The organism is Allorhizobium ampelinum S4 (assembly GCF_000016285.1).
Classification (GTDB): Bacteria; Pseudomonadota; Alphaproteobacteria; order Rhizobiales; family Rhizobiaceae; genus Allorhizobium; species Allorhizobium ampelinum.
On sequence record NC_011989.1, the window covers coordinates 1609125 to 1664296 of the forward strand.

63 protein-coding genes and 1 tRNA gene (2 of these 64 cut by a window edge) are annotated in these 55172 nt (G+C 55.8%); 44 read left to right on the forward strand and 20 right to left on the reverse strand.

All coding sequences use genetic code 11. From position 1 onward, the window contains the following. Positions 1–501, forward strand: partial view of a helix-turn-helix domain-containing protein gene (locus AVI_RS30485; RefSeq protein WP_139192369.1) — the 3' portion only. Its footprint begins 312 nt before the window's first position; 501 of the gene's 813 nt are visible here — the last part of the coding sequence; the start codon falls outside the window, past its left edge; the stop codon is at positions 499–501. Positions 502–522: 21 nt separating this feature from the next. On the opposite strand, the gene lipB is transcribed toward AVI_RS30485, so the two are convergent. Next, entirely contained in the window at positions 523–1254 is a 732-nt protein-coding gene (lipB, locus tag AVI_RS07595; RefSeq protein WP_015915816.1) for a lipoyl(octanoyl) transferase LipB, read from the reverse strand. 498 nt (positions 1255–1752) lie between these two features. On the opposite strand from lipB, the gene AVI_RS07600 reads away from it, so the two are divergent. Both AVI_RS07600 and AVI_RS07605 read left to right on the forward strand, forming a co-directional pair. Then, positions 1753–1837, forward strand: a tRNA-Leu gene (locus AVI_RS07600). Positions 1838–1914: 77 nt separating this feature from the next. Further along, positions 1915–2928 (forward strand): ABC transporter permease, encoded by a 1014-nt coding sequence (locus tag AVI_RS07605; protein WP_187152382.1) that lies wholly within the window; start codon positions 1915–1917, stop codon positions 2926–2928. A 24-nt stretch (positions 2929–2952) separates the two neighbouring features. On the opposite strand, the gene AVI_RS07610 is transcribed toward AVI_RS07605, so the two are convergent. The 3 genes from AVI_RS07610 to AVI_RS07625 form a co-directional block, all read right to left on the reverse strand. Next, positions 2953–4020 (reverse strand): tyrosine-type recombinase/integrase, encoded by a 1068-nt coding sequence (locus AVI_RS07610; RefSeq protein ID WP_049777160.1) that lies wholly within the window; start codon positions 4018–4020, stop codon positions 2953–2955. Between the two features lie 1010 nt (positions 4021–5030). Further along, positions 5031–6038, reverse strand: coding sequence for a hypothetical protein (locus tag AVI_RS07620; RefSeq protein ID WP_015915819.1), 1008 nt, complete (start codon positions 6036–6038; stop codon positions 5031–5033). A gap of 413 nt (positions 6039–6451) precedes the next feature. Next, a complete protein-coding gene (locus AVI_RS07625; protein WP_234895292.1) occupies positions 6452–7060 on the reverse strand; it encodes an XRE family transcriptional regulator in 609 nt (202 codons plus the stop codon). A 120-nt stretch (positions 7061–7180) separates the two neighbouring features. Between AVI_RS07625 and AVI_RS07630 the strand changes: the two genes are divergently transcribed. The 7 genes from AVI_RS07630 to AVI_RS07660 all read left to right on the forward strand — a co-directional run bounded on the left by AVI_RS07630 (position 7181) and on the right by AVI_RS07660 (position 11210). Then, positions 7181–7405 carry a hypothetical protein gene (locus AVI_RS07630; RefSeq protein ID WP_234895293.1) on the forward strand — a complete coding sequence of 75 codons (225 nt, stop codon included), beginning with the start codon at positions 7181–7183 and terminating at the stop codon, positions 7403–7405. A 215-nt stretch (positions 7406–7620) separates the two neighbouring features. Beyond that, the gene (locus AVI_RS07635; RefSeq protein WP_015915821.1) at positions 7621–8118 is read left to right on the forward strand and encodes a hypothetical protein; all 498 of its coding nucleotides are present in this window, start codon (positions 7621–7623) and stop codon (positions 8116–8118) included. After that, a complete protein-coding gene (locus AVI_RS07640; protein WP_041696502.1) occupies positions 8115–8351 on the forward strand; it encodes a hypothetical protein in 237 nt (78 codons plus the stop codon). The genes AVI_RS07635 and AVI_RS07640 overlap by 4 nt, the downstream gene beginning before the upstream one ends. A gap of 85 nt (positions 8352–8436) precedes the next feature. Then, entirely contained in the window at positions 8437–8997 is a 561-nt protein-coding gene (locus AVI_RS07645) for a hypothetical protein (RefSeq protein ID WP_015915822.1), read from the forward strand. Further along, entirely contained in the window at positions 8994–9287 is a 294-nt protein-coding gene (locus AVI_RS07650) for a hypothetical protein (RefSeq protein ID WP_015915823.1), read from the forward strand. The genes AVI_RS07645 and AVI_RS07650 overlap by 4 nt, the downstream gene beginning before the upstream one ends. Then, entirely contained in the window at positions 9284–10567 is a 1284-nt protein-coding gene (locus AVI_RS07655; RefSeq protein WP_015915824.1) for a helix-turn-helix domain-containing protein, read from the forward strand. Before AVI_RS07650 ends, AVI_RS07655 begins: the two co-directional genes overlap by 4 nt. Then, entirely contained in the window at positions 10554–11210 is a 657-nt protein-coding gene (locus AVI_RS07660; RefSeq protein WP_015915825.1) for a transcription termination/antitermination NusG family protein, read from the forward strand. Before AVI_RS07655 ends, AVI_RS07660 begins: the two co-directional genes overlap by 14 nt. A gap of 224 nt (positions 11211–11434) precedes the next feature. Here AVI_RS07660 and AVI_RS30490 read toward each other — a convergent pair whose 3' ends face one another. After that, the gene (locus tag AVI_RS30490) at positions 11435–11644 is read right to left on the reverse strand and encodes a hypothetical protein (RefSeq protein WP_139192368.1); all 210 of its coding nucleotides are present in this window, start codon (positions 11642–11644) and stop codon (positions 11435–11437) included. Positions 11645–11878: 234 nt separating this feature from the next. On the opposite strand from AVI_RS30490, the gene AVI_RS07670 reads away from it, so the two are divergent. From AVI_RS07670 to AVI_RS07730, 13 genes are read left to right on the forward strand one after another with little or no spacing between them, the layout of a single operon-like run. Further along, on the forward strand, positions 11879–12346 hold the full coding sequence (locus AVI_RS07670) for a P27 family phage terminase small subunit (RefSeq protein WP_015915826.1): 468 nt from the start codon (positions 11879–11881) through the stop codon (positions 12344–12346). Next, complete coding sequence (locus AVI_RS07675) at positions 12330–14144, forward strand: terminase large subunit (RefSeq protein ID WP_015915827.1); 1815 nt, start codon at positions 12330–12332, stop codon at positions 14142–14144. Before AVI_RS07670 ends, AVI_RS07675 begins: the two co-directional genes overlap by 17 nt. Positions 14145–14156: 12 nt before the next feature. Then, entirely contained in the window at positions 14157–15464 is a 1308-nt protein-coding gene (locus AVI_RS07680) for a phage portal protein (RefSeq protein WP_015915828.1), read from the forward strand. Further along, positions 15439–16035, forward strand: coding sequence for an HK97 family phage prohead protease (locus tag AVI_RS07685; RefSeq protein ID WP_015915829.1), 597 nt, complete (start codon positions 15439–15441; stop codon positions 16033–16035). Before AVI_RS07680 ends, AVI_RS07685 begins: the two co-directional genes overlap by 26 nt. Before the next feature lie 41 nt (positions 16036–16076). After that, positions 16077–17348 (forward strand): phage major capsid protein, encoded by a 1272-nt coding sequence (locus AVI_RS07690; protein WP_041696504.1) that lies wholly within the window; start codon positions 16077–16079, stop codon positions 17346–17348. A 60-nt stretch (positions 17349–17408) separates the two neighbouring features. Next, on the forward strand, positions 17409–17690 hold the full coding sequence (locus AVI_RS07695) for a hypothetical protein (RefSeq protein ID WP_041696506.1): 282 nt from the start codon (positions 17409–17411) through the stop codon (positions 17688–17690). Next, positions 17687–18235 (forward strand): head-tail connector protein, encoded by a 549-nt coding sequence (locus tag AVI_RS07700; RefSeq protein ID WP_015915831.1) that lies wholly within the window; start codon positions 17687–17689, stop codon positions 18233–18235. Before AVI_RS07695 ends, AVI_RS07700 begins: the two co-directional genes overlap by 4 nt. Continuing rightward, positions 18235–18432 carry a hypothetical protein gene (locus AVI_RS07705; RefSeq protein ID WP_041696508.1) on the forward strand — a complete coding sequence of 66 codons (198 nt, stop codon included), beginning with the start codon at positions 18235–18237 and terminating at the stop codon, positions 18430–18432. Before AVI_RS07700 ends, AVI_RS07705 begins: the two co-directional genes overlap by 1 nt. Continuing rightward, positions 18407–18769 (forward strand): head-tail adaptor protein, encoded by a 363-nt coding sequence (locus AVI_RS07710; protein ID WP_041696509.1) that lies wholly within the window; start codon positions 18407–18409, stop codon positions 18767–18769. The genes AVI_RS07705 and AVI_RS07710 overlap by 26 nt, the downstream gene beginning before the upstream one ends. Continuing rightward, positions 18766–19227 carry an HK97 gp10 family phage protein gene (locus AVI_RS07715; protein WP_015915832.1) on the forward strand — a complete coding sequence of 154 codons (462 nt, stop codon included), beginning with the start codon at positions 18766–18768 and terminating at the stop codon, positions 19225–19227. The genes AVI_RS07710 and AVI_RS07715 overlap by 4 nt, the downstream gene beginning before the upstream one ends. Then, positions 19224–19631: a DUF3168 domain-containing protein gene (locus tag AVI_RS07720; RefSeq protein WP_015915833.1), complete on the forward strand. Its 408-nt coding sequence runs from the start codon at positions 19224–19226 to the stop codon at positions 19629–19631. The genes AVI_RS07715 and AVI_RS07720 overlap by 4 nt, the downstream gene beginning before the upstream one ends. A 26-nt stretch (positions 19632–19657) precedes the next feature. Beyond that, on the forward strand, positions 19658–20101 hold the full coding sequence (locus AVI_RS07725) for a phage tail tube protein (protein WP_015915834.1): 444 nt from the start codon (positions 19658–19660) through the stop codon (positions 20099–20101). Positions 20102–20118: 17 nt separating this feature from the next. Continuing rightward, positions 20119–20481 (forward strand): gene transfer agent family protein, encoded by a 363-nt coding sequence (locus AVI_RS07730; protein ID WP_234895294.1) that lies wholly within the window; start codon positions 20119–20121, stop codon positions 20479–20481. A gap of 359 nt (positions 20482–20840) precedes the next feature. Here AVI_RS07730 and rfbA read toward each other — a convergent pair whose 3' ends face one another. From rfbA to rfbC, 4 genes are all read right to left on the reverse strand, one after another. Beyond that, complete coding sequence (rfbA, locus tag AVI_RS07740) at positions 20841–21704, reverse strand: glucose-1-phosphate thymidylyltransferase RfbA (protein WP_015915835.1); 864 nt, start codon at positions 21702–21704, stop codon at positions 20841–20843. Positions 21705–21781: 77 nt separating this feature from the next. Continuing rightward, entirely contained in the window at positions 21782–22687 is a 906-nt protein-coding gene (gene rfbD / locus AVI_RS07745) for a dTDP-4-dehydrorhamnose reductase (protein ID WP_015915836.1), read from the reverse strand. Then, positions 22684–23742, reverse strand: coding sequence for a dTDP-glucose 4,6-dehydratase (gene rfbB / locus AVI_RS07750; protein ID WP_015915837.1), 1059 nt, complete (start codon positions 23740–23742; stop codon positions 22684–22686). Before rfbB ends, rfbD begins: the two co-directional genes overlap by 4 nt. Before the next feature lie 54 nt (positions 23743–23796). Further along, positions 23797–24360 (reverse strand): dTDP-4-dehydrorhamnose 3,5-epimerase, encoded by a 564-nt coding sequence (rfbC, locus tag AVI_RS07755; RefSeq protein ID WP_015915838.1) that lies wholly within the window; start codon positions 24358–24360, stop codon positions 23797–23799. A gap of 432 nt (positions 24361–24792) precedes the next feature. Here rfbC and AVI_RS07765 point away from each other — a divergent pair, with 432 nt between their 5' ends. From AVI_RS07765 to AVI_RS07810, 8 genes are read left to right on the forward strand one after another with little or no spacing between them, the layout of a single operon-like run. Continuing rightward, positions 24793–27540, forward strand: a complete 2748-nt coding sequence (locus tag AVI_RS07765; RefSeq protein ID WP_015915840.1) for a tape measure protein — start codon at positions 24793–24795, stop codon at positions 27538–27540. Continuing rightward, a complete protein-coding gene (locus AVI_RS07770) occupies positions 27537–28163 on the forward strand; it encodes a hypothetical protein (protein WP_015915841.1) in 627 nt (208 codons plus the stop codon). The genes AVI_RS07765 and AVI_RS07770 overlap by 4 nt, the downstream gene beginning before the upstream one ends. Further along, a complete protein-coding gene (locus tag AVI_RS07775) occupies positions 28163–28849 on the forward strand; it encodes a hypothetical protein (protein WP_015915842.1) in 687 nt (228 codons plus the stop codon). Before AVI_RS07770 ends, AVI_RS07775 begins: the two co-directional genes overlap by 1 nt. Next, a complete protein-coding gene (locus AVI_RS07780) occupies positions 28842–29273 on the forward strand; it encodes a GNAT family N-acetyltransferase (protein WP_041696513.1) in 432 nt (143 codons plus the stop codon). Before AVI_RS07775 ends, AVI_RS07780 begins: the two co-directional genes overlap by 8 nt. A 13-nt stretch (positions 29274–29286) precedes the next feature. Then, complete coding sequence (locus tag AVI_RS29000; RefSeq protein WP_049777163.1) at positions 29287–33831, forward strand: phage tail protein; 4545 nt, start codon at positions 29287–29289, stop codon at positions 33829–33831. Further along, positions 33828–35324 carry a hypothetical protein gene (locus tag AVI_RS07795; protein ID WP_015915844.1) on the forward strand — a complete coding sequence of 499 codons (1497 nt, stop codon included), beginning with the start codon at positions 33828–33830 and terminating at the stop codon, positions 35322–35324. The genes AVI_RS29000 and AVI_RS07795 overlap by 4 nt, the downstream gene beginning before the upstream one ends. 15 nt (positions 35325–35339) lie before the next feature. Further along, a complete protein-coding gene (locus AVI_RS29005) occupies positions 35340–35945 on the forward strand; it encodes a hypothetical protein (protein ID WP_015915845.1) in 606 nt (201 codons plus the stop codon). A 3-nt stretch (positions 35946–35948) separates the two neighbouring features. Beyond that, positions 35949–36188 (forward strand): hypothetical protein, encoded by a 240-nt coding sequence (locus tag AVI_RS07810; RefSeq protein ID WP_041696515.1) that lies wholly within the window; start codon positions 35949–35951, stop codon positions 36186–36188. Positions 36189–36192: 4 nt separating this feature from the next. Here AVI_RS07810 and AVI_RS07815 read toward each other — a convergent pair whose 3' ends face one another. Both AVI_RS07815 and AVI_RS07820 read right to left on the reverse strand, forming a co-directional pair. Continuing rightward, positions 36193–36546, reverse strand: a complete 354-nt coding sequence (locus AVI_RS07815; RefSeq protein WP_041696517.1) for a helix-turn-helix domain-containing protein — start codon at positions 36544–36546, stop codon at positions 36193–36195. A gap of 9 nt (positions 36547–36555) precedes the next feature. Beyond that, complete coding sequence (locus AVI_RS07820) at positions 36556–36807, reverse strand: type II toxin-antitoxin system RelE family toxin (RefSeq protein ID WP_015915847.1); 252 nt, start codon at positions 36805–36807, stop codon at positions 36556–36558. 85 nt (positions 36808–36892) lie between these two features. Here AVI_RS07820 and AVI_RS07825 point away from each other — a divergent pair, with 85 nt between their 5' ends. The 5 genes from AVI_RS07825 to AVI_RS29010 are packed head-to-tail and all read left to right on the forward strand — an operon-like array spanning position 36893 to position 38744. Further along, on the forward strand, positions 36893–37501 hold the full coding sequence (locus tag AVI_RS07825) for a glycoside hydrolase family 19 protein (RefSeq protein WP_139192395.1): 609 nt from the start codon (positions 36893–36895) through the stop codon (positions 37499–37501). Continuing rightward, a complete protein-coding gene (locus AVI_RS07830; protein WP_041696518.1) occupies positions 37498–37740 on the forward strand; it encodes a hypothetical protein in 243 nt (80 codons plus the stop codon). Before AVI_RS07825 ends, AVI_RS07830 begins: the two co-directional genes overlap by 4 nt. After that, positions 37737–38174, forward strand: coding sequence for a hypothetical protein (locus AVI_RS07835; RefSeq protein ID WP_015915849.1), 438 nt, complete (start codon positions 37737–37739; stop codon positions 38172–38174). The genes AVI_RS07830 and AVI_RS07835 overlap by 4 nt, the downstream gene beginning before the upstream one ends. A gap of 28 nt (positions 38175–38202) precedes the next feature. Then, the gene (locus tag AVI_RS31045; protein WP_156753142.1) at positions 38203–38361 is read left to right on the forward strand and encodes a hypothetical protein; all 159 of its coding nucleotides are present in this window, start codon (positions 38203–38205) and stop codon (positions 38359–38361) included. Then, the gene (locus AVI_RS29010) at positions 38358–38744 is read left to right on the forward strand and encodes a hypothetical protein (RefSeq protein WP_015915850.1); all 387 of its coding nucleotides are present in this window, start codon (positions 38358–38360) and stop codon (positions 38742–38744) included. Before AVI_RS31045 ends, AVI_RS29010 begins: the two co-directional genes overlap by 4 nt. A gap of 95 nt (positions 38745–38839) precedes the next feature. Here AVI_RS29010 and AVI_RS07845 read toward each other — a convergent pair whose 3' ends face one another. The 3 genes from AVI_RS07845 to AVI_RS07855 form a co-directional block, all read right to left on the reverse strand. After that, the gene (locus AVI_RS07845) at positions 38840–40381 is read right to left on the reverse strand and encodes a rhamnan synthesis F family protein (RefSeq protein WP_015915851.1); all 1542 of its coding nucleotides are present in this window, start codon (positions 40379–40381) and stop codon (positions 38840–38842) included. A 7-nt stretch (positions 40382–40388) separates the two neighbouring features. Beyond that, positions 40389–42821, reverse strand: coding sequence for a glycosyltransferase family 2 protein (locus AVI_RS07850; RefSeq protein ID WP_015915852.1), 2433 nt, complete (start codon positions 42819–42821; stop codon positions 40389–40391). A gap of 334 nt (positions 42822–43155) precedes the next feature. Beyond that, positions 43156–45177 carry a hypothetical protein gene (locus AVI_RS07855; protein ID WP_041696520.1) on the reverse strand — a complete coding sequence of 674 codons (2022 nt, stop codon included), beginning with the start codon at positions 45175–45177 and terminating at the stop codon, positions 43156–43158. A 616-nt stretch (positions 45178–45793) separates the two neighbouring features. On the opposite strand from AVI_RS07855, the gene AVI_RS29530 reads away from it, so the two are divergent. Beyond that, positions 45794–45997, forward strand: coding sequence for a hypothetical protein (locus tag AVI_RS29530; protein WP_041696524.1), 204 nt, complete (start codon positions 45794–45796; stop codon positions 45995–45997). On the opposite strand, the gene AVI_RS07870 is transcribed toward AVI_RS29530, so the two are convergent. Beyond that, complete coding sequence (locus AVI_RS07870) at positions 45964–46977, reverse strand: IS1595 family transposase (protein WP_015915854.1); 1014 nt, start codon at positions 46975–46977, stop codon at positions 45964–45966. The genes AVI_RS29530 and AVI_RS07870 overlap by 34 nt on opposite strands. A 422-nt stretch (positions 46978–47399) precedes the next feature. On the opposite strand from AVI_RS07870, the gene AVI_RS07875 reads away from it, so the two are divergent. Then, on the forward strand, positions 47400–47663 hold the full coding sequence (locus AVI_RS07875) for an AbrB/MazE/SpoVT family DNA-binding domain-containing protein (RefSeq protein WP_015917607.1): 264 nt from the start codon (positions 47400–47402) through the stop codon (positions 47661–47663). Positions 47664–47665: 2 nt separating this feature from the next. Beyond that, the gene (gene mazF, locus AVI_RS07880) at positions 47666–48022 is read left to right on the forward strand and encodes a type II toxin-antitoxin system toxin MazF (protein ID WP_202909988.1); all 357 of its coding nucleotides are present in this window, start codon (positions 47666–47668) and stop codon (positions 48020–48022) included. Between the two features lie 512 nt (positions 48023–48534). Here mazF and AVI_RS07885 read toward each other — a convergent pair. From AVI_RS07885 to AVI_RS07890, 3 genes are read right to left on the reverse strand one after another with little or no spacing between them, the layout of a single operon-like run. After that, positions 48535–49242 carry a retropepsin-like aspartic protease family protein gene (locus AVI_RS07885; protein WP_015915855.1) on the reverse strand — a complete coding sequence of 236 codons (708 nt, stop codon included), beginning with the start codon at positions 49240–49242 and terminating at the stop codon, positions 48535–48537. A gap of 3 nt (positions 49243–49245) precedes the next feature. Further along, complete coding sequence (locus tag AVI_RS29535; RefSeq protein WP_015915856.1) at positions 49246–49443, reverse strand: DUF1289 domain-containing protein; 198 nt, start codon at positions 49441–49443, stop codon at positions 49246–49248. 9 nt (positions 49444–49452) lie between these two features. Then, the gene (locus AVI_RS07890; protein ID WP_015915857.1) at positions 49453–50232 is read right to left on the reverse strand and encodes an adenosylcobinamide-GDP ribazoletransferase; all 780 of its coding nucleotides are present in this window, start codon (positions 50230–50232) and stop codon (positions 49453–49455) included. Between the two features lie 313 nt (positions 50233–50545). Between AVI_RS07890 and cobT the strand changes: the two genes are divergently transcribed. The 5 genes from cobT (at position 50546) to AVI_RS07915 (ending at position 54451) form a co-directional block, all read left to right on the forward strand. Next, positions 50546–51568 carry a nicotinate-nucleotide--dimethylbenzimidazole phosphoribosyltransferase gene (gene cobT / locus AVI_RS07895; protein WP_015915858.1) on the forward strand — a complete coding sequence of 341 codons (1023 nt, stop codon included), beginning with the start codon at positions 50546–50548 and terminating at the stop codon, positions 51566–51568. A 43-nt stretch (positions 51569–51611) separates the two neighbouring features. Further along, positions 51612–52001 carry a diacylglycerol kinase gene (locus tag AVI_RS07900; protein ID WP_041696527.1) on the forward strand — a complete coding sequence of 130 codons (390 nt, stop codon included), beginning with the start codon at positions 51612–51614 and terminating at the stop codon, positions 51999–52001. Between the two features lie 31 nt (positions 52002–52032). Continuing rightward, complete coding sequence (locus tag AVI_RS07905) at positions 52033–52275, forward strand: hypothetical protein (protein ID WP_015915860.1); 243 nt, start codon at positions 52033–52035, stop codon at positions 52273–52275. Positions 52276–52545: 270 nt separating this feature from the next. Continuing rightward, positions 52546–52863 carry a hypothetical protein gene (locus AVI_RS07910; RefSeq protein WP_015915861.1) on the forward strand — a complete coding sequence of 106 codons (318 nt, stop codon included), beginning with the start codon at positions 52546–52548 and terminating at the stop codon, positions 52861–52863. A 154-nt stretch (positions 52864–53017) separates the two neighbouring features. Next, complete coding sequence (locus AVI_RS07915; protein ID WP_015915862.1) at positions 53018–54451, forward strand: carbohydrate porin; 1434 nt, start codon at positions 53018–53020, stop codon at positions 54449–54451. Positions 54452–54505: 54 nt separating this feature from the next. On the opposite strand, the gene AVI_RS07920 is transcribed toward AVI_RS07915, so the two are convergent. Together AVI_RS07920 and AVI_RS07925 are read right to left on the reverse strand one after the other, a co-directional pair. After that, on the reverse strand, positions 54506–55003 hold the full coding sequence (locus AVI_RS07920; RefSeq protein ID WP_041697911.1) for a BON domain-containing protein: 498 nt from the start codon (positions 55001–55003) through the stop codon (positions 54506–54508). 117 nt (positions 55004–55120) lie between these two features. Further along, a protein-coding gene (locus tag AVI_RS07925; RefSeq protein WP_015915864.1) for a peptide deformylase crosses the window boundary here: on the reverse strand, positions 55121–55172 show its 3' portion. It continues 449 nt past the right edge of the window; 52 of the gene's 501 nt are visible here — the last part of the coding sequence; its start codon lies off the right edge, out of view; its stop codon occupies positions 55121–55123.

Sequence of the window (55172 nt, forward strand, 5' to 3'; positions counted from 1 at the left end):
AAAAATTTGTTGAAGGCGTGGGCCTTTGGCGAGAGGCGGTCAAGGGAATGTCGGGTGGCTGGGAATCATCGGCGTTTTTTTCACGGAGATCGTATTATGGGGCTTTACGATATTAACCGGCTACTGAATGTGAATGACGATACCTTGGGCGGGCGACTTGCAACTGCGCGGGATTGTGCAGGCATGGATCTCGCCGATTTGGCCTCGATTGCGGGCGTGCCGGTTGCGAAATTGCGCTCATGGGAGGCGGATCGCAGTGAAGCCGATGCCAGAAGTCTTGGATTGGTTGCCGATAGTCTTGGCGTTTGCCGCCAATGGCTGATGACAGGCAACGGGCGCGGTCCAGACGAAGAGGACAATGGCGGCGAGGCCGAGGACGACATGCTTTTGGTCATGCGCCGCGAGCTTGATCGTTTGACCCATATGTATCAGGAAACCGGCAGCATGATCGAAATCCTGCACCGCAGGATTGGCGATTTGGAGCAGCGGTCCAGCCGATAATGGGTGCCTTTCAGGCGCCAATTACCGTGGCTTTATATGCTGGTCGGCCACTGTCGGGCCGAACACCGTTTCAAATGCCTCTTTGAGATGAATATCCACATCGTTCATCGTCACAGGCAGACCGAGATCGACAAGGCTGGTGACGCCATAGGCAGAGATGCCACAGGGTACGATGCCGCTGAAATGAGACAGGTCTGGCTCGACATTTAAAGACAGGCCGTGAAAACTGACCCAGCGGCGCAGACGAATGCCAAGCGCGGCGATCTTGTCTTCAGTAACGCTACCGTCCGGTAGAGGTGCCTTATCTGGCCGGCGAACCCAGACCCCGACCCGATCTTCTCGCTGCTCGCCGCGAATATTCATCATATCCAGTGTTTTGATAATAACGTCTTCCAGGGCGGCGACATAGGCTCGTACGTCCTGGCGGCGCCGCTTCAAATCCAGCATGACATAGACGACACGCTGGCCCGGTCCGTGATAGGTATATTCACCACCACGTCCGGTGGCAAAAACCGGAAAGCGCTGCGTGTCGATCAAATCCTTCGGATCGGCACTGGTGCCTGCCGTGTAGATCGGCGGATGTTCCAGCAGCCAGATCAGCTCGTCGGTGGTGCCATCGGCAATAGCTGCCACTTCCTCCTCCATCACGCGCAACGCATCCTCATAGCCAACAAGTCCGTCGCTGACCCGCCACCGGATCGGCGCATTGCCAGGGCTGGCAAGCATGGACTTATCGAGATCGGAACGAAGCATGAGACACTATCCTTAAGGTCACAATTGGCGGTCGCCATCGTGTGGTTGGTTTATAGCGCCGCACCTCCTATGTGGGGCGGCAGTATAACGCTTTAAGTTTGTTGCATAATTTTCTTACGCCGATTTCGGCTGAAAGAGCTATGCAATGGTGAAACGGCAACGACGTTAAACGGGCGCACATGCTGACGTTCGACCTTTGCACGAACCAGACAAGGTTAAGGAGAAGATGTGCGCGCCTTCTCGCCTTGATTATACCGGAAAGGAGAACATGAGCGGTGATCTCCAGTGACTCAATCTTATGTGGTTCATTCTGCTTATAAGGTTCATTCCAGCAGCGCGCCGCATTTCACCCTGCATTTGGCGCGGCTGGAGCGAGTTTTCAACAGACAATTCAATGCTGTGGAGCGATTTCATAAAAATGTTGCAAGCCGCCCTTGTGTACCCCCGATGCATTTGCTAGATGCAGCCCGTCGACGCAAGTCGGTACTCTACCACGATGCGGTCGTGGCGGAATTGGTAGACGCGCAGCGTTGAGGTCGCTGTGGGGCAACCCGTGGAAGTTCGAGTCTTCTCGACCGCACCAAGAACCCGGCTTTAGGCCGGGTTTTTCTTTTTTGTTCAACGGGTTAAGTTTTGATGTGTCCCACGTCAAAACTATGTGTGGGACACATCAAGCCGGTACAGCGCTTACTGGCTAGTTTTCAGCGCTTCACCGTTCGCCATAGACGTCGCTTGTTTTCGCTTCTGATTGGCCGTGCTAAATGTGGAATGGTCGGTACTCCGGACCCGGAAAAGCCGGATTTTCGCTTTACCTTGAAAGTGGTCAAAGATCGGGAAAACATCGTGACAGAAATTAACGCGCAAACGATAAAGAGGGCTGAGGTCGAGCCAAAGATTTCGGTAAAAGATGCGCTGCAGCAAAAGCTAAACGTGATGCATGCTGTGATCATGCGCGACATACGCAGCCGCTACTTTAACCACGGCCTAGGCTTCTTGATCGTGCCGCTTTTTCCTGTTGCACATATTCTTTTGCTTTTAACTGTATATAACGTGGTAGGAAAAAAATCTGAATTTGGTGATGATCTTCAGTTGTTTTTTGCTACTGGGCTGCTGCCTGTTATGACTTTTATGTATGTATCTCGATTTATGTCCATATCCTTGATTGCAAACAAATCTATGATGTCATTTCCAGTGGTGCGGTTGCTGGATATAGTACTGGCAAGGGCTTTTTTGGAATTTATCGGAATTGTTATTTCATTTATATTAATATATATATATCTTATATCTACTGGCAGTAATCCAGTTCCTATTCATCCTTCGGAAGCTTTGACGGCATTCTTTTTTACAGTGATTTTGTCAATTGGATTCGGAATAAGCGCCAGCGTAATCTCAGCCATTCTTCCCATTTTTCCGATGATTTATGGATTTTCAATGGTGGTAGTATATCTAACCTCAGGTGCGCCAATCTATCTTAATTCGTTTCCAGAAGTGGCTTTGCGTGCCGTTTCCTGGAATCCAGTATTTCATGCAGTCGAATGGGTACGATCAGCATACTATCTGGGCTATCCTACCGAATTTATTGACAAGCAGTATCTCATTGGATTCTCAATTGGCAGTGTTTGCTTCGGACTGGTTCTTGAGCGGTTGCTGCGGAGATACGCACTTGAGAACTGATTTCCAAGGAAAATATGGCAATGGTCACAGCCAAGCATCTGAGACATCTAGCCGGTCCATCGCTTGCTGTGCCAGCTTCCAGCGCTCCACGCGGCGGGTGTAAACCTCACTTGTTTTAGCTTCTGAGTGGCCGAGAATGGCCATTATTTCATATTGGCTGCATCCTTGTTCTGCCAGCAACTCGGCCAGGCCTTTGCGCACACCGTGAGCGGAAAGGTGGTTCAGGCCGGCGTCAATGCACCAGCGCTTGAACATGGCCGACATGGAATCACCGCTGGCGAAGGGTTTGTTGCCGCGTGCAACGATGTAGGTCTCTGCAATGACGGCCTGGCTATGGATGGCGGCTTTTAAGGGCTTGAGCAGGGGAATGGTCACTTCCGATGAGCCCTTCTTTGCGGGCACCCATCGCAGCGCTTCCAGCCCGTCCAGAATGCACTCATGCCTTGGGCCAAGGAATGTCAGGTCTTCGATGCGGCAACCCGTCCAAAGGAGAATGGACATTGCAATGAAAGGCTTGGAACCAGGCTTGTGGTAGGCAAAGAAGCGTTTCACATCGGCTGATTTCCAGGGCGTTGCCCCGTCGCCTTTTTTATAGATCCGGTCAATTCCCTTAGCTGGATTGGTTTTGAGGTGGCCTCGCTTGATTGCCCACTCATACATGACGCTGATAGATTCGATGAACGCGTCCGCTTGGGCGGGCGTACTGGCCATTTTATCCTGCATTTCGATCAGCTTTGGTTGAGGGATGATCATGATCCGGTCTGGGTCCTCAATCAGCCGCGCCAGCAGGTTTCGTTTCTTCTTCAGCGTTTTTGCGCTGGAGAGGCGGGCCTTTACCCTTTGCTCCATGTATTCAAAATAACTGTGCACCAGCCAGCCTATGGACCTGGGCTTGACCACCTCGGATGCCTTCTTCAAAGGTACCGGCTGTTCTCCATAGCGGGCAAGCGTATATTGGCGGCTGAAATCTTCATCGCCTGGCAGGCAAAAAATGCGAATCCGCTGTTTCGGGTTGCCAATCACCCGGACGCGATAACGTACATTGCCCGAAGGCAGATCCTCCTTGATAAGGCCTGGATAGCTGACTTTCATGACGTGTTACCATTCTTTGAGGTCAAGAGAGGCTGGTTCGGCATCGCTTTCAACACTGCCAGAAAATCGTATCTCAACCATGCCGTCTTGGATAAGCAGGCGGTCTACCATGAGGCCTGCGCGTCGGGCGGCCTTCAAGGCGGCAGCCATGGCGTGCTCGCTGGCGCGTTTTCTGGCGGGTGGCGTCGCCAAAGTCTGATCAGCCTTTCGCATTCTGTTTCTCCTGCGTCTGTGGATGTGCGTTATTGAAATCCATTGCTCTGCGACATTTTTGCTCCTGTGCTATCATTTCCAAATGCGCGATAATGCGAGGCTCGGTAATCAAGATGCCGTCCTTGGTGCGTATTTGAAGTGCGGAGTGGTCTCGGCGGTGGTGTGGCTGGGAAGATGGAGGCTTAGTCTTGCGGCTGTGCTAACGTCGTGCCGGCGGCAGGAAGCCCTCGGCCATTATCAGATCCACAGTGCTGACACTGCTGCATGATTTTCCATCCTTGGCTTGAGGATGCGCCGATCCTCTTCTCGTTTTATGTGACGCCGCCGGATGGGTAGGGCTTGTGGGGGTGGAGGCCTTCCGGCGGCGTCTCTGCATCTCCACCGGACGGGGTGGAAATCGGCTAGGTTGGGCCGCTGGATGAGCATAAGGCGGTAATATAACCGCTGTCAATATAGATACGGTAATTTTACCGCTTATTTGAGTCGCGCAGGCGACATAGCATTTTTCTTAAACGATATGGTGTGGGGCGATAGTTTGGTTAAATGCGTTACCGATGATCGCGAGATATCGTTGCCGGAAATTTCAGACAGATAAATCGCGCGTTTCGTGAAATCGAAGGCTTTCCGATGCTTATACAAAGAAGACCAGACCACCGCCAGCGTCCGCGTAGGAGACGCTTTGCTGAAAAAAATGCCGGAGTTCCTGTCCGGCAAGTGGAGTCTTATGCAAAGACTGAAATATCAGTAACTATATTCGATATACTAAAAACGTCAGTTCAATTATTATCCTATTTACGTTATTCAATATCCATATACCAAAATTTCTTGATGGCATATTTGTATAATATCAAATCAAGATTGATGCATTTTTTAATTTCTTCGTTTACGCTTCTGAAATTCATGAATTCACGTTCAACCAAATCTGGAGTGACATTTTCTTTAAGATATCTCAGTGGAAGTCCGAAAACTTCACTAAATATTCGAAAACTTTGACGCGAGCGTTCTGCTAACCCAATGAAGGAAAAATGCGTGTCGATATTTTTAATAGCCCTTTGCAGATCTTCTTCCGTCACAGGTTCTTCAGGTTGGATGCCTGCGATTGTCCTGGTATAATAGTTGTCGAATTCCGGCCTATTAACAGTATTTACAGCATCAACAATGTTTTCTGCCGCCAATATACTATGGTCACGCTGGACGTATTTGGCGAAAAAATACAATGAAGTTACAAAATCATAGGGGTTGCGGAGGACCGTCATATAGGTAACAGGACGTGCAATCTGCTCATGAATTCCGTAAAGAACATGGCCATAAGCGACATCAAGCCTATCCACTGAGAGCGAAGACAAGCTCTTGATAGCTGAAAAATCACGGTGATAAAGCGGCAACAAAAACAGGTTCTTTCGGTGCTCTTCGAGCGCCAGACGAAGACTGGTGCCGCCAGTTTTAGGCATATGCAATATGATTTTCAGCGGCTGAGTTGTCGTTTCCAGTCGATCTTTATATCGGAAGCAACCTTGAGCAACCGTTTGCGTCCTGACCCGGACATCAAAAATGATAGCATGGCCATTGTCTCTGGCGCTTTGTCCTATATCGCAGACCACATGCCAGCCAATCGAAGCCCAGCCTGCCCCAAGAACCTCTTCGACATCCGGTCGAGCAACTGTGTGAACATTATCAACCCTATCGCCATTCAGATAGACATCGAAACTGTCACGCTGACCGAAAAACGCTACCCACCCCTGAAATTCCACAACCGGCCAGACCAAAGCATCTTGTGTCGTATCGATCCTCGCTTGGACAAACATATCTCCTATTCTATAACTCGACTCTATAGACATCCCAGAAACTCTTCCCCCTAATTCCGTGGTCAAAAATACTCAAGAAACTCCGAATCTTGAAATATCTATCATCTCAAATACCCTATATCTTGTGGGATGTGAAAATGAAAAGCGCTATGCCATTTTTTCATGAAACTGCAGTTATAAACAGTCAATTTCAGCCTGAAAACGACAGATTTTTGGTTTTTTAGCTTGTGTTGATATTTTCGAAAACATCAGGCCTGCTCTGATTTGAAATGCATCAGACATCCGCTTAAAGGATATCATTGTGGGTCAACAATCACCCACGCCAGACGCACGGTTTTCGAACGCCGCTCCTAGCCAGTAAAATCGAAATCGTAAATCAGTTTGGTGAGTTTCAGAACTGAGACCGCCATTAATTACATTTCGATAACAGACCGAGACACCCGCCCAAACACATTGGGTGTACTGTTGTCATTTGGATATATTGTCTCGTGTTCCGGATTTGTCGATACCGGCTCAAATCTCATTGGGCTTTGGCGATACCTTTTGTAGGTTGCGCTGCCATCAACGTCCTGAATGATATAGCACGCATTATGGCTTAACTTGCGGTCTGCTCGGTTCACGAAGATCACAGAGCCGGGCGGAGATATGCGATCCATTGAATCGCCCTGTACTTCCAAAGCCACCCAGTCACCATCCGGCAGGCCCGAGGTTTCGATTGTTGGGAACTCATCAAAGCTGTGTACCGTGTCGGCAGTGTCAAAAGCTCCAGCGCTTACCCACGAAATTTTGGGCACCCTGAACTGATTCGCATTGCTGCTCCCTTCCAGCAGCCATGATGGCGTAGTCTGCAATACGGGTGCAAGTTTAATGAGAGTTGTTATGGATATTCCGTCGCGACCGCTTTTGCAGGCGCGTTGAATATTGCGGATAGCGTCCTTGCTTATGCCAGCCTTTACAGACGCCGCATTCGCGCTCAAACCAACCGTGTCGAGCCGTTCCTGAATTCTGTTGAGAATATCCATTAGCATATGCGGTAATCTAACCGTAGCAAATGTCTCATGATAGCGGTAATAAAACCGTTGACATGAGCGGTAAAATAACCGCTTATCGCTTCTATGTTAGACATCGGGCACCTTTTGAGATTGAGCGATATCTACTCCTACGCCAGTAGCGTATCGGAGAAGACTGTCAGCTACCGTGTTTTTGGCGACAGTAAAAAATTGGCGGCGCTACGAGCGGGTTCCGACATCGGTGTAAACCGCTTCAATTCCGCGCTTGGCTGGTTTGCTAACAATTGGCCAGAGGGTGTTGAATGGCCTGATGGGGTTTATCGCCCTGAGCCGAAATCCTTGGAGGTCGCCCAATGATGGCGCAGCCCTTCTCTCCATACCCTTCGCGCTGGCTCTCCTCCCAGCCACGCGCAGCCCGCACCAGGTTGTTTAGCGTCCGATCTGGTGCGGGCAAGTTTCGGTTTGCATGCGGTCCTCCCTGAGTATCTGACGGCCCATTCCTCACATTTTTGATCAATTCCCACCACGGGAAAAACGCCGGAGATTTCCCGGCGCGGGAAAGGTTTTGTTTTATGCACACAAGCGCTTGGTTTCATCGCATCAAAGCGGCGCAACGCGATCTGATTAGGCTGGTTGGCGGTATCGAGCGGGCGTCGGAGATCTCGTCTGTCTCCCCCAGCCATATCGGCCGGATGAACAACCCGCGTGATACGGATTTGATGCCGATTTCGGTTGTCTATGCCCTGGAGAGCGAATGCGGCCTGCCTCTTGTCACCTCGGCTATGGCGGAATTGAGCGGTCGGCGGTTGACGGACCCGGAAGGCGACCGTGCTGTCGAGCAAAGCGCCATCCTTGCCTATGCTGATATGATGCAGCAGGCAGGTGATCTTTTCTCCGGTGCGGCCATTGCGTTTTCCGATCTCGTTGCGACCCCGGCGGAAGCCACCAAGATGGACCGGGATGCGGCTGCGCTCGAAGCGAAGATTGGTGTGTTTCGCAAGGCGCTTGCCGGTGTGAAAGCGAGGGGCGGGGAAAAATTCGGCCTTCGGGTTGTGGGAGATCAGCCATGATCGACGCAACCTTGACCCCGCTGTTCGCGCGGCCCTTGAGTGCGCGGGCTCGGGGCTTCCTGCGCAAGCTCAAAATCCATGGTGGTCGACTGATCGTGCCTGATGGCCCTGACCGGCTGTTGGCGAATGATTGCCGTGCCTGCGGTTATGTGCTGATCCGCGAGGATCAGAAGACGGTGCTGCTGACTGGTCTCGGGCAGGCTTATCTTGATCGTCTGATGAGGGCGAACTGATGGCCGGTTATACGTCAGTCAAGTTTCCCAAGCCCGGTTCTGCCGGGCTTTCCCTTATTCTCGCAGTAAACAAGGTGGCGGCATCATGCACGATGTGAACCGCCAACGTGAGGTCTCGACGGTGAACCGGCTCAAGGGGTCGGCTGAGCGTCTGAATGATGATGTTTGGACGCTGGAAGCGGATCGGGGCGGGTTGCGCCTGGTGGTGCATCGGCTGATGGGCGAGCAAGTGCATATTGCCACCATTCACCCGGCCGCCTTGCATGACGAACGGGACCTGATCTGTGGGGCGCTCGATCATTTGCGCCTGTTTCTTCGTCTTGTGGATCGGGCAGCGGTTGCGGTGCGCGATCTGCGGGGTGAACTGGAGGCGCAGCACAATAGCCAGCCAGCGGCCCGATCGCACAAGCCGAACCACGCGGCGCAAGCCTCCATTCTGCTGTCCCACGCAGCCTTTCACCGGTTTCTGAGCGAGACCGGCGGTGGGCGCGTGGTTGACGACAAAGACACTGCCGACGCGGCCCTCAAGGACCGTCTCGGCATCACCAGCAAAAAACAGATCAATGAAGATGACCGTGTCAGAGCGGCCTGGCTCTCGCTGTTTGGCGAGTACGAGGCGTGGCTGCGCGGCGGGGGTGAAGGATGACCGGGCTACTTCCAATCGTAGAGCAGCTTTGCGATTGCCAGACGGACGCGGAGCGAGCCGACTGGCTGCTGCGGGTACCGCAGGGTGTCATTTACCGCGACCATGCCTCGATCTGCATGGTGTTGCGGACGGCCGGGTTTTTGGCCGGTGTCGATTATATCGATGCCGAGTTTGCGGCGATCAATTCCACGCGGAGCAGGCAGGGCTGCTGGCGCGATAGCGTGTTGCTGACCATTGGTGCGGCCAGAGCGGCGATGCTGGACGTGGCGCGCAAAGGCGGTGCGGCATGATGGAGCCTGATCACGGCGCAACATCGCGGGCATGGTCCTGGCGTCATGCCGTTGCCAAATCCGGCCTGCCGCCGATCACGCGGCTGGTGCTGCATACGCTCGGCCTGAAGATGGATGCAACGGGTGGCTCCTGCTATCCGCCCGTCTCAGAACTGGTCGAGCTATCCGGCCTCGATAAGAAAACAATCCTGAAGCATCTGGATCTGGCAGAACAGGCGGGCTGGATCGAAGTCACCCAGCACGGCTTTCGCGGTCAAAAATGGAAGCGCAATGAGTATATCGCGCGCTGGCCGGGCCGCGATCTGGCCGGTCATGCTGCTGCGAGTTCTGTCGCAAATTCGCAAGCTGGTGGAGGAGATACACCACCTTTTGAGGGTGAGATTTTGCCGGAAGGTGGTGGAGCAGCTCCACCGCCTTGCGCGGAAAAGGTGGTGGAAATGGCGCCCGAAGGTGGTGGAAATGGTTCCACAAAGGTGGTGGAGCAGCTCCACCAAGATAAGATTCTTCCAGCTAACTCTCCAAACAACTCTCCCACCGCAGGCGCGGGGCGGGGGGAATTTTCGAGAGAGGAATTGCGAAAGATCGATCTCGCCTTCAAGCGCTGGTATCCGACGTGGCCGAATTACGACAAGAGCAGCGACACGGCTGCGAGGAAGGCGTGGTTTGCCCTGACGGCAGATCAGCGGGCGGCCTGCATCGAGAAAACTCCGGCCTACATCCAGTGGATCGGCAAAGGCACGTTCACCTTCGCCGCTGTGTTCCTGCGAGACCGGGCTTGGGAAAAGATGCCTGAGGTTGCCCAGGCGGTCCAAACCCATGCCACTGCGAAGGTGTGCGGCAAGCTCTGGATGGGCAGGCGCTTGGAAGCGCTGCTTTGCGAGCCGACAGGCCAGTTCGTGTTCACGGCGTTCGATAATCGGCGGCTGGCTTCTGGCGCGATCAGCCGGGAAGCCCTGGTTTGGGAAAAGCGCCGGGAACACGGCTGGCCGCTGGTGAGCCGGATGCGCGACCTTGCCCGTCGCAATGAGCCGTTCGTCACCTCGGTGGACCTGCTGCCGCTGGTTGCCAGCTTCGAGCGGGTCGAAAGCAGCAGTGCGCTGTTTGCGGCCTGGAAGCGCCTGCACGAACGCCGTGGCTGGATGTTCGTCGAGGGCCTGCGCGACTGGAATTATTTCCCGCCCGTTGACCCGGATCAGCCCGATCTCGACGCGGCGGTCGAGGCGGCACTCGACCATTTCCAAACCAGCCTGAGCGAGGGACGCACCCATGATGCAGCATAACGGGAAACTTCTGGATGGCGTCTCGGACGAGGGTCTTTCACGCTTGGCTTACGTCAACGCCATGGAGGCCAAGCGGCAACGCCAAGTGGCGATGGCAAGGCGTGACCGTCCCGAGTTCGACCGTTTGGCGCGCTGGGTGGTAGCCAGCTGCAAGAGCGGTATGGAACAGGTGATCCGGGATTCGCTCGACCAGCAGGGAATCGAGTGCTGGTGCCCATGCGAACGTCACAAGTGGCCGCCTCGGCGGGGTAAGCAAGCTGTGGAAATCCAGCGGGCGCTGTTTCGGGGCTACCTGTTCGTGAAGGTCATTCCCGACAATGAAGCCTTCGTCGGATTGATGCTTGCATCCAAGCTTCGCGGGCTGATGGGCAAGGATGGCAAACCGCACCTGATGCCCGAACCATTGATGCGCCAACTGATGCTCTCGGCCAAGAAAGCGGAAAGAAAACATATGGATGTGGGCGACGTGCCACCAATGCCGGATGTGCTGGGCAAGCAGGTGACGATCCGTTCCGGCCCGTTTGCCGACTTCGTGGTGACGGTGCGCAAGGTGCTGTCGAAGCGTGGCCAGGTGGTCGTTGATGTGCCGATGTTTGGCGGTATGAGCGAAATCACGATGGGGATTGACTTCATTTCTGACTGAGATTATCGCTTGAAACGTGGAGAGGCGAGCAGCGCCTTTCCCATCGAGATGACCGGGGCGTCTGATGCTCCCAAGGGATTGATGTTCTCCCCCGGCCTCGCTCTGATCCAAGCCAATAGGCGATGCGATTCAGGGCCAGTGCGTAAGCTATGACCAGATGAATGATGACGAGGCGGCCAGATGGTCGCCTTTTTGCGTTCAAGGATATGGCGACAGATCAGAGATCAGATGAGGCCAAGGGCTGGCGCTCTTGGTATTACACCACGAGGTGGCGAGCCATCCGGTCGCTCCAGCTGAAGCGGGAACCCTATTGCCGTATGTGTCGGCAGCAAGGCAAGCTCAGGAAGGGCTTCATCTGCGATCACATCGAGCGCCATAGCGGCAACGCCGAGAAGTTCTGGAACGGACCTTTCCAAACCCTGTGCAAGAAGCATCACGACGCGACCAAGCAACGGGAAGAGCATCGTGGCTTCTCGACTGCCATGGGAGCGAATGGCTGGCCTACCGATCCCAGACACCCGGCGAACCGGACCTGACCCCTCGGCTGATGGTCGAGGGCAGGGGGTGGGTCAGCCTTGAACCCGATCCTCCTCCCGCACCGGCGTTGGTCATTTCTGTGTAGTGAGTGGAAATTGGAGACAAAAAGCCACTCTTGATGAGGTTGCCCAATGAAGGGACGCAAGCCCTCCTCCGAAAACGTCGTCCCGCTGAAGACCGAGGACGGCCAGGGCGCGAACTTCGAGGCGCGGGCGGCGGCCAAGGCGCGGGAGCTGCGGCCGGATGACCTGCCGTTCGATGTGCGCGCCATATGGGATCGGATCGCACCGCCGCTGTGTGATCCCCGCAAAAACCGGTTGAATGAAGTCAACGTTTACATGTTCGAACAGCTCTGCTGGACGATAGCCCGCCATGAGCGGTTGCGGCTCGATGTGCGGGAAGGCGGGGAAACCTATGAGAGCCAAACCCGCAACGGCACCCAGTTGAAGAGCCGCCCGGAAGTCAGCCAGTTGAATGAGACGTGGCGGCAGATCCGGGCGCTGGCGAGTGATTTTGGCATGACGCCGTCTGCCGAGCGTGGCTTGCAGGCGACCGGCCAGCTAGGATTTGAGTTCCCGACCGATGATGGATTCGATTGATGTCGAGATCCCGGATGTCAGCTATGACGATGATCCGGTGACCGCCTGGGCGACGGATGTGGTGCGCGGCGATATCGTTGCCGGTCCCCATGTTCGCAATGCCTGCCGTCGTCACCTGCGCGATCTCATCGACGGCCCGGCCCGGGGACTGGTCTGGGATCTGGAGACCTCGAACAAGCGGATCAAGTGGTTCGGCTCCAAGCTGCGTCTGAATGGCGGGCAATTCGAGGGACGGCGGTTTCGGCTGCATCCGAGCCAGGCCTTTCGGGTCGGTTCGCTGTTCGGCTGGAAATGGGCCGATACCGGCTTGCGGCGGTTCCGGCGCTTCTATGACGAAGAAGGCAAGGGCAACGGCAAGTCGCCATTGCTGGCCGGCATTGGCATCTGCATGATGGTGGCCGATGGCGAACCCCGTGCCGAGATCTATGCGGCGGCGGCCAAGAAAGACCAGGCGCAGGTGCTGTTTCGTGATGCGGTTGCCATGCGCGACCAGTCGCCGGAACTGATGAGGCGGATTACCACCTCGGGGGAAAACCCGGTCTGGCAGCTCACGTACATCAGCAAGGGCGGCGACAAGCGGTTCTTCAAACCGATCTCGGCGGATAAGGCGCAATCGGGTCCGCGTCCGTCCTGTGCGCTGTGCGATGAGGTGCATGAACATCCAAACCGCGATGTCATCGAAATGCTGGAGCGCGGCTTTAAATTCCGCAAACAGCCGTTGTTGGTGATGGCGACCAATTCCGGCTCCGACCGCAAATCGATTTGCTGGGAAGAGCATCAGCATGCGGTCAGTGTCGCGGCGGGCATCGTCCAGGACGACACGACATTCGCCTTTGTCTGCTCGCTCGATGAGGGCGATGATTGGGAAAACGATCCGTCCTGCTGGGTGAAGGCAAACCCGCTGCTGGATGTGACGATCACCACGGATTATCTGCATGGGGTCGTTGACCAGGCGCGGATGATGCCCGGCAAACGAAACGGCATTGCCCGGCTGCACTTTTGCGAATGGACGCAATCAGTCAATGCGGCGATCAAGCGTGAGGCCTGGATGGCCTGCCAGAAGGATCTCGATCTTGACTGGCTGATAGAGCAAGGTTTTCCCTGCTATGGCGGCCTCGACCTGTCGCGCACCCGTGACTTTACCGCGCTGACCCTGATCTGGGTGCTTGACAGTACCAAGGATGCTGAGCGGTTTGCGTCAAAGACATGGTTCTGGACACCTGCCGATACGCTGGAGGATCGGGCCAATACCGACCAGGCCCCCTATGACCTCTGGCGTGACCAGGGTTTTATCGAGGCGGTGCCCGGCCAGCGGCTCAAATATCCGTGGCTCGCTGGAGCCTTGGCCGAGATCTGCGCAAAGTTCGAACCGACTGAGATCGGCGCCGACCAGTACGGGTTGGAGCAATTGTCCGAGCATCTGGAAGACCAGGGTGTTTCCCTACCGCTGACCATCCACCCGCAGGGCTTCCAGCGCCGGGTGCTGGAGCGCGATCCTGACGCACCGGATGGTGAGCAGGATATCTATCTCTGGATGCCGCACAGCATCAACAAGCTCGAGAACGCGCTCTATGAGACGCGCATCGAGATCGACCCGAACCCGATGCTGGACAGTTGTGCGGCCAGCACCGTCTTTGCAGAAAACCGCACCGGCCATCGGATGTTCGACAAGGAACATGCCTTTGGCCGCATCGACGGCATGGTGTCTTTGGCCATGTCGATGGGCATGGCGATGTGCCGTGTTCGTGCCTCCCAGGCATCCCCATGGGATGACCCGGATTACTCCATACATCAATAAAGGGGTGGCCTGATGGCATCCAAGAAAGGCAAGGCCGAGCGGCGTTCAACGTCGCTCGAAAGCGAAACCGTGCCGGTCAGCGCCACCAATTTTATGGAGTTCTTCGGGCTTGGCGGCGGCGCACTGCCCACGGTCAATATCGAAACGGCCCTGAAAGTCCCGGCTGTGCAGGCGGCGGTATCGTTTCTGTCGCGGACCCTCGCAACACTTCCGCTGCATGTCTACCGGACGGGCGAACGCGGACCGGTGCGGCTCGGCGGAAAGCTGGCTGTCGTTCTGGAGGAAAACCCGAATGACGAAATGGACACCTCAAAGTTCCGGCGCTTCTTCTGGGAACAGGTGTTTACCGGCGGGCGGGGGCTGGCCTGGATCGAGCGCAAGGGTGCTGGCATCGAGGCGCTTTGGCCGATTGATCCCGGCAGCTGTTCGATCAGGCGGCGTGGCGGGCGGCTGTTCTACAGTTTCGAGGGCAGGGAATATCCAGCCACCGACGTGATCGACATCCCCTATATGCTGAAGCGTAATCTGGTCCAGCATCGCGGCCCGATTGCCATGGCGGAAAAGGCCATCCAACTGGCGCTGGCCATGAACGACTATGCCTCGAACTTCTTTGCAGGCGGCGGCGTTCCGCCCTTGGCGCTGGAAGGGCCGATGCCTGCCAATGACAAGGCCATGCAGCGGGCGCGTGAAGATATCAAGCGGGCGGTGAAGGCGGCGCGAGACGATCAGCTTCCGCTGATCCAGTTGCCGGTCGGCTACAAACTCACCCAAGTGGGTTACGACCCGGCCAAGGGGCAGATGACCGAGGCGCGGCTTTACCAGGTGCAAGAGATTGCCCGCGCCTATCAGATCCCGCCGAACTTCCTTCAGGACTTGAGCCGAGCAACCTTCTCCAATGTCGAGCAGAACGACCTCTATCTGGTCAAGCATCTGGTCAGCCAATGGGCGACGGCGATGGAAGGGGAAATGAACCTGAAGATTTTTGGGCGGATGAATACCCGCCGTTATGTCCGCCACAACCTCGACGGCCTGATGCGCGGTGACTTCAAGAGCCGGTTGGAAGCCTTAGCAACCGGCGTCAATTCGGCGCTGCTGACCCCGAACGAGGGCCGAGAGATTGAAGGCCGTCCACGTGATCCGAACCCGGCTGCCGACCAACTCTACATCCAGGGCGCAACCGTCGCCATCGGCACCAGTGTCATCGACACAAGTGCCCCCGGCACAAATGCGATGGGCGAGAATAGCGACCCGCCGCTCAATGATCCCGCAGCAGACACAGAAAGGCAGGTGACCGATGACACCGAAACCGAAACCGGGTGAGCGTGAGCGCCGCTCGTTGGTGCTGCCGGTGGAAGCCCGGGGCGATGGCGAGCGAATGACGGTGGCAGGCTACGCCGCCAATTTTGGTGACGTCACCACCATCGCCGGGGTGTTCGAAGAGACGATTGCACCAGGCGCTTTTGCCCGGTCGCTGCGGTCTGATGATATCCGCGCCTTCTATGACCATGACACGGCCCATGTGCTGGGTCGCAACCGGGCGGGCACGCTACGGATGTCAGAGGATGCCAAGGGCCTGGCTGTCGAGATCGATCTTCCCGATACCACGGTCGGGCGCGATGTCCGCACCCTGATCGCAAGGGGCGATATCTCCGGCATGTCGTTCGGCTTCGAGGCGATTGGCGAGGAATGGGATTTTTCCAGATCCATGCCGCGCCGAACGCTGACCGACCTCAACCTGTTCGAAGTCTCCATCGTCTCTATCCCGGCCTATGCCGGCACCTCCATTGCCCTGCGGTCGCTTGAACACGCCCGTGGAACCGAAATCCGTTCTCATGGACTGGCCACGCGCCTGCGCCTGAAAATCGGCCTCGACCTGACGCGGCGCTCGTAAGACCCGCGTCCCAACTTTCCCCCACAATCAGGAGCATGACTATGTCGCAAAGACTGAAAGAATTGCGCGAAAAGCAGGCGCGCCTTGTTACCGAGGCCCGCGAACGGCTGGAGGCGATTACGCCTGACACCGATGAGGTTCGGTCCAAGGAACTGGAAAGCGCTCATGATACGGCGATGGCCGAATATGATCGGCTGCAAGGTATCCTCGACCGGGAAGAAAAACTGATCGAGCTGGAAAAGCGCGATGAAGAGCGCCGCGCCAAACAGCGCCCGTTGCGCGATACCCCGGAAATGCGTGGCGACGATCTACCCCAGGGTGGCAAGGTCGAATATCGCAGCGTGTTTGCCAAGGTGGTCTGCGGTGTCAGTCCGTCCGATCTGACCAAGGAAGAGCGCGCGGTGCTGCAGCGTGGCGCTGCCTCGTTTGAGAGCCGCGATCAGGTGACAACCAGTGCCGTTGCGGGTGGCTATACCGTGCCGGTCGAGCTGGAAGCCACGATCATCCAGGCGATGAAAGCCTGGGGGCCGCTTTATGACGAAAACATCTGCACAGTGATCACCACGTCGAAGGGCAACGAAATGCTGGTGCCGACCGTTGACGATACCGACAACGAGGCCGATCCCCTGGCCGAGGCGGCCGATCTCCTGGAAGATGGCAGCGGCGATGTCGAGTTCGGGCAAAAGGTGCTGAACGCCTATGTCTATGCCACGCCGTTCATCAAGTGGTCCTTCGAGCTGGATGCGGATTCGCTGTTCAACATGGAATCGCTGCTCGGCGGCATGATCGGTGAGCGCCTCGGTCGGATCGGGAACCGCAAGCTGACATCGGGAACCGGCCAAAACCAGCCGAACGGCGTGGTGAATGCGGCGGGCCTCGGCGTGACCACGGCGGCCAAGGATGCCTTCACCTTCGACAACATCCTCGAACTGGAGCATTCCATTGATCCTGCTTATCGTGGCTCGCCCAAATGCCGGTACATGTTCCATGACAAGTTCCTGCTGGCCACCCGCAAACTGAAGGATGGCAACGGCAATTACCTTTGGCAGCAGGGGGATGTGCAGAAGGGAACACCGGCCAGCTTCAACGGTCGCGCCTATTCGATCAATCAGCACATGGATGAAGTGACGGCCGACAAGCGGATCGCGCTGTTTGGCGACTTCTCCAAATACTACGTCCGCAAGGTCGGGTCGCCCGTCATCGGCGTGCTGCGCGAACGCTTCTGGCCGAAGGTCGGCATTGCCGGCCTGATCCGCTTCGACGGCGAGCTGGGCGATGCCAACGCCATCAAGGCCATGAAGACGGCGGCCTGATCGCGCCTGGTCACGGTCGGCGCAATCAGCGCCGACCGGTTTCCTGATTGGAGAACAGCCATGAAAATCAAAATGCTGACCGGCGTTGCCGGGACGGACTTTGTTTTGAACCGAGGTGAGGTGACGGATCGCTACGAGATCTCGCAAGCGCGTCGGTTGATCGAAGCAGGCCTTGCCGTTGCCGTCGCGGATGAGCAGGACGGAGAACTTGCCAAGCTTCGCGCCGAAAACATGGTGCTGCGCGCCCAGAAAAGCGAACTGGACACCCTGCGCACCAAGCATGCGGCAACCGTTGCAGCGCTGGCTGCGGCGACTAAGCCGGTGCAAGGCGGTGGCACATGAGCTGGTATGCCGCGACAGTCACGGCGAAAGCGACCGATCTGCCGGTCACGGTCGCGACCGTCAAAGAGCGCTGTGGCATCGATACCGCCCATGATGACGCCATCCTGCAAATGATCATCGAGGAAGTCATCGCGGTTGTCGAGCAGACCTGCAATCTGTCGGTCTCCCCGAAAACCCTGGTGGCGCAATGTGACAGCTGGGCCGATCTGGAGCGTCTGCCGGATGGACCGATGAAACCGGGAAGTAAGCCCATCATCACCTATACATCACCGGATGGTGGGGAAGTTGTCCTCGATCCCGCGCTGTATCGGCTCAAATCCGATGGGCTGACGCTCGGCCTGGTTCCTATCCGATCCTGGCCGCAGGCGCATCGCGGAGCACCTGTGACCGTCACCTATGAGGTCGGCTTTGTTGAGCTGCCCTTTGATCTTCGCCTCGGCATCATCATGCGCGTGGCTGAGATTTACGGCAAGCCGGAAAGCAGCGCGGCGGATGTGGTGACCGACTTCGACCGGCTGCTGGTCAATTGGCGGCGGGGTGCGTGATGCGGGTGCGGTTCCTGGAAGACTTTGACTTCAAACCGATCCGCGCCACCACGATTGCTTACCGCGCCGGCATGGAAGTGACGGTGCTGAAACGCTGCGGCGAACGGGCCGTGGCGGCCGGAAAGGCGGTCGAGATGCCCAAGCCGCCGCGCGAAAGTGCAGGAGGGTCCGATGGCGCGGAAGAGATCGACGGGTGACCTGAAGCACTTGATTGTCTTCGAGCAGCGCGAAGAGATCGACCGAGGCGACGGCGTCACCGTCGCATCATGGGTTGAGCGCTATCGTTGCCGAGCGGGTTTTGTCCATCTTCGTGGTGGCGAGACTGTGATGGCGGATCGGCTGCAAGGCGAGCATTCGCAGGTGATTTTTGTGCGCGATTGCAGCGAGGCGCGGGAGGTCGAAACCGATTGGCGCATTCGTGACCTCGATACAGAGCGCCTCTTTAATATCCGAGACGTGACTGCCGGCGAATGGACCGACAGCGACCGACGCTGGATCGACTTCCTCTGCCAGAGCGGCGGGGTGGCTGGATGAGCAAGATCCTCAATCTCGCCAAACTGGACCGGAAAATCAAGCGCCTGCCAGACTTGGCCAATGCCGAAATCAAGGCCGGCATTGAAGCGGCGGCCGATGGCGTCGTTGCCATGATGAAGAACCTGGTCGCGGTCGAAGACGGCACGCTTCGCGATAGCATCGGCTGGACCTGGGGCAAGGTGCCGAAAGGGTCTGGGATTGTGGCCGCGGTCAAATCGCAGATGGGCAATGATCTCTCCATCACCATCTATGCCGGCAGCACCGAGGCCTATTATGCCCGCTGGGTGGAATATGGCACGGCACCTCACAAGAATGGCGGCATGTATGCCGGCTCAGAAAACCCCGGCACCAGGGCGCGGCCGTTCTTCTATGTGTCCTGGCGGGCCAGCAAAAAGTCAGCCAAGCGAGCGGTGCGCAAAGCTGTCCGAACCGCAGCGCGAAAGGTAGCCACCTCATGAGCGAAGATGCGGCCCATGAATTGCAGGTGGCGATTGTCACCTGCCTGAAAGCCGATGCTGATGTGACGGCTTTAATCGCCGGTCGCGTCTATGACCGGGTGCCGCAAGGTGTCAGCCTGCCTTATGTGTCCTTCGGCCCAACCCAGGAACTGCCCGAAGATGCCGATGGCCTGGATCTGTCCGACCTGTTCATTCAGTTGAGCGTCTGGTCGGACGATCCTGGCTTTGCCGAGGGGCGGCGGATTGCCAAGGCGGTCGTTGCGGCGCTGTCCGGTGATACGCTTTCCCTCAATGACAATGCGCTTGTCTATCTCGAACTGGATAGCCGACGCGATCTGCGCGACCCGGACGGACTGACCACGCATATTGCGCTGACCTTCCGGGCCGGTATCGAAAATCACTGACACTTTTCCAAAATCAGGAGGCCATCATGGCACAAGCAACCACCATGCGTGGCGGGAAGATCCGTGTTCTGCTCGGAAATTCCGCCACCCCTATCGTCTATTCCGCGCCTTGCGGCTTTACCCAGCGGTCGGTGTCTCTCGATAAGGGCCTGGAGGAAAGCTCTATCCCTGATTGCGATGATCCCGATACCGTAGATTGGATTGGCCGTGATGCCTCGTCGCTCTCTATGTCGATCTCAGGCGAGGGTGTTCTGGCGCAGGAAAGCGTTGAGACCTGGCTCGATGCCTGGGAAGACATCGACAGCATTCCGGTTAAGGTTGAATGGGAGTTCCCGGCCAAGACCATAACCTGGACAGGCCGCATGCATGTCGAGAAGTTCGAAGGTGCTGGCGACAACGGCAAGCGCGCCACGGCCAGCATCTCGATGCAGAGCGACGGTAAGATGACCCGCGTGGTCACCCCGAAATGAGGAACGCGGAACTGACAATGCCTTGGGCGGATGGTGATTACACCTTCCGCCTCGGCTGGGGTGAGCTGGAGGGATTGCAGGAGGCCTGCGATGCCGGGCCGTATGTGATCCTCGACCGGCTCCAGACCAGCACTTGGCGGGTGGGGGACATCGCCCATGTGATCCGGTTCGGGCTGATCGGCGGCGGCAAGTCGCCGGTTGAGGCGCTCACCCTGGTGCGCAAATGGGTTGAGGCCCGCCCGCCCGCTGAAAATCTGCTGTTTGCCCAGGCGATCCTGACAGCCGGCATCGTCGGCGCACCGGATGAAAAACCGGGGGAGCCAGACGCGGCAAATCAAAAGGGGGCAATGCCCTCGACGACCTTCCCAACGGAAAGTTGAGATTTGCCGCGATTTACGGCAATGGCGCGACCATGGGGTTTCCCCCCCAATCAGTCCGCGCCATGTCCATGTTCCAGTTCTTCGCGGCGGTCGACGGCTGGATGACGGCCAATGTGCCGGAAGAGGAAAACGCGCTGTCAGAGAGGGAAAGGGATGATCTTTGGGAGTTTATTAGCCGCTGATGTTGGGGTGGTCTGTTGTCGAGCAAAGATCGAATATTACAGCGCAATGAGGATGAAGCATTTTTGTCCGCTATTTCGGTCCGACATCGAATTACGTTGCATATATAAGCCGCTACAGCGCCCCGCACGCTTTCATGCAAGTCGCTGTAACGCAGATGCGCATGTGAATTAAAAGCGTTAGAGCACTTTTTTCAGCAGATATTGCCCATAAGCGCTCTTGCCATATTGCAGGCCGAGCGCTTCCAACTGCTGGGCGTCGATGAAACCGAGCCGATAGGCGATCTCTTCCGGGCAGGAAATCTTGAAGCCCTGACGGCGTTCCAGCGTGGCGACGAATTCCGAGGCATCCAATAGACTGTCGGGCGTGCCGGTATCCAGCCACGCATAGCCGCGGCCCATCTTCACCACGTTCAGCCGACCGCGTTCTAGATACACGCGGTTGACGTCGGTGATCTCCAGCTCGCCACGCGCCGATGGCTTCAGGTTTGCAGCGATATCAACGACATCCTTGTCGTAGAAATATAGCCCGGTCACGGCCCAGCTCGACCGCGGCGTTGGCGGCTTTTCCTCGATCGAAATCGCCTTCATGTCCTTGTCGAATTCCACGACGCCGTACCGCTCGGGATCATTGACGTGATAGGCAAATACGGTTGCCCCGTCATTGCGTGCCACAGCACTTCTGAACAGGTCGTTGACACCATGGCCATAGAAAATATTGTCGCCGAGGATCAAACAAGACGGATTAGAGCCGACGAAATCCGCGCCGATAATATAGGCCTGCGCCAGGCCATCCGGTGACGGCTGCTCGGCATAGGTCAACGAAATCCCCCATTTCGACCCATCGCCCAGCAGGCTTTGAAAGTTCGGCAGATCCTTTGGCGTCGAGATGATCAGGATGTCGCGAATCCCGGCCAGCATCAGCGTCGAGAGCGGATAATAGATCATCGGCTTGTCATAGACAGGCATGAGCTGCTTGGAGGTGACTAGCGTCATGGGATGCAGGCGGGTGCCGCTGCCACCGGCTAGAATGATACCCTTCATTTATAAAACTCCTGACACGTCATTTGTGTTCGTTGTCTTTTGAGGAAAGCTGGCGACCAGTTTTCCCTAGACAAACTCTAAACTGCGGCTGGTCGGCGTAACCGGTCGATGACCAGTTGCGTCGATACGCGCCAATCGGGGATATCGATAGCATGAACTCTGGCCAGTTTGGCGCAATCCAGCCGGGAGTTCGCAGGCCGTTTGGCGGGCGTCGGGTAGGCGCTGGCCGGGATTGGATTGACTTTGGCCGAAGGGCCGTTTTGCTCAGCCGACAGCCTGAAGATCTCCGTTGCAAACTCCGCCCAGCTCGCCTCTCCCGTTCCCGTCATATGGAACGTGCCGCGCAGATCGGCGGCCTTGGACGACAGCAGGTTATCAGCCACCTTCAACACCGCATCGGCAATATCGAGCGCCGAGGTCGGATTGCCGATCTGGTCGGCGACCACGCCCAGTTCATCGCGGGTTTCAGCCAGCCGCAACATGGTCAGCAGAAAGTTCTTGCCGAACGGGCTATAGACCCAGGCCGTGCGCAGGATCGCGTGGTTATCGGTTTCAGCCGCCACCCGGCGCTCGCCTTCCAGCTTGCTGCGGCCATAGACGCCAAGCGGCGCAACCGGATCGGCCTCGTTATAGGGCGAAGCCTTGCTGCCATCGAAGACATAATCGGTCGAGATATGGATGATCGGGATATCCAGCGCCTTGGCAACCCGCGCCAATTCCCCCGGCCCTTCGCCATTGACCGCAAAGGCCGCGGCCTCGTCGGTTTCGGCCTGGTCGACCGCGGTATAAGCGGCAGCCGAAATAATCAGGTCGGGTTTCGCTGCCCGCACAGCCGCTTCAATCGTCGCGGCATCGGCCAGATCAAGCTGTGGCCGACCCAGGGCGACCAGGTCGATATCCTTGCGATCGCTGGCTTTCTCAAGCAGCGACTGCACGACCTGTCCGGCCAGGCCCGTCACCAGATAGCGCTTCACGCCGCTCATTTGCTCGCGGCTTTCAGCAGGCCAAGACGGCTACCATCATAGCCCTGGCGCAACGGTTCCCACCACCAGCGGTTTTCAAGATACCATTTCACGGTTTTCTCGATGCCGGTCTCGAAATTTTCCTGAGCCTTCCAGCCGAGTTCGGTTTCCAGCCGCGTCGCGTCGATGGCATAACGGGCGTCGTGGCCGGGACGGTCGGTCACGTATTGGATCAGCTTCTCATGCGGCGTATCCGACGGATGCAGGCCATCCATCAGCGCGCAGACGCGGGTGACGACCTCAATATTGCGTCGCTCATTGCGGCCACCGACATTATAGGTTTCGCCAATCTGTCCACGCTCCGCGATGATATCAAGCGCCCTGGCATGGTCTTCGACGTAAAGCCAATCGCGGATATTGGCGCCATTGCCGTAGACCGGCAGAGGCTTGCCTTCCATCGCGTTGATGATCATCAGCGGAATGAGCTTTTCCGGAAAATGGAAGGGGCCGTAATTGTTGGAGCAATTCGACACCACCACCGGCAGGCCATAGGTGCGCGCCCAGGCCTTGGCGAGATGGTCGGAAGCGGCTTTCGAGGCGGAATAGGGGGAGCTTGGATCATAAGGGGTGGTTTCGGTAAACAGACCCTCATCGCCCAGCGAACCATAAACTTCGTCGGTCGAGACATGCAGGAAGCGGAAACCGTCCTTGCTCGCACCTTCCAGCCCCTGCCAATAGGCGCGGGCGCATTCCAACATGGTGAACGTGCCGAGCACATTGGTCTCGACGAAATCCTTGGCGCCAGTAATTGAGCGGTCGACATGGCTTTCGGCGGCCAGATGCATGACGCGGTCGGGCTTGAAGCTTGCAAAAGCCGAGGCGATTGCCTGGCCGTCGCAGATATCGGCCTGAAGGAACCGGTAAAGCGGATTTGCCTCAACCGATTTCAGCGAGGTCAAGGTACCCGCATAGGTGAGCTTGTCGACATTCAGGACGTCATAGCCTTTTTCAAGCACCAAATGGCGAACAACGGCCGATCCGATAAAGCCGGCACCGCCGGTTACAAGTACGCGCATGATTTTCGATATCCCCTAGCGTTCATAGAGCAGACTGGCACCAAGCAGAGGCGCTTAAGGCTGATAGACGAAATTCGTCTCAAGCTCGCTCAGTTTCGGCTGCTTCTTGTCCTTGTCAGACAGGATGGCGTTGTCTTCCGTCACCGGCCAATCGATTGCCAGCGCCGGATCGTTCCACAACAGGCCCCGGTCATGATCCGGGCTGTAATAATCCGTCACCTTGTAGCTGATCACGGTATTGGGCTGCAATGTGCAGAAGCCATGCGCAAAACCCGGCGGCACCCAAAGCTGGCAGCCGTTTTCGGCAGTCAGTTCGGCTTTCACCATCTGGCCATAGGTCGGCGAGCCCTGGCGAATATCGACAGCGACGTCCAGCAAAGCGCCAGCCGCACAAGAAACGAGCTTGCCCTGCGCCCTCGGGTTCAACTGGAAATGCAGGCCGCGAACCGTACCAACCTCGGCCGAAAACGACTTGTTGTCCTGAACGAAGGTGAAAGGTCCCACTTCGCTTTCAAACAGGCTGGCGCGGAAGGTTTCCATGAAATAGCCCCGCGCATCCCCAAACCGCTTTGGAGTGATTAGAAAAACGCCCGACAGCTTCGTTTCTTCAAACTGCATTCTTATCCCTTTGAATTAAGCCCCTCGCGCAATTAACCACCTCGATCTCACGAGGCAAGCAAAATGCTCGGCGCGCACTGTCTTAAACGGAAGATTATGACGTTATTCCGACAGTCCGCGCGACTGGCTGCCACCATTTCAGGCAAGCATTTGCTAATTGTGTCTCTTTGCGACACCATCCGTTCAAAACGGGGGCCCCTCCAAAAAGCTCGAAAACGGCACGAAAGCCGACGAGCAATCAAGCGGCGGAACCGGATCTTCCTCGCTGGCATCCACGAGATTGACAGTTTTCACCCGGCGCGCTGGGTCTGCCTTCAGAAGGTCGGCAAAGCTGACCGAACCAGGCCCCAGCGTGACATGCGGCAACCGATCTACGACCTATCCGGTCGGAGGCCGCCAGCCCACTGAATCCTTTCAAAATCCGAGGCACCCATGGCAACCGACCTAGAAAAACTCGTCGTGCAGCTTTCGGCCGACATCAAAGGCTATCAGCGCGAGATGCAGAAGGCGGCTGGCGTCACCAACGCCCAAGCCCGCGCCATTGAGAACCGCCTGAAGAAAATGGACGGCCAGTTCTCGGCGCTTGGCACGTCCATGGCGCGCGGGCTGATCACGCCGATTGCGGGGATCTCGGCGGCGCTGACAGTGGATTCCGTCATCCATTATGCCGACGCCTGGACCAGCGCCAAGAACAGCCTGGCCGTCGCTGGCGTCGTCGGAACAAATCAAGTTTCCGTCCTCGACCAGATTTACAACTCTGCCCAGCGCAATGCCGCCCCGATTGGTGCCATGGCCGATTTGTTCGGCAAGGCGGCGCAATCCGGTGATTCGCTTGGTGCGTCTCAGGCCGATCTGCTGAAATTCACCGATGGCGTCGGCACGGCACTGAAGATCGAGGGCAAGTCTGCCACCGAAGCGCAAGGCGCGCTGACGCAGCTCGGCCAGCTCCTCGGCTCGACCCGCGTCCAGGCCGAAGAATTCAATTCGGTCAATGAAGGGGCGCGACCGATCCTGATCGCCGTTGCCAATGGTCTCAGCGCTGCGGGCGGTTCTGTCAGTAAGCTCAAACAATTGGTCAATGATGGCAAAGTGTCCAACCAGGAATTCTTTCAGTCGTTCCTGAAGGGCTTGCCGACCATCCAGGGGATGGCGGCCAATGCCACCCAGACGATTGAACAGGGCGTGACCAAGGTGAACAATGCTTTCACCCGTTATATCGGCCAGACGGATGAAAGCCTCGGCGCATCCCAGCGCCTGGTGGCTGGATTGAATGCTCTGGCGGATAATTTTGAACAGACGGCCGATGTCGTCCTGAAGCTCGCCTCTGTCATTGCTGCCGCTCTGGTTGGCCGGTCCATCGCTCTGATGATTGCCAATCTCGGCCTCGCCACAGCGGCAGTTGTCCGGCTGGTCGCGGCGCTGCGGGCTGCATCGTCCATGGCTGGCATTGCGACCGCCATCAGCGGCATCGGTGCTGCTGCCGGTCCGCTCGGCCTCATCATCGGCGGAACGGTCGTCGGTGCGCTTGCACTGTTTGCGAGTGGATCGGGTGAGGCAGGCCAAGCTGCTGACCGGTTTTCCGAGCGTTTGAAGCGTGTCGGAGAGGCGGCCGAAGAATCGGCCGAAAAGGTTGATAAGGCGCGCCAAAGCTACAATGCCGTTAAGGAAAACCAGTTGGCGCAGGAAGCCAAAGTAGCGGCCTCGTCTCTTAAAAGCACCAGTGACGAGACGATCAACCTCCTATCGTATTTTGCTAAAATGCGTGAATCCAACCTGATCACGCCTGAGCAAGCGACCGAACTTGAGCGGTTGCGTGACGGCATTAAGACCGGCTCTGTTTCGGCTGACGATGCGCGGCAATCTCTGGCTAAGATGGCGACTGCGGACTACAATTTTCAGCAGATCGCAGACGCGATAGACCCAATCCTCAAGAAACTGACGACGATCAGCGTCGCTGCACAACAAACAGCAAGCGATCTCGCCGCCGTCCAATCTGCAAAGGTCATGTCTCCAGAACAGGTTGCCGGATACAAGCAATATGCGCAATCGCGCAAACAGGGCGAGGAGATGCTGCGGATCGGCAAGGCCTACGCTGATGAGGCGCAACGCCAGAACACGCTGTCGAAAGAGCAGCTGGCTATTGAAGGCAAGAGGGCTAAAATCAAGGCGGATCTCGCTAAAACGGGCGGGGTTTTGCCTGATGATAAAATCACATCCTTGGCAATTGCGGAGGTCAAAGCGGATGAGCGGCGCTCCGATACCGGCAAAACGACCGCCGCGCCGAGAGCGACGGCAGATGACCGGCTCGACATGGATATCCAGTCGATCCGGGATCGGACGGCGGCCCTCGTCGAAGAGCAGGCAGTCGTCGGGCAATCCTACCGTCAACAGGAAAAGCGCCGCATGGCGCTCGATCTCGAACAGCAGGCGCTCCAGGATGTCCGTGAAGAGGCGCGGCGCAAGGGCGATGCTGACTGGCAGAATGCCAAGCTGGCACCTGAACAGATCGCCAAGATCAATGCCGCCTCGGACGCTTATGCCGAGCAGGCCGATATCCTGCGCAAGGTCGAGGACGCCCAGCAGCGGTCGCAACAGGCAGCACAAGAGTTCTACGATACCGCCAAGTCAGCCTTTTCCGATGTGATCATGGGGGCCGAAAGCTTTAGCGATGCCCTGTCCGGCGTTCTCAAGAAGCTGGGCGAACTGGCGTTGAATAGCGCGTTTGACGGCCTGTTCGGCGGATCGTCCGCGACCAGCAGTGGTGGCTGGTTGACCGGCTTTGCCAAGGCGATTGGCTTTGCTGATGGCGGCTATACCGGGGCAGGGGGCAAATATGAGCCTGCGGGCGTCGTGCATAAGGGCGAATATGTCTTTGACGCGGATGCCGTTCGAAAGGCTGGTGGACCGGCTGGCCTGGACGCCATGCGCAAGCGGCTGAAGGGCTATTCCAGCGGCGGCTATGTTGGGCCAAGTGCGCCACGCATGCCGGATCTGTCCAGGGCTGCTGCCAGCAAAGCCAGCTCGGTGCAGATCAGTATTAATCCGGTGATCGACAATCGCGGGGCTTCTGTTGAAGCGGTGGCGCGTCAAGAGCAGGCGATGAATAAGCTGCAAAAGACCTTGCCAGCCCAAATCATCACGGCGGTGCGCGATGCCAGGGCGAGGGGTGTGAAGGTATGACTATCCTCTATCCCATTGATCTGCTCGCCGACTTTCCCGGTTGGACCACCAAGTTCGAACCACTGTATCGCCAGGAGCAATCGCGCACCGCTGGCGGGGTGACTTACATCAAGGATCTCGGGTCGCCGCTGTGGTCGGCGGCCTATCAGACAAAGCAGTTGAAGCCGAACGACCTGGACGCCTGGCGGGCGCGGATCGAGGCGCTGGAAGGCGGGCTGCAATACTTCCGGGGGTATTCGCTGTCACGATCCCGGCCCATTGCCTCTCCGACCGGTAGGCCCGTGCCGGACAATGGCGTGGTGCTGTCGGCCATCGGCGGTGACAATAAGAGCGTGACACTCTCAGGGTTGGGTGCCGGTTATGTGGTCTCGGTTGGCGACATGATCCAGATCGCAGGCAGCGGGCTTTACCGCATTGTCGAGGGTGCGGTTGCCAATGGGTCGGGTGTTGCCGGGCCGTTCGAGCTTCGCCCGCATCTGTGGCCGGGGACCGCTGCGGGGTCTGCGGTCACGCTGCTGCGGCCCTCCTGCACGATGATGATCGTGCCGGGGTCGATTTCCTCTGAAGCCGATGCGTCCACCGGGCGCGGCTCTGTGTCTTTCCAAGGTATCGAGGTGCGCTGATGCGCTTATATCCTGCTGCAATCACCAACGCGCTGGCGGCGCGGCAATTGGTGGCGCGTGATTTTCTCTGGATCATTGCGCGCGACCGGACCACTGGAAACCCGGCTGCGGTCGGCTTCTGGTCAGATGTCGGCAATGTCTCTGCCGAGGTCGTGCATCCTGACACCGGCAACGCTGATGTCAGGAGCTTTTACGGCTCCGGCACATTGATCAGCGTCACAGAAATCCCGTTGGTCTCGACGCTAGAGGCGCAGAACGTTACCATCACCATGTCCCAGATTGACGATATGGTGGCGCAGGCCGTGCGGCTCTACGATTGCAAACAGGCCCGCGTGGAAATCTATCGCGGTCTGTTTTCTCCGCAGACACGCAAGCTGGTGTCTCCGGCAGAGCTGCGGTTCCTGGGCTTTATCGACACGATAGAGATCAAGACCCCAGCCGAAGGCGATACCGGCGCGGTAACACTGACCTGCGCCTCGCACATGCAGGAGATTACCCGGTCCAATCCCGACACCCGGTCGGATGCCAGCCAGAAGCTGCGCAGCTCCACCGATAATTTCTATCAGGATGCGGCGGTGGTTGGCGATTGGGAACTGTTCTGGGGGCAGACGCAGGGTAAGATTACCACGTCAAAGGCAAACAGCATGGCGGATTTCCTGGCCAAGGCGTTGGCTAAAAATGGTTAGGCCTGGCACGAGTTCCGACCGGTTTGCCGTCATCGCCCTGCTGCGGGACAGCCATGCAGCGGCTGGCTATGCCTTCCGGTTCGAAGCGGCGCGGGCCGATGCGCTGTATCGCCTGCACCTCGACAATCCCATGGCCTGCGCGCTGCTGCTGGAACGCGATGGCAGCGTGTGCGGCCTGCTGCTGGCCTCGGCCTTTGACCATCCCTTCGGGGCGGGTCTGATGGCCAAGGAAACGGTGTGGTTCATCGCACCGCAGGCGCGGGGTCGCTCCGGCCTTATCATGCTCAATGCCTATGAGGCATGGGCCAAATCCATTGGCTGCGTCTCCATCGGCATGGCGGCGCTTGCCACCAACGATGTGTCGAGCCTCTACGCGCGGCGCGGTTATACGCCCGCTGAGACGCATTTTATCAAACCCATCTAAGGGTATCCCATCCATGGCAATCTTTTCTGGCATCGCCGCCTTTGTCAGCGGTGTGGCGTCGGCGCTTGGCGCGGTCTCGACCTTTATCGGCGGTATGGGCGTTATCGGCTCGACGCTGTTGAAGGCCGCCGTCGGCGTTGGTTTGAACTATCTGGCCTCGGCTGTGGCGGGCAAGAGCAAGGCTTCCACGGCAAGCTTTGCCGTCAATGGGCAATTGCAGTCCGGTGGCACCGTGCCGCGCTCGATCATTTTTGGGATGACGGCCACGGCTGGATCTCTTGTCTATGCCAATACCTGGGGCAATGCGGGCAAGACACCGAATGCCTATGTCACGCAGGTCATTGCGCTGGCCGATGCGCCGATCAAGTCGCTGCTGGTGGCAGTGGTCAATGGCGTGGCCTGCGAGATCGATTTCGATCATCCGCATGCCGAATACGGTTGGCCGGTTGTCGATTACCGCAAGGGCAATACTGATTACCTCTGGCTCAAATTTTACGATGGCACGCAGACTGAAGCGGATAGCTTTCTGGTCAACCGGGTCTCGTCCACGGCCCGCCCTTACGAGAATACCCGCGTCGGCCATGGCGTTGCCTATGTGATCGCCACCTCGCGCGTGAACCAGGAGCTGTTTTCCGGCTTTCCGTCCTTCAAGTTTGTGCTGGATGGTATGCGGCTTTACGATCCATCCAAGGATAGCTCGGTTGGCGGCAATGGTGCACAGCGCTGGAGCGACGCCTCGACCTGGGGCGGCGATGGCGACCGCCTGCCTGTTGTCCAGCTCTATGCCCTGATGCGCGGTATCCGCTGGAACGGTCAATGGCTCTATGGCCTCCAGACCGTCACCGAACGGCGCTTGCCTGCCAGCCACTGGATTGCCCAGATCGGAAAATGCCGCACCCTGATTGAAGGTGCCGATGGCATGGAGGCCACCTATCGCTCTGGTGCTGAGGTGCAGGTCAGTGCTGCCTTGCAGGATGCGGCACAAGCGATGCTAACCGCCTGCAACGGGCGGCTTGCTGAGATCGGCGGCACCTATAAGCCGTTTATCGGCGTGTCGGACGAACCGGTCATGACCTTTGCCGATGCGGATATTCTATCCACGGAAGAGCAGAGCTTTACGCCGTTCTTCGGCCTGTCCGATACGGTCAACGGGATTTCCGCGTCTTATCCATCGCCGGATGATAGCTGGAACATGACGGAAGCGCCGCCGCTCTATAACGGCGATTATGAGGTGGAAGACGGCAACCGGCGTCTGTTGTCGGATGTCAGTCTCGATTTTGTGCCTTACGCTGGACAGGTGCAACGGCTCATGCAATCGGCCCTGAAGGAAGCCCGCCGCGCCCGTCGTCACACCATTTCCATGCCGCCAATGTTTGGGGCATTGGAGCCGGGGGACATTGTCGCCACGTCCAGCAACCGTAATGGCTATGTCGAGAAGCGGTTTCGGGTCGATGGTGTTCTCGATCAGCCTAACCTTGATGTTGTCCTCGATATCACGGAAGTCGATCCGGCTGACTATGATTGGAATCAGGGGAGCGATTATAAACCACCGGTCACCGGCAGTGTGTCCAGCGGCGTGCCTGCTGCGCAGTCCACGACGGGCTGGAGCGTTGTCGCGGGATCTGTCACCGATAGCGACAGCCAGGATCGCAGGCCCGCCATTGTTGTTTCTTGCACCGCCGATCTGGATGATGTGGCGCGGATTTGGGTCAAGGTGCGCGTCAAAGCCACGGGCGTTGTTGTTTATGACAGCGATGCCCATCCTTATGCTGGCGCTGCGACCTGGACGCTGTCTGGTGCCTGGTGCCTGGCGCTGACGGAATATGAGCTGCAGGGCAAGTTGGTGCCGGTGTCCAGCCGGGAAACAGTCGCATCCGACTGGCTTTCCGTCACCACGCTGAACCTGTCGGAATCAACTGACGTTCTCGACAACTCCATCACCACGGCCAAGCTTGCCGACGCTGCGGTGACGGCGTCCAAGATCATGGATGAGGCGGTCACCAATCTGAAGCTGGCGGATGCGGCTGTCAGCACGGCCAAGCTTCAGGTTGCTGCTGTGACGCAGGAGGTTCTGGCAAACAACTCTGTCATTGCCACGAAGCTTGCTGATGCGGCGGTCACCGGGGCAAAGCTCGCGGCCCAGGCGGTCGATGCGACCAAGTTTGCGGCCAGCATTGAGCCAGTGCGCGTTGTCACCCAACTGCCGACCAGCCGCGTGTCTGCCTATGTCACCTTCAATGGCGAGGCCTATCGCTGGAACGGTGCGGCTTATGTGAAGACGGTGTCCACGGCTGAATTGACCGGGCAGTTGATCGGCTCGCAGATCGCAGACCTTGCGATTGTCGCTTCCAAGATCGCCGACGGCATTATCACCGGGACCAAGCTTGCCGCTGACACCATCGGTGCAAATAACCTGGCTGCTAACTCCGTCACGGCCAAGCAATTGGTGCTGACGGATTTCACGAACCTTGTCCCTGATAACCAGATGCAGGATTTTGGCAGTTCCTGGTCTGGAGCGGGGTGGTCATCCTGGACGGATCCCTATCTTGGCGGCATGGCCTCGCGGTCGCAGATGAAGTTCGCCTATGTGGCGGGAACGACCGGCTATGGCGACGAGCTGCTCGGCAAGGCGTTTCCGGTCCAGGCCGGCGCGCAGTACCGGGTAACGGGATCAGCCTATTCGAACGGCAATCAATGGCCGCAGTTACGGATCAAGTGGTTGGACCGGACCGGCGCTCTGATCAACTACGTCGATTTCCTTGTCGGGGATCGCGGGGCCGGGCCGGTCACGGCGACGGTCAATCTGACAGCCCCGGCCGGAGCCACGCAGGCGGTGATGGCCGCTTACGTGATGCGCACCAACACCAACGCTGATGTCTATGTCGGTGGCTTTGTTGTCCAGAAACGCAATGCGGCCGAGCTGATCATTGACGGCACGATCCTTGCCAACATGCTGTCGGCCGGTTCTGTAACGACGGATAAGCTCGCGGCCAATTCTGTTATTGCCGGTAAGATTGCCGCTGGTGCCGTCAACACGGATCAACTCGTTGCCGGTGCAGTGACGACGGCAAAGGTGGCAGCAGGGGCCATCACCACCAATCTGCTCGCGGTCGGGCAGGGCGCGAACTTCATCAAGAATTCCGACTTCTCTGCCGGGATCACCGGCTGGGGGGTGGAATATGCCAATGCCGATCTCGGCAATTGGACGATCAGCCTGCGCAACGACACCTTTGCTCCTGTACCCGGCGCCCTGGAAATTCGTCAGGTCAATGGGACGCAAGGGCTTGAGATTGGCGCTACCTATAAAAAAGATGGCACAAACATCGACCTCATGTCTGTGGAGGCTGGCAAATGGTATGAGCTATCGACCTATTATTTTGGCCACCGTTGCAACGGCCTGCAAGTGTATATCGCATTTGCGAACGCGGCTGGTGCGGTCATCTCTCACGGCACGCCTGGAATCTGGCCCGCAAACCACAACACAGATCCGGGCAAGCAGCTCTCTAACTATCAGCGGGGCTGGTTTAAAGCGCAAGCTCCTGCCGGTGCAGCGTATGCCTATGTGTTTTTTCGGCATAAAGGCACGATCAACGGGCAGGCAGATAGCTATCTGTGGATTCATAAACCGTTCTTTGGTGAGGCGACCGCCAACCAGACGGAACCGACGCCGTGGTCTGCGGCCGGCGTCACGCTGATCCAGAACGGCAATATCGTTGCGGGATCGGTGACGACAGACAGCCTAGCGGCAAATTCCGTCGTTGCTTCCAAGATCTCCGCTGGTGCGATCACCACACCTGCTCTTGCGGCTGGTTCGGTTGTTGGTACCAGTATTGCGGCCTCGACGATTACCGGTGCCAACATCGCCGCCGAAACCATCGGTACAGATAAGCTTGCGGCCAATTCCGTCACCGCCAAGCAGTTGGTGCTGACGGATTTTACCAATCTTGTCCCTGACAATCAGATGCAAGACTTCGGAAACTCTTGGGTTGGGGCCAATTGGCAGTCGTGGACCGACCCTTACGTCGGCGGCATGGCATCTCGCTCCCAAGCTCGATACCCATATGTTGCCGGGCGCACAGGCTACAGCGAAGAGCTGTTGGGTAAAACATTCTCAGTGACGCCGGGGGCGCAATATCGCGTCACAGGGACGGCGCTTTGCCCTTCCGGCAATTACTCCCCTTTGCTGCGGATCAAATGGTTGAACAGTTCTGGTGGGACCATAAGCTATAACGACTTTGTGGCAGGCGACAGGTCATCGGGCGTCGTCACGACAACCATCAACCTGACTGCGCCCGCTGGCGCAGTTCAGGCTGTGATGGCCGCTTACGTGTGGCGCACTGCGACCACAGGTGATGTTTATGTGGGTGGCTTTGTGGTCAACAAGCGCAACGCCGCCGAGCTGATCATCGACGGCACGATCACCGCCGACAAGCTTGCCGTTAACAGCCTCAGCGCTATCACCGCCAACCTGGGCACGGTGACGGCAGGCGAGATCCGCAGCTCGAACGGCAAGATGGTGATTTCCCTTAACGCAGGCACGATTGTGATTTCGTCATGACCAAAACCCTTATTGGCCTCGACTATACCGGCACGGCCTGCGTCAAGATTACCAAGGGAAGCTTCGATCCGGCAACCACCTCGGATGCCGAGATATCGAAGTTTTACTATTCGTCCAAATGGGCGGCAGACTGCAAGGTCAACGCCATCCAAACCGGGGCGACCGGAACGACGCCCCGCGGCTACTATCCGTCCGCCTCGTCCTGGACCTGGTGGAGTTCCGGCAATGGGGATGGCGGGTATCAGGACATATATAAAAAGTCCTATTTCCCCGGCCTGATCTATGACCTGCCGCTCTATGATCGCAAGCGGGTCGATGCCAATGGGTTTTATACCCATATGCGGATGCTGGAGATGTTTTTCGGCACCAATGACCGCACACAGGTCTGGAAGCTCGGCGACGAGGGAACCTATCTGATGGGCTGGGCTGCCGCTAACGCCACCTATAGCTTTTCCGGGTACTTCGCGGCGACCATCAAACCCACGGAAAGCTCGATCTGGCTATCAGGCACCGACAAGCTGGTTGTCTGGCAATTACCGGGCGATGAGACCGCCATCCAGAACGGCACGCCGCAATCGGCGGTGTCAGGCCAGCCACAAATCATCATCAGTTCCAGTGATCTCAGGGTCAGCAAGCCGGGCTTCGATGTGAATACGGCGACTGGCAGCCAGCTGGCATTCAGCTCAACGCAGATCCCGGCCAAGGTGATTGCCGCCGCCGATGTCGCTGTTCCAAAAGGAACGAGTTATTTTGACTGCGGCATGGCGTTGCCCACCGACACGATCATCGAATGCCATTTCTATGCCTCCGGCCAGCCGATCTATTTTCCGTGCCATCCCAACGATGGACCGTTCGGTGCAACGTTTCGGGCCAATGGCAATACCGTCGAGTTCTCCAATCCGAACGGGGCCTGCCGGGCGCGGGTGATCGTCTTTGCCGAGGCGCCGGCCAGCGCCACCAGCGGTGCCAACAATGTGCTGCGGCAATTCGATCAGAACGGTCAGCAGGTCGTGCAATTCCTGCGGCCTGGGGCAGGGGCATCGCCGGGCTTTGGCGATATCGTCATCGATAGCCGGTGGCCAGCCCTGCAAATCGTAAAGGAAGGCTATCTGTCAATCACCACAGGCAATCAGGCCAATACGATCAGCTACGATGCCAGCGGCATGTTCACCTTTATCAAGTGGTGTACCGTCCACGGCAGCGGAAAGGTTGAGGGCGGCTCGCTGTCGATCAACACCACCAAGTTCGTGCGCACGCCAAGGCTCGGCAAATACCGCACCTATAACGACAGCTGGGGATCTCCGACCTTCACCGGCGACACCAGCTATGTCCAGTACACGGACACGGGCGCGACCTTCTACACCTTCCGGGGCAACCCGCTTTACGTCGCTTACTACAATCAAAGCGGCGGCGGGGTACGCACCGAGACCGTCAACGATCCCGCCGTCATCATTGGCCTTCGCTACCACGTCTTCGGCGTGGCAATCCCCTAAGGAGATAAGTTTAATATGTACAATATCAGCAGCATGTATGAGGCCATGGTTGATGGCGTCATCGTGGAAGTGACTGCCAATCGCTCCAGCCGATGGACGGCCATGGCAGCGTGGTGGCTGGGTCGCCAGCAGATCCTCAATGCCCGCACGTTTTGGTATGGGGTCGCGGCTCACATGACCAATGGCCTGACCTCTGAAGAACAACAGGCCATCCAGGACCAACTGCTGAGCGACGAGCGGGCCTATCTCTCTGCCGTCACCGAACTGCCGGCCATCCCAGACTTCGTTGCCAGCACGGTGGACGGCTGGGTCAATGTGCCGATCTCCGACGAGACGCTAAAGGCCCGCTATCAACTGGCCATCCAGCAGTTCATGAACGCCAAGGCGCGTGAGCATGGCTATGACAGCCTGACCACCGCCGTCACCTATGTTGGCGACAAGCACGCGACCTTCGCGGCTGAGGCCGCAGCGCTTAAAGACTGGCGGTCTGATGTCTGGGTCTATTCGCTGGCAGAGCTGGAGAAGGTGATCGCCAAACAGCGGCCGATCCCGACGGTCGCCGAATTCTTGACGGAGCTTCCGGCCTTTACTTGGCCCGAAGTCAAAAGCGTGGAGGCTTGAGCCATGAGCATTCTCGAAACGGCGCTGCGGGAGCGCAACAAGATGTTGGAGCAGCAGGCTGATCAATATGCCAACGCGGTCGACAATCTGTCGAATCGGCTGGCCGAGGCGCTGCGGCGGCTGGCTCCGCACGATCCTGATTATGTCAGGGGTGAAGCGCCGGACTTGGTGCCAGATGCACCAACTCCGACTGTCGAGGACCATGGCGCATCTGTGATGCCTCTTACGGTTCACGAAGAATAGAGAGCTACGCCAGATCGTCCAGATCGACACGAAGAGCCTCTGCGATCTTCTTCATCGTCGCAAAGCTTCCGTCCTTCTTGCCGCTCTCGATCTCGGAAACATAGGGCGCGCTGATACCGGCCTGTTCGGCCAATTCCCGCGCCGTCATCTTGCGAAACATGCGCCAGACCTTGACCGGGTGTTCACCGGCAAGAAGCTGGTTGACGACTTCGGCGGGAACAAGCTCGTCGTCACCTGCGGCGATATCCGCCTTGACCTTATCGGCTGCTGCAATGTCGCTGTGGTCGATCAGGCTTTCGTATTCTGCCAGGGGCAGCACGACCAGCGTTTCGCCGTTCGGGGTAATGATGGTCTGCATTGTCATCTCCTATTCGTAGACGCTACCACGCGGGCCGATCTTGAGGATTTCAAGGACGCTGCCTTGATCGTCCATGATCACCCGCCAATCACCGACCCGCAACCGGATGTAAGGCGAGCCGGTCAGTGCCTTTACGTTGTTCGCCATGGACTGCGGATCGCTCGCATATTGCTCGATCTTCTGGGCAATCCGCTTTGCCTCATTGGTTGGCAGGCGGCGAAGAACCTTCAATGATGATTTGCTGTATGCGATCTTTTTCATGAAATGAAGATAGCAAATAGCGAACTAATTTGCAACGAGCTGCGAGAGGATTGCAGCCAAAAAATCCAAGAAAAGGATGATCATTATGGATCGCGCGAAATTCTTCGCGGCGGTACGCTCGTCGCTGTTCGGCGGTGCGCTCACGCAAAATCAGGTGAATGGTATCACGGCCATTCTCGACGCCTGGCAGGCCAGCACAATGACCGATCTGCGGTGGCTGGCTTATATGCTGGCCACGGCGTTTCACGAAACAGCACAGACCATGCAGCCGGTTCGCGAAACGCGAGCGGCAACGGATAAACAGGCTATCGCCATTCTGGACCGCTCTTGGGCGAAAGGCACGATGCCCTGGGTAAAGTCACCTTATTGGCGGATTGGAGCCGATGGCAAGAGCTGGCTTGGACGTGGATATGTCCAGCTCACGCACAAGGGCAACTACAACACGTTGGGTAATGCTATTGGCGTTGATTTGGTGGCCAATCCGGTTTTGGCGATGCGCGAAGACATCGCCCTGAAGGTGATGTTTATCGGCATGAGCGACGGCCTGTTCACCGGCGTCAAGCTGGCTGATTTTTTCCATGGCACCAAGACTGATTGGGTGAATGCCCGCCGCATTATCAACAGCACGGAAAGCGCCAGCGTTGTTGCTGGCTATGGCAAGGCCTTCCATGTGGCGCTGGTGGGGGCGGCATGAACACCAACCTCATCCATAACATCATCAATACGCTCATTGCTGCGATCCCAGCACTGGCGCTGTTCGACTGGACGCCGTTCTTCAGCGAAGCGGTTTCCTTGAAGATCGTTGGGCTGCTCGGCCTTGCCAAGATCCTGATCAACACCTGGCGCGATGGGCCTGCGGGGATGATGAAGCCTCAGCCACCGGTTGGCTGGCAACCGGCTGATGACCGCGCCCGCGAAGGTGATTGCCGATGATAGCTATCGCCCTGACTGCCTGGAGTGCTCTCAAGGCGCTCCGCGAAAAGCTCGACTGGCGCGGCATCGCCTTGATTGCTGCCGTCCTTATCGCCGGGCTAGGCCTGCACCGCTGGGCATCGTCGCTGAAAGAAGCTGGCCGGACTGAGATCCGCCAGCAATGGGCAGAGGCTCAACGTAAGGCCGACTTACTTCAGCTCGCCAAGATCGAAGCCCAACAGAAACAGATCAATGCTGCCGATGCGGCTTTGGTCGCCAATATGGCTGCCCATGTCGGGCAAGTCGCCGGACTGGAAGCTGCACTGGAAGATGAAAGGAAAAAGACCAATGCGAAACCGAGTGCTGCTTCTGGGGATGCTTGCCCTGCTGCCGGCGATGCTATGCCTGACGGGGTGCGAAACGCTCTCAACGCCATCGGCGCAACCGACCGCTGACCGCAAGGCCAGCGTCTCGGCCAGCATCATGGCCGATTGCAATGCGCCTGTGTTTATTCCTGATGGCACAGATCGAACGGCTGAATATCGGCTGTGGGGACAGGACCGAAAGGCGCTGGCCGATTGCCGCGCCACAAATGCCGCGAAGGCAGACGCCATCAATGCGCTTCAAGGGGGCGGAACGTGACAGACGGAAAAGTGGCAACGCCACCGAAATACAATATCAACACCTGGATCAATCTCACGACGCTGGTCAGCATCATCGCTGGCGGCGGCTATGCCTGGGCGCAAACCAATAGTGACATTGACGAGCTGAAACGCTGGCGGGTTGCCGTAGAAGGTCGGCTCGGCAATGCCGATGGCAAGATAGAAGAGCGCTTCAAGGTCAACGAGGTAGAGCTGCGCAAGCTTGATAACCTGTCCTACCGCGTCACCGTTGCCGAGCAATCCGCCACATCGATCTCACAGGCCATCAAGGAACTGCAAATTACGGCCAGCGGGCAAAGCGGGGATTTGCGGGTAATGCGGGAAATCTTGCAGCGAATCGAGGCCGCGCAAAAGCAACGCTGAATCCAGAAGGCCGGAAGATCGCTCTTCCGGCTTTTTATGTCACTTGGCAACGGGTAGCTGCGGCCTCACGGCTACTACGGTGGGCCTAGATTAGCTTACTGTTCGGCTTGGCACGATTTGGCATCGTTGCCGCACTTTTGCCTGCGCAGGCCGACTGCTTCAGCCTCGATCAAAAAATAAGGCTGCGTTTCAAAACCATTTAACCGTACCATCTCTGGAAGTAACCTCTCGAGAACATGCGCCGCTGTTCCGTCAAGCTGCCCTTGTTCAGGCCCGAAAAGATTTTCTAGTGCATCATATTCGAGAACACTGGCGAGTGCCTTTACCCTGTAAAAAGCCATGGAACCGGCCGCATATGCACCTAGTGCCTCAAAACTACATTCCAAACGAAGTTTTTGTGCGATGTAACGGATGGCGTCTTTATTTTTTTCTTCTTCCGTAAAGTGCTTAATCATGCAGAAATTTTCTGGGTACATCATGCCCATATCGTCCCGATCTTGGAATTGATCGATTATACCTTTCAGCAAAGGCTCGTATCCAATTGTTTGATCGAAGAGATACCGACGCCAGTTGTCACCCCATGTAATATGCGGGCTTTTCTTCGTGTGAAGATGCAAAACCAAATCTGACTTTCGCCATATCGGGCTGGCATCAATAAGAAAAGGCGCAATGTCGCGGCCTCTGTTCTCGACCACGAGAATGTGGGTATTTTGCCGCTGATTGAAGTCGACCAGAAGATTCTCCACTACCTTTGCATCACTCTCATTGCAAACAGTTACCACGAGGTAGAACGGCAGCGTCAAACACTGAAGCCGATCAGCGATCTCATTGAACAATTCAACATAAAAACAATGGACATGAATACAGAGGCTCAATTGCAAAGCCACCGTATTCGAAGAATCTATGGTTATGTCCTCGGCGAACGGTGGTTTCGAAAATAACTGTACTCCTGGTCGGCTCTCCACGTTAGCCGGAAATTTCTGGCCCCCATCCATGCTCTCAATGCAATGCTGGAAAGGGTTTTGCCCGCGGCTAAGGCCATTAGCCTTACGATAGTAATACCCGTCAAAATCCGCCCGAGGCTGGCGATCCTCCGAAAAGCCCCAATGCATATAATGCATAAAGGCTCCAGCAGGTGTCATTGCGGTATCCGGGTATTCTTTTAAATAGAATTCAGCATCGAAAAAATCACGATATCGCGTCCATTTTTTACGTAATCTACGTCGCTCGGTCGAAGTGAATGAAACGGGTAAACACAGATCAGTCGCAATTCCGAAACACTCGATGTGACTTTGCCAAGCATAGGAGCCATAGAGCCGAATACAGGCCTGGGCGAGGTCAACGTTTAACGCCTCTAGGCGAGGATGGGCTTTCGAAAAAGCCTGAACATTAAAATATTGGAAAGGAGAGCGACCTTCCTTCCAGCCATTAGCGACGTAGTGGTAGATCGGGTCAATTCCAGAGGCATGAACGTCAATGTATGTATTTAAGTAAAAATCACGGTCAAAAAAAATTAAAGTGCTTTCTTTCTGTTTCCCGTATTTGCCAACTGTCTTCAATGAAAAAATAGAGTTCGCCACATTGAAAATGTGGCGAACTCTATTTAATTGAAATATAATAAATCTTATGAAATTCATAAGACAACTACACTCGCTTTAAGGCCTTGAATATACCGGTCCTTCTAGAGAACTTCGGATTGTAGTAGGGGGCATTGTCTAGCACCACCTGCCATTTTTCTTTGAAAGCCACGTGTTCTTTAGCAAAGCGTGCAATCTTTTGAGGCTCAAGATCAGATGAACGGCTCAAGCTTTCTCTGTGCTCCAGTACGGTCTCCGCACGCCAAATGACTTTCTTACCCAGATTTCTTATTTTAAGGCACAGGTCAACGTCATTAAAAGCCACCCCAAAGTTTAATTCATCAAAACCTGATACGGCCTGGAACACGTCCGATGAGCAAAGTAAACATGCGCCGGTAACAGCAGAAAGCTCTTGACTGCAAAGGCCTCTCCCCATGAAGCCAGGATCATGTGCTTCATGTCCTTTGTAAGGGTGATCAGCGATGCCACCGTTTACGCCAAGAATAATACCTGCGTGCTGGACGGTGCCATTTTCGTAAAGAAGTTTGCACCCAACAGCACCAATGTCACTGCTACGTAATAATTCGCCGACAAGTTCCGTCAGCCACGTAGGATCACTGACAATCACGTCATTATTCATAAAAAGAAACGCATCTGCCTTCAAATTCTGAGCGGCTAAATTGTTTATCCTGGAATAGTTAAACGCGAAATTAGCATCCATCATCCTGACGTTATCTAATTTTTCTATCTCGTCTCTGAAACCGTCAGCCTCAATAGACAATGAAAAATTGTTAACGAGTATTATGTCGAAATTCTTATAATCCGTATTTTGCAAGATAGAATATACGCATTTGCGTGTCATATCTATTTGATCTTTAAACGGAATAATTATCGAAACTTTTTCACTTTTTTCTTTGTAATTTACAACGTAATTCGTCATGTTACCGCGAGAGGTAACCGATGCGGCGATGGAATTTCTGTCGACATACGCTTGAACAGCCGCGATCCCCGCTTTGATCGCGTACTCTTTATTGTCAATTGTGCTTGCAGTGCTGTTGGGCGTCTTTCTCCAATGATAAAGAATCTCGGGGATATGATAAATCCGGTTTTCTGGAATTATTTCAGAAAGCCTCAGCACAAAATCATGGTCCTGCGCACCGTTATATTTTGTATGAAGTTTTCCGGCCTTGCGGACCATTTCAGCACTGACAATCAAAAAGTGGCACACATAGTTCTGCGCCATCAAAAGCCGCAGGTTCCAGTCCGACTTAAGGTTCGGCTCTGAAAAATATCCCGCATCATCGATTTTATCTTCATCGCTATATACCAGCAATGCATCATTGGCGGCGAGAGCGTCGACCATAAATTGTATCGCGCAGAATTCTAGCAGGTCATCATGGTCGAAAAACGCGATCAAATCCCCTGAAGAATTCGCAATGGCTACATTGGTAGCCTCACTAATGTTTAAATTTTTCGTTGATTTAATTAATTTTACGCGAGCATCGCGACGTGCGAACTCGTCCAGTATAATATCAAGTTCTGGATCATTGCTGGCGTCGTCGACCAATACAAGTTCTATATTTTTATATGTCTGACATAGAACTGACTCAACAGCCATCTTGAAGTCGCGATATCGCGGACGATATACCGGGCAAATGACGCTTACTAAAGGAGTGTTTTCTGACTTAAGTTCTGGAACTCGACGGTTCAAATCGTCAAAATACTCTACAGCCCAGTCATTGTAGCTATCTAAAGAAATATATGAATTTTCCGTATGTTCCGCAATTTTCAAATTTAGCTGCCACAGATCTGCTATGTTTTTATCTAGTGCTTTATGGATCAAACCGATCAAAGCGCCATCATCGTTACTAAGGCTAGTATATGTAATGGGCGAATTAGTCAGCGGCCATCCATCAGATACAGTTTTGACTTCTATGCGGACGTCCTGCTGTAAAAAGAAAGGAGGCAATGGATACGAAAACCCACACTCAGTATCGCCGTTCAAAATATGTGCGACATCAGGCCTGCGTTGATTCGCTATTACTTGCCCAACAAGCGACGAATTGCAGTAGATGGCCAGAGTTACCCCGCCTTTTTTCAAGGGGCGACCGTCGATATTTTCTAGAACCCAACCTGAAACAGTTCCGGCACTGACTTTGTCGACATGACCGGAAAAACGAGATGGAGCATTGAAAACAATTTGGCTGCCTGATTGATTGGGAATCAGGCTGTTAAGTGAGACGCCAGTATCTGATTTGATCTCAATTTTATGTGGTTGCCCGTCGCGATACGAATTGGGGACGGAGTAAGAAAATCCTGTAGGAATATTTATGTTGTGATAAGAGTTAACATCCTCACGCATAATATCACAAACGATTTCATTAGCATAGGATCCGTCTATGTAGACTTTAATACTCGAAGATCTTGCGCCCTTTACACCGAGAGACCATCCCCACACCGTGCCACCATCAATTTTTTCGATAAAACCGATTTTTTTCATATTAGTGCTGGACCTCGGGATTGTTTAGGTGATGCGAAGCTACGCTGAAGGCGGGTGAAGCAGTTGTTGAACCACTCCCATTTGGGAGATCTAGTTCCATCAATTTGGTTAGCGTGCGATCGGCTTTCTATGTCAAGGGCCCTAAGCTGTAAACCCTTGGTGAGATTTTTAGCGCCAATTTGCCCGATAGGCTTTCACACTCGCATTTCGATTGCTGGTCTAAATTTTGGCCCTGCAATAGGACGACATAGATGTGTGGTTACATTATGGAAACAGTTCTCGCCTCCACAGTTTGGGCACAGCTAAGAAAAATTTCGTTCATTGGCGGACCTTATCAGATGTGAAAGATCGAACGTCCCTCATGCTGGCCGTGACGCAAAAAATGCTGAAGCGGGTTGATGTTCGCAACCTGAATATCTGGATAGGCTGCAAGATAAAATGCAGTGGAAAATTTCCTTGAAGGGTCTCTCCGTTCCTTCCAGCCGTTGATGTGGTAGTGCCATAGCGGATTGATTCCGGAATTGCGGATATCGTCGTATTGGGACAGATACCAATGGGTATCAAAAAATGCGTTCGGCCAAAGGCCTTGCGAGAAGCCCGCCTTAACGAAGTGCAAAGCAGCATCTATTGGTGCAGAAGGCGGCGTGATAAGAGCGTTCTTGAGCTGACTGCAATAGAAATCAAAGTCAAATAAATCGCTTGCCAGCAATTTGCGAGCTAGGCGCTTGTCGGCTCCGGGATCAAGCTTACCAAAAAATGATTGCTCGAGCCGCTTTTTTGATGCCGCCAGCGCAGATTGAACATTTATCAAGTCCTCTTTCAGTCGAGTATTTTGCCCGTCTTGGCCTGCCAGTTCTTCCTGCAGTGCTTTGGTCTGTGCGTCTCGGCCTACCAGTTCTTCCTGCAGTGCTTTGGTCTGTGCGTCTCGGCCTGCCAGTTCTTCCCGCAGTTCTTTGGTCTGTGCGTCTCGGCCTGCTAGTTCCTCTCGCAACACGGTAACCTCCGACTCCCGGTTTACAAGGTCGTGCTGCAATACGTTGACTTGGGCCTCTAGTTTCGTCAGATCATGATCGCGCTGATCTCGATCTGCTTGTAGGTTAACGCAGGCCTCCATCGCTGTTTGTAGCTCGTCCGCGAGAACGTCGACCCGAGACATCAGCTGTTGACATTCTGTCTGAGCGCTAGTTAGTTCCTCTTCGAGGCGTTGCCGGTCCTTATTGGCATGCTCTAGCGTTTCCTGAAGCTCCGCGATACGAGCGAGAGAGTGATTTGAGTTTTGCTCTATAGCATCGCGCTCAAGAATCAGTGTCTCAGAAGTCTGGCGTGCGGCTTCCAATTCAGTTTCAAGATGCTGCCTCTCATTCCTTACGTGTTCAAGTGTGCCTTCTAGCTCATTGAGCTTGTTTGTATGATGAGCGTCACTGTCATTTTGCGCATTTTGCAAGGCGTCGCGGTCTCGGACAGCCGCTTCCAAAGAGCGGTTTGTTTCCTCTATGCTGATTTCATATTCGATGAGCAGGCGACCGAAAATTGCACCTGAATTGTTGAATGCCTCTCTTACATCAGTCAGCGCTGTCCGCGCTGCCTTTGACTGTGGCGATTTAGAGAGTTCCTTTAAGGCTTCATAGGTTTCCATAGCCCAATGATTGACCTGCCGCAGTTGGGCAAAGGTTTTTTCTTCAGACGCATGGTGTTGTAAGTCTCGCGAGAGGAAATTTTCCACTTCAGCAATGGACCTATCCGAAAGGCGCGGCCAAGTGAGACCAGTTTCGGCTGAAATAGTATCGCATGTGCCACGCCAGTTGCCGAGGAAGTCTTGCCAGGTGAAAATGGCGCGTGGAAGATCTCTGGTTTCGGCCTCGGCATCCAGAACATGCCGCAGCCAGAGCATTATGACATGCGTCATGTGCATCTTGTTGCGGTAGTTCAACGATTTTGCCGTATCCCATGGAGACCGCAAGGGCATAACGACATGAACTGTTTTCCCCATTCCCTCAAGAACCTGCCGCCAAAACGGAAAGAACCGACAGATGCGTGGGTCTTTAATAACTGGAAGCAAGGCCGTGTCGAACTCTTCAGCAAAAGCTTCTCTTGCTCTCGCTTGAAAACTCCGTGCGACGGTGCTGTTATACCAATCTGGATTGAATTCGCGCCAATCATCCCACCGGGTCCCAGCAGACGCTAGAATTTCATCGTTTAGCTGGGCAATGACATTGGATTCAAAATAACCGCGCTCATTAAATGCGCTATTTGGCATCAAGTGCTGAGGGGCGCCCCCTCCCAGCTTAACCAAGGTACCGGCAACCGAGCTTGTGCCGGTCCGATGCATACCCAGTACCATAACAACATCAGACATGGCATTTCCCCTCATATTCCCACAAAGACTCCTATAAAGAACTTCCTAATTTTTTTTAACAACAAACTGCTAGATTAATTTGGCTTCCTTATCCCCATGGCCTTTGAACCGGCTGGCCCGCTGCTGGTTTATCGGACACTGACTTGGGCTAGTCCCACCTTGTTTTCAAATTCCATGGCGTTGAGATAGTCGAGTGTCGAATGGGAACGGTTTGGGTTGTAGTGGCGTTGAGTATAATCAAGCACGTCCGCCTTTGTATCGGCTCACTCCAGGATTCTGGCAGCATTTTGATCCGGTACTTCTTTTTGGATGATACTGCGTCGTTTGTCGTGGTTGTTCGTTTTTACGTGGGACACCTTATAGCTAACCGTTTGTTTTTTTGAGATATGCAATGGCCTCATGTGGGACACAGGGGGCCCTAATTTTCAGTCTCTTCCCTCAAGGTTATATTCGTCTCGACCGCACCAAGAACCCGGCTTTAGGCCGGGTTTTTCTTTTTTGTTCAACAGCCTAATTTTTTGACGTGTCTGGTTTCGGAGCGGCATTATGTAGCAAGTGCCACAAGATTCCGACGAGGTCAGGTGCTATTTCCTGAAGAGGTTCAGGAGTGGTGCGTATGGCGGCAGATGTCGTTGAATTGAAGGATGAGTTGGGTGCGGAAACAGATCGGCTCCAGACGGCTCTCGCCAGCAGGTTCTCTGCCACCCTGGATGGCCTGTTGAAGCAGGGGCTTGTTCGTCATGCCGGAACTGTCGACGGAAGACGGCATCTATGGGAGGTCAACCGTCAGTCGGGTGGGACGCCGCGCACCCAAACCTGATCTTGAATATTCGAGGCCGCCTCTTGCCAGTAGCCACACAGGTTCCTCGACGTCGGCTTTGACATGACTGTACGGAGGACATCGGCGAACTGCCAGCGCAAGCCCATGTAGCGCGTATCCTCCTTCCACGCCAGCATTGCCATGTACCAGTCAAGGTACTTCATTGAGAAGCGATGATTGATGCCTTTATAGGCTTTCTCGACGCGGCTGAAGAAGCTCTCGATCACGTTCGAGTTCGTGCCGTCGTCCTCTTGATATTGGAGGCTGTGGTTTACGCGGTGCATGGAGACAAGGCCGACCAGATCGTCGTATGCCTTGTGCTCGTCGGCGATCAGGAGCGCCTTCGGATCGACATGTTTGGCGACAGCCGCCCAGGCATCCTTGCCGTTCTCATCCATGATCACCCGTGTCAGCGTGCGGTTCGGGGCGTGCTTGTTCGCCTCTCTCAGCGCCAGGACGCACATGCGCTTGCCGTTCTGGTTCTCCCTCTTGCGTCCGTCCTTGCGATCTTCTTTCTTGTTCGCCTTGCGGAGAACGCCGCCGACGTACTTGCCGTCGATCTGCACCAGGCCCTGAAGCATGACCGTGGTGCGACGCAGGCCGACAGCCTCACGAAGCTTCTGCAGCAGAACATAGGCCGTCTTGTACTGTGTGTTGAGCTTCCTGGTAAGGTGAAGAGCCGCCATGCCCTTGGCAGCCGTAATCTCCTCCCAGATCGCCATGATGATCTTCTTGAAAGATAGCTTCCGGTTGGCGAATACCGTTCCTGATGTTGCCGAAAACTCGGCGCGGCATTCCGCCTCCGAGCAACGAAATCGGCGTCGGCGAATGCTGTAAGGCTCCAAACATCCGCAACGCGGGCAGTTCGGTTTTCCGCCGTTGTCGGCCCATCTGAAGTCGACGAACAGCGCGTAGGCCTCATCCTCGGTTAACGCCCAGATCGCCTCCGGATCAAGGTTGCGGGCCTTCGGGTTCAGCAATGGATGTTGTCCAAACCCTTCGCTGGGATCAGGCCATGCGCAGCGGTCGTATTTCGAACCTCCGGTCTCCTGCGGAGAAGGGGTCGTAGGAGTTCGGCTTCACGCTGGGAATGCGCTTCTGGAGCATGTTCAGATTTCCGTTCGATACGCATCACATAAGCAGACGTTCCGTCACTTGGGACGGATAAGAAAGGTCAGTGCTCTATTCATATCGATCTGAACATAGAGAACCCATACCAGGGTCGTTTACGCGAGTCGAGTCTTGGATAGTTTCTAACATAATCCCATCCTCCGCTCACCAGAAGAAGATGGGATTATGCTGTCAATCCACCTTGCCACCGATTCCTGCCAGTAAATTTCAGTGATGATCTTGCGACCTCACTAAGAATGCTATATATGTAGCACAAATAGGAGGCAATGATATGTCCAACACAGCTAAAATCCGTCGCCAAGGCGGTGCCGCAGTTTTCAGTATTCCCCCCGCTCTCCTGAAAATGCTCGGAGCTGATTTCGGTACTGAACTCACCCTAGTGGTTAACAACGGCGCACTCGTGGCAACGCCGTTGAAACCAAAGAGGAAATACACCCTTGCCGAGTTGCTTGAGGGATCGGACGAGATGGTGGCTCTTAGCAAACAGGCGGCTGGATGGGACTCGGGTGCACCCGTAGGGAATGAGCTTCTTTGACGGTGCGAAGTAATACTCCGAAGCGTGGTGAACTGTATCTCATTGATCTTAATCCTGTCGTTGGAAATGAGATGCGAGATACTCATCGCTGCGTTGTGATCTCGCCTCGTGAGGTCAATGTCCTCGGAATGTGTTTGACGGTTGTCGTTACGACAGGCGGTCAGTTTGCGCGAAGAGCGGGTTTAGCCGTAAATATTACTGGCCACGAGACCAACGGCGTCGCTCTTTGCAATCACGTCAGGAGCTTCGATATCTTATCGCGGGTCAAGCAAAAAACGGCTCGACACATTGACACGCTCGACAGTGACACAGTGGATGAAATCGTCGCAAAAGTGGTCGGAATTATCGAGGCCAACTAAGAACGCTCAACTTCAGGCGGCACTTAACACAGTCAGTCTGATCAATTTTTTCATCAAAGGGGCCAACCAGAACTTCAAGGCCCCTATAGTCCTGACAAGATCATAGCACCCTATCGTCAACGTCAATTTGGGAGGATAGCGCTCATCGAATAAGCTGTAGCGATGCCCTCCACGTTTTGTGGCACTTGCTACATAATGCCGTTTCGGAGCGTGGTCATCAAAAGATTTTAGCGCTCCAAACACCAGTTTTCAGCATTCGATGGATGGCTTTAGATCGTGCTGTTTTTGGCTTCTGAATGGCCGTGATTTCGCAGCGGGGCATCCTACTTCGTGTGACTGTTCGGCGAGAATTATCCAGGTTCAGATTGAACCAAACAGGCACTCATTTCTCATGTTTTGTTTGTCCTTCGGGAAAACCCGGTTTCCACTCTTCTTGTACAAACTCTCATGCATCAAAAGCGTGAGATATTCGAAAACGGAAGACGAGCTGGCAGCTTCAATGGTTCTTCATATTAGTCAGTGAGGCGCAGTTCGTCGCCGTGGATCTGGATGCTGTCTAGCGTCGAGAGAAAACTCATACCGAGCAGGCTGCCATCCATTCGGCCCGGCTGGGTGATCAGGGCGCGGACATTTTCCCGGATTACGGGGCCAATGGCCACCTGCCGTAGGCGCAAGGGGGAGGCCAGGGCCTCGCCATTGGCGGTGCTGACGGTGACGCTATAGTTCAAGTCATCAACATTGATGCCGATGCTGGCGGCATCTTCGGCCCGCAGCACCACGGCGCTGGCTCCGGTATCGATCATCATCGGGATATCGACACCGTTAATGCTGACAGTTGCCGAAAAATGTCCGGAGGAGCCTCTTTGCAACACGAGTTGGCTCTGGCCATCGCCGGTCGTGGTGACGACGGCACGGCCCGGTACCAGTCCCGCCAGCACCCGGTCTGCGACGGAAGCCGCATCGTTACGGTAGATATAGCCGGTGACGAGGATCAGCGCGATGAGCACCCAGGCGGCGGCAAATCGCAGGTTCTGGCCCAGGTTGTGGCGGCTGGCGACAATGCCTGCCGAAAGCATGAGCGCAAAGGGCAGAAGGGTAACGACACGGGCGAAGTCATCATTATCCATGCCGAAGCTCTGGCCGCTATCGCGGTTGATGATTAAAACCGCAGTTCCTGCGAGCAGGATGCCGATGACAATGCCAAACCCACCGAGCTTCATGGTCTAATCCTGTTCTACCGGCAGAGACCCTCGCAAGCTCAGCATGATTTCTGTCCGTTGCCGCTCGCTATAGCGCGACCAATTGGCGATATCGTCCAGGCTGCGCCCGCAACCCAGGCAGAAGGCGTTGGTCTCGTCCAGAGTGCAGATGCCAATGCAAGGTGAGGTGGCGCAGGGCGAAGAGGCTTGAGCGTTTGTCATGCTGATGTCCTACAAGGCCATGGCGATGCTGGCCAGCGCGGTGATTTCACAAATCTGTTGGGTAGCGCCTATGGTATCGCCAGTCTGGCCGCCTAGCCTGTGCGAGACCAGCCGATTGGACGCGAAGGCCGCCGCGCCACTTGCGACAAGCATGACCGCCAGCGGATGAAAAGAGGTAACCGGCGCGATGGTGACAACCGCGACGGCTAAGCCGAGGAACAGGGCTGTATACAGGGTGTTATCCTCCGGCTTGCCAAGTGATGCGGCGACGCCATCGGGTTTTGCCGGGGGCAGGGCATGCCAATGCCAAACCATCAGCGCCCGGCTGACGGCGGCTATGCCGATCATCACCAGCGCAACATTGATGGGAGACAGACTGTTGACCAGCGAAGCCAGCGCCGCGACCCGCAGACCAACGCCAAAAACCAGGGCCAAGACCCCAAACGTTCCCACCCGGCTGTCCTTCATGATATCCAGCGCTCTTTCGCGGTTGGCACCCCCGAGGCCATCGGCTGTGTCAGCAAAACCGTCCTCATGCAGGGCGCCGGTCAGCAAAACTTGCAAACCAATTGCGGCAAAAGCGGCGACCATACTGCTGGCGCCGAGGCCCAGCATTAGGGCGAGCAACAGGCCCGCCGGGGCGGTAATGACCGCACCGGCCAGCGGAAAGGCGCGTGGCGTGCGGCTCATTTCGCCGGAATGGTTTTGGAAAAACCGCGACGCTATCGGCAGACGACTGAGGAAGCCGAGCGAACGGGCGAGATCATCGACAAATGCAGTCAGGGTCATCAACGTCGTCCACTTTTTATATCTGAGAATTTGCCCGAGTTTCCTGGAGGGAAACCGTGCCGAATCCGGCTCTTTTCATGGTTTGATATATAGTTTGCCTATTGGTATTTGCCAGCCGCCGCGAAGGCTGGACGGTTGGTTCTGTTGGTCGCGTTTTCCGCAAAACCGTTTTCTCGTCATGTTTGTGAAAACAGGTAGATCAGGGTTTTTTCGCTCATTGATAAAATTTTGTGCGAATCGATTCCGATTTGGGAATTTATGCATTAAGAAAGGCGCCAAATCCGCCTGAATAAAAGACAAGAAAGCCTGCCTGATGAGTGTAACCGGCCTGCCGTTTGACGATTTCCGAGTGCTGCTGCGCGATTTGCCAGGGCCTGACAGCCAGGCGCTAGTGGCGGCCCGCGACCGCGACCGTCAATTGACCAAGCCGCCGGGCTCGCTTGGCCGGTTGGAAGAAATCGCCATGTGGCTTGCCGCCTGGAGTGGCCGTGCGCCAGCGGTGAACCGTCCACTGGTGGCGATCTTTGCTGGCAATCACGGCGTAGCCAGGCATGGTATCACGCCGTTTCCATCTTCCGTCACCCAGCAGATGGTGGAGAATTTCGCAGCCGGTGGGGCGGCGATCAACCAGATCTGCGTTGCCCATGATCTCGGATTGAAGATTTTCGATCTGGCGCTGGATTATCCGACTGGCGATATTACCGTCGAGCCGGCTCTGTCGGAGCGTGATTGTGCGGCCACCATGGCCTTCGGCATGGAAGCGATCGCCGGTGGCACGGATCTGCTGTGCCTTGGCGAAATGGGGATTGGCAATACGACCATTGCCGCAGCAATCAACCTGGCGCTTTACGGCGGTTCGGCCGAGGACTGGGTCGGGCCTGGCACCGGCTCGCAAGGCGAAATGCTGGAGCGCAAGATTGCTGTGGTCAAGCAGGCGGTTGAGTTTCACCGCGATCACCTTTCCGATCCGCTGGAAGTGATGCGCCGTCTGGGAGGACGCGAAATCGCCGCCATGGCAGGTGCCATTCTTGCAGCGCGAATGGAGCGTATTCCGGTGCTGATCGATGGCTATGTGGCGACGGCTGCCGCTGCCCTGCTGAAAGCTGCTAATCCCTCGGCGCTCGACCATTGCCTGATCGGCCATGTCTCGGCGGAGCCGGGGCATTTGAAGGCGATCGACAAGCTGGGCAAGACGCCGCTTCTGGCGCTTGGCATGCGGCTGGGTGAGGGGACGGGTGCCGCCCTTGCCGCTGGCATCGTCAAGGCGGCTGCGGCCTCCCATACGGGCATGGCGACCTTCGAACAGGCCGGCGTGACCAATGCTGGCACCCATTGAGGCATCTTCTATTGAAAAGCCTGGTATTGGGACGGCCTTAGACATGAGTTTAGAAGACGATAAACCCGCCCCCTTTGAGAAAAAGACCGGGTTTGCCCATCTTTTTGCTGCCACTCGTTATTCCATGCAGGGCGCGCGCCGCTTGTGGCGCGAGGCCGCGTTTCGCCATGAAGTGCTGGCGTTCGGGGTTGGACTGCTGCTCCTCGCGTTACGGGGCGCAGCACCCGTCTATTATCTCGGCTTTTTGTTGTTGATGCTGGTGCTTTTTTCCGTCGAGGCTCTAAATACCGCAATCGAAGACGTGATTGACCGGATTTCGCCGGAATTTTCGATCGTCGCCCGCAATGCGAAGGACTTAGGATCGTTTGCAGTGTTCTGCCTGTTGGTCGCCAACGGGCTCTATATCGGCTGGGTAATGCTTTTCGCTGGCTGAGCCACTCTACCGAAACAACAAGGATGAATGAATGAAACGCCTGCTGCGCCTGATATTGATCATGGCAATCGCCGCCATCGTGCTCTTCGGCTCGCGCTGGTATACCTATGTCACCAATACGGAAACCCCGTATCAGGAAGTCGGTATTGACATCAACAGCCGCCTGCCGGATCCGTTCAACAAATGGGGCTGCGCCAAGCTGCAAGCCAATTTTAGCACCATGCTGCCGCCTTATGGCTGCCAAAACCCCACCGACCCGAAGCAATGGCGCTAGGGTCCACCTGGTTGCAATTGAACCGGTCTGCTTTATCTCTTTCTATTTTCTGAATTTTTCAGCGCTTCCGGGAAACCGGAAGCGCTTTTTTATTGGTGTTTTTCCAGACTGTTGTCTGAGGCATGCACTCACCACGCGTTCCAATAAAATTGAGGGTAAATTGCGCTTGTGGTCGGCCGTTGATGGTTACATCGCATGTGTATCCTGCCGTGACTTTTACAGTCCACCGCAAAAGCGTACCGGTCAGTATTCAACAAGTGGCGTTGAGCCATGATGGTGTTGCAATCTGATCAGGTGGAAATCATCGATGACTGGCATGTCATGGGGATGACGGCGATCTCCCTTACCAATTTTATCTCGGGCAAAGAGCAATCTTTTACGGAGGAAGATCGGGCTTATGTCACATCTTTTTCGGCATCGCTCCGTTATGCGCTGAAAACCTTTAGCGATATGGCCAAACAACTGCCCTTCAATCTGCCTCCTGTCGCGACGCTGATCTGGCCTCGTTACAGGCTTGGGCTGTCCCGGCTTTGGACCGCGTGGAACGACAGGGGTCGAGTCTGCAATCGAGATTTGGGCGGCATTTGATGGGCTTGCGCCTTTCCCCAATGTTTTGGGGACCAGTGTTTGTCGGGCCGGTGTTTGGAGGAAGACAGGCCTGATCGAACGGCTCGGTCAATTGACTGAGCCAAAGCGCGCGGTAGGAGGCCGCGCGCTCCATCTACCAGAGGAGGAGGATGCCTTGACGCAGGGAAAGAGGACGTGTGCCGTCGCCAGTCTGGCGACGCAGAGAGGGCTCGAATACAGTATCTATGCAGCAAAACTGTTCTGTGCATTGTGGTTCATCGTGCTGTTTGGAATTGCTGTCCCAGTGGCGGCCCAGCCTGCTTTGGTTGCCGATGTGCCTTCATCTGCCCTGGGAAACCTTCCCGATCCCGTTTACGAAGGCCCTTTGGCGTCCGTTGGAAAATCTCTGCATGATAACGGAATCGACCTCCGGTTGGACTATTTCAATATTTACCAGAGTTCCCCGACATATGGATTCAGCTCGACGGCTTATGGCGGGTTAATCTTCGACGTGACTGGTCATCTGTCGCCTGATTTTCGATTAAGGCTCACGGAAACGTTTAATTTTCCGGCTCACAATGTCGGTGGCTACGCGAATGTCTTCGTTGGGCCTGTTCGTGACAAGTCAGACACGGATCTCACCCGATTAACATTCCAGGCGGATTTTTTCGATGATCGTCTCCTGATCGAGGCTGGCCGGATGGGGCTTGTTGAAAATTTCATGACCAGGGGTTTCTGCGACGGTCCCGCCTGCGTCAACTCTACACAAGGGGCAACCCTCCATCTGCCTGAGGCGGGGCTTGCCGTTTGGGGTGCGCGGGCGGCATATAAAATGACGCCCAACACAACGGCAGGCTTCGGTATCGTTGAAAACAATACTGACAACTGGCTGGACGGTGATGGTTGGGATTGGGAAAAGGGCAGTACCGATGGGTATATTGCGGTCGCCAACATCATTCATGCAGAGAGTTTCATAGATACCCCTCGTCCTCTAAAATTCGAGATTGGTGCCTATCGCCGCTCAGCCGCCTATAATGATGCACTTTACGACGACGGGCCAGGCAACCCGACATTCAGCTCCGCTTCGCCGACTGTCATCACCCATAAGAATGGCACCAACGGTCTGTATGGGCAGGTCCGAAAAGTCCTCTGGAGCGATCCTAACGGCGGTCCGGTTCCGAAGAACCTGGCATTCTATGGCGGTGTTTTCCACACGCTCGGAGAAGGCCAGGCCTATCCGTGGGAAGCCTATGCCGGCCTCGAATATTCGGGCTTTCTGCCGGAGAATCCGCTCACCACAATTGGCGCGTCCATCCACTACATCGCTCTCAGCGAGGAACGCGCGCAATATGAAACGAATGCCCGCCGGGTCATGGCAGGACTTGATCAGCGGCAGTCAAAGGACACGTTCATGTTTGATGTGCATGCGAGAACGGGACTGTTCAACAGGGGTGTTATCAACGCCGGTGCCGCATATATCGTCAATCCGAACACAATCGTACCAACCGATTTTTCGTCAAAACAACAGAAGGACGGCTTCTTCTTTTATGTGGCGCTGGCGTTCGACCTCGGCGGCAGCTTGGGCCTGTCGCCCCGTATAGGGCCCTAAGCCGCTCTTACAATCATGCAAGAGCGCTTCCAACCCTCGGCATAACAAGCACCATCAGTCCTCGTCGGGCTGATGGGCATCGACCCCCATGGCTTCGATCTCGTTGATGACATGACGAACACCGGGAACGCTGAGTGCCAAACGCGACGCCATCCGCAGTTCTTCATTGGTATCAACCATGCCGCTCAAAGTTGCCGTATGGCCATCGACGCTGATTTCGATGTTGTCGAGCACCATGTCATCGACTGCCTCGAACCGCTCGGCAATGCGGCTTTCAATGTCATCGCTGTCTTCACGACCGATGGTGGCGGGGCTCAAACCGTCCTTCAATGGCTTTTCTTCACCATCGGCCTCGACCGTATCGATTCGGTAGCCGCCATTGGTATCACGGTCGAAATTACCAGCGGTCTCTCCGTAAGCACGATTTTCCGGCGCGTCCGAGGCTGCTGCCGGTGTATCGGAATAAGGCCAGCCGTCGTTGATATCGCGCTCTTCCAGGTCCCGCAATTCGTCTTCGGTGGATGCAGCGTTTCCATGCTTGGCATAAATCATCACACGTTCTCCTGGTTTTTTCTTTTGGATAAACGTTTCAGGATTGATTTGGTTCATATCATCCCCGGTAGTCCGGGGATTCCAGGCCATCCGGGTGTCAGACGCCGCATGTGACGATCATGGTTGGGACAATGCGGCCTTTTGCCATTTTTTCAGCAACCGATCGCGT

Excerpts from the sequence above, each read along its gene's own strand:
- AVI_RS07890 (WP_015915857.1), bottom strand. The coding sequence starts at position 50,232 with ATGACCCTGACTGCATTTGTCGATGATCTCGCCCGTTCGCTCGGCTTC.
- AVI_RS07825 (WP_139192395.1), top strand. The coding sequence starts at position 36,893 with ATGGATCGCGCGAAATTCTTCGCGGCGGTACGCTCGTCGCTGTTCGGC.
- AVI_RS07680 (WP_015915828.1), top strand. The coding sequence starts at position 14,157 with ATGGCATCCAAGAAAGGCAAGGCCGAGCGGCGTTCAACGTCGCTCGAA.
- AVI_RS07640 (WP_041696502.1), top strand. The coding sequence starts at position 8,115 with ATGATCGACGCAACCTTGACCCCGCTGTTCGCGCGGCCCTTGAGTGCG.
- AVI_RS07670 (WP_015915826.1), top strand. The coding sequence starts at position 11,879 with ATGAAGGGACGCAAGCCCTCCTCCGAAAACGTCGTCCCGCTGAAGACC.
- rfbB (WP_015915837.1), bottom strand. The coding sequence starts at position 23,742 with ATGCGCGTACTTGTAACCGGCGGTGCCGGCTTTATCGGATCGGCCGTT.
- AVI_RS29535 (WP_015915856.1), bottom strand. The coding sequence starts at position 49,443 with ATGACAAACGCTCAAGCCTCTTCGCCCTGCGCCACCTCACCTTGCATT.
- AVI_RS07635 (WP_015915821.1), top strand. The coding sequence starts at position 7,621 with ATGCACACAAGCGCTTGGTTTCATCGCATCAAAGCGGCGCAACGCGAT.
- AVI_RS31045 (WP_156753142.1), top strand. The coding sequence starts at position 38,203 with ATGGCCGATTGCAATGCGCCTGTGTTTATTCCTGATGGCACAGATCGA.
- rfbC (WP_015915838.1), bottom strand. The coding sequence starts at position 24,360 with ATGCAGTTTGAAGAAACGAAGCTGTCGGGCGTTTTTCTAATCACTCCA.
- AVI_RS07675 (WP_015915827.1), top strand. The coding sequence starts at position 12,330 with ATGATGGATTCGATTGATGTCGAGATCCCGGATGTCAGCTATGACGAT.
- AVI_RS07855 (WP_041696520.1), bottom strand. The coding sequence starts at position 45,177 with ATGTCTGATGTTGTTATGGTACTGGGTATGCATCGGACCGGCACAAGC.
- AVI_RS29530 (WP_041696524.1), top strand. The coding sequence starts at position 45,794 with ATGGCGGCAGATGTCGTTGAATTGAAGGATGAGTTGGGTGCGGAAACA.
- AVI_RS07695 (WP_041696506.1), top strand. The coding sequence starts at position 17,409 with ATGAAAATCAAAATGCTGACCGGCGTTGCCGGGACGGACTTTGTTTTG.
- AVI_RS07905 (WP_015915860.1), top strand. The coding sequence starts at position 52,033 with ATGAAACGCCTGCTGCGCCTGATATTGATCATGGCAATCGCCGCCATC.
- AVI_RS07765 (WP_015915840.1), top strand. The coding sequence starts at position 24,793 with ATGGCAACCGACCTAGAAAAACTCGTCGTGCAGCTTTCGGCCGACATC.
- AVI_RS07650 (WP_015915823.1), top strand. The coding sequence starts at position 8,994 with ATGACCGGGCTACTTCCAATCGTAGAGCAGCTTTGCGATTGCCAGACG.
- AVI_RS29005 (WP_015915845.1), top strand. The coding sequence starts at position 35,340 with ATGTACAATATCAGCAGCATGTATGAGGCCATGGTTGATGGCGTCATC.
- AVI_RS07620 (WP_015915819.1), bottom strand. The coding sequence starts at position 6,038 with ATGTTTGTCCAAGCGAGGATCGATACGACACAAGATGCTTTGGTCTGG.
- AVI_RS07770 (WP_015915841.1), top strand. The coding sequence starts at position 27,537 with ATGACTATCCTCTATCCCATTGATCTGCTCGCCGACTTTCCCGGTTGG.
- AVI_RS07610 (WP_049777160.1), bottom strand. The coding sequence starts at position 4,020 with ATGAAAGTCAGCTATCCAGGCCTTATCAAGGAGGATCTGCCTTCGGGC.
- AVI_RS07885 (WP_015915855.1), bottom strand. The coding sequence starts at position 49,242 with ATGAAGCTCGGTGGGTTTGGCATTGTCATCGGCATCCTGCTCGCAGGA.
- AVI_RS07900 (WP_041696527.1), top strand. The coding sequence starts at position 51,612 with ATGAGTTTAGAAGACGATAAACCCGCCCCCTTTGAGAAAAAGACCGGG.
- AVI_RS07720 (WP_015915833.1), top strand. The coding sequence starts at position 19,224 with ATGAGCGAAGATGCGGCCCATGAATTGCAGGTGGCGATTGTCACCTGC.
- AVI_RS07830 (WP_041696518.1), top strand. The coding sequence starts at position 37,498 with ATGAACACCAACCTCATCCATAACATCATCAATACGCTCATTGCTGCG.
- AVI_RS07795 (WP_015915844.1), top strand. The coding sequence starts at position 33,828 with ATGACCAAAACCCTTATTGGCCTCGACTATACCGGCACGGCCTGCGTC.
- AVI_RS07710 (WP_041696509.1), top strand. The coding sequence starts at position 18,407 with ATGGCGCGGAAGAGATCGACGGGTGACCTGAAGCACTTGATTGTCTTC.
- AVI_RS07705 (WP_041696508.1), top strand. The coding sequence starts at position 18,235 with ATGCGGGTGCGGTTCCTGGAAGACTTTGACTTCAAACCGATCCGCGCC.
- AVI_RS07820 (WP_015915847.1), bottom strand. The coding sequence starts at position 36,807 with ATGAAAAAGATCGCATACAGCAAATCATCATTGAAGGTTCTTCGCCGC.
- AVI_RS07920 (WP_041697911.1), bottom strand. The coding sequence starts at position 55,003 with ATGATTTATGCCAAGCATGGAAACGCTGCATCCACCGAAGACGAATTG.
- AVI_RS07645 (WP_015915822.1), top strand. The coding sequence starts at position 8,437 with ATGCACGATGTGAACCGCCAACGTGAGGTCTCGACGGTGAACCGGCTC.
- AVI_RS07715 (WP_015915832.1), top strand. The coding sequence starts at position 18,766 with ATGAGCAAGATCCTCAATCTCGCCAAACTGGACCGGAAAATCAAGCGC.
- lipB (WP_015915816.1), bottom strand. The coding sequence starts at position 1,254 with ATGCTTCGTTCCGATCTCGATAAGTCCATGCTTGCCAGCCCTGGCAAT.
- AVI_RS07730 (WP_234895294.1), top strand. The coding sequence starts at position 20,119 with ATGCCTTGGGCGGATGGTGATTACACCTTCCGCCTCGGCTGGGGTGAG.
- AVI_RS07780 (WP_041696513.1), top strand. The coding sequence starts at position 28,842 with ATGGTTAGGCCTGGCACGAGTTCCGACCGGTTTGCCGTCATCGCCCTG.
- AVI_RS07690 (WP_041696504.1), top strand. The coding sequence starts at position 16,077 with ATGTCGCAAAGACTGAAAGAATTGCGCGAAAAGCAGGCGCGCCTTGTT.
- AVI_RS07625 (WP_234895292.1), bottom strand. The coding sequence starts at position 7,060 with ATGGATATTCTCAACAGAATTCAGGAACGGCTCGACACGGTTGGTTTG.
- rfbD (WP_015915836.1), bottom strand. The coding sequence starts at position 22,687 with ATGAGCGGCGTGAAGCGCTATCTGGTGACGGGCCTGGCCGGACAGGTC.
- AVI_RS07655 (WP_015915824.1), top strand. The coding sequence starts at position 9,284 with ATGATGGAGCCTGATCACGGCGCAACATCGCGGGCATGGTCCTGGCGT.
- AVI_RS30490 (WP_139192368.1), bottom strand. The coding sequence starts at position 11,644 with ATGCTTCTTGCACAGGGTTTGGAAAGGTCCGTTCCAGAACTTCTCGGC.
- rfbA (WP_015915835.1), bottom strand. The coding sequence starts at position 21,704 with ATGAAGGGTATCATTCTAGCCGGTGGCAGCGGCACCCGCCTGCATCCC.
- AVI_RS07725 (WP_015915834.1), top strand. The coding sequence starts at position 19,658 with ATGGCACAAGCAACCACCATGCGTGGCGGGAAGATCCGTGTTCTGCTC.
- AVI_RS07875 (WP_015917607.1), top strand. The coding sequence starts at position 47,400 with ATGTCCAACACAGCTAAAATCCGTCGCCAAGGCGGTGCCGCAGTTTTC.
- AVI_RS07850 (WP_015915852.1), bottom strand. The coding sequence starts at position 42,821 with ATGAAAAAAATCGGTTTTATCGAAAAAATTGATGGTGGCACGGTGTGG.
- AVI_RS07775 (WP_015915842.1), top strand. The coding sequence starts at position 28,163 with ATGCGCTTATATCCTGCTGCAATCACCAACGCGCTGGCGGCGCGGCAA.
- AVI_RS29000 (WP_049777163.1), top strand. The coding sequence starts at position 29,287 with ATGGCAATCTTTTCTGGCATCGCCGCCTTTGTCAGCGGTGTGGCGTCG.
- AVI_RS07700 (WP_015915831.1), top strand. The coding sequence starts at position 17,687 with ATGAGCTGGTATGCCGCGACAGTCACGGCGAAAGCGACCGATCTGCCG.
- AVI_RS07660 (WP_015915825.1), top strand. The coding sequence starts at position 10,554 with ATGATGCAGCATAACGGGAAACTTCTGGATGGCGTCTCGGACGAGGGT.
- AVI_RS07810 (WP_041696515.1), top strand. The coding sequence starts at position 35,949 with ATGAGCATTCTCGAAACGGCGCTGCGGGAGCGCAACAAGATGTTGGAG.
- AVI_RS07910 (WP_015915861.1), top strand. The coding sequence starts at position 52,546 with ATGATGGTGTTGCAATCTGATCAGGTGGAAATCATCGATGACTGGCAT.
- AVI_RS07835 (WP_015915849.1), top strand. The coding sequence starts at position 37,737 with ATGATAGCTATCGCCCTGACTGCCTGGAGTGCTCTCAAGGCGCTCCGC.
- cobT (WP_015915858.1), top strand. The coding sequence starts at position 50,546 with ATGAGTGTAACCGGCCTGCCGTTTGACGATTTCCGAGTGCTGCTGCGC.
- AVI_RS07685 (WP_015915829.1), top strand. The coding sequence starts at position 15,439 with ATGACACCGAAACCGAAACCGGGTGAGCGTGAGCGCCGCTCGTTGGTG.
- AVI_RS07845 (WP_015915851.1), bottom strand. The coding sequence starts at position 40,381 with ATGAATTTCATAAGATTTATTATATTTCAATTAAATAGAGTTCGCCAC.
- AVI_RS07815 (WP_041696517.1), bottom strand. The coding sequence starts at position 36,546 with ATGCAGACCATCATTACCCCGAACGGCGAAACGCTGGTCGTGCTGCCC.